At 44.1% G+C, this 57,671-nt stretch carries 57 protein-coding genes, 1 riboswitch and 1 other annotated feature (1 of these 59 only partly in view); of the genes, 51 read left to right on the top strand and 6 right to left on the bottom strand.

Annotated elements, in window-relative coordinates; translation table 11 throughout:
- The first annotated feature begins 385 nt into the window (after window positions 1–385).
- Complete coding sequence (locus tag HDC33_RS11800; RefSeq protein WP_179392785.1) at window positions 386–1,642, top strand: MFS transporter; 1,257 nt, start codon at window positions 386–388, stop codon at window positions 1,640–1,642.
- A gap of 322 nt (window positions 1,643–1,964) precedes the next feature.
- Here HDC33_RS11800 and HDC33_RS11805 read toward each other — a convergent pair whose 3' ends face one another.
- The gene (locus HDC33_RS11805; protein ID WP_179392786.1) at window positions 1,965–2,597 is read right to left on the bottom strand and encodes a CBS domain-containing protein; all 633 of its coding nucleotides are present in this window, start codon (window positions 2,595–2,597) and stop codon (window positions 1,965–1,967) included.
- Between the two features lie 282 nt (window positions 2,598–2,879).
- On the opposite strand from HDC33_RS11805, the gene HDC33_RS11810 reads away from it, so the two are divergent.
- The 4 genes from HDC33_RS11810 (at window position 2,880) to HDC33_RS11825 (ending at window position 6,592) form a co-directional block, all read left to right on the top strand.
- A complete protein-coding gene (locus HDC33_RS11810; protein ID WP_179392787.1) occupies window positions 2,880–3,524 on the top strand; it encodes a LytTR family DNA-binding domain-containing protein in 645 nt (214 codons plus the stop codon).
- 125 nt (window positions 3,525–3,649) lie between these two features.
- Complete coding sequence (locus HDC33_RS11815; RefSeq protein WP_179392788.1) at window positions 3,650–5,164, top strand: succinyl-CoA:acetate CoA-transferase ScpC; 1,515 nt, start codon at window positions 3,650–3,652, stop codon at window positions 5,162–5,164.
- A gap of 299 nt (window positions 5,165–5,463) precedes the next feature.
- Complete coding sequence (locus HDC33_RS11820) at window positions 5,464–6,081, top strand: NAD(P)-dependent oxidoreductase (RefSeq protein ID WP_179392789.1); 618 nt, start codon at window positions 5,464–5,466, stop codon at window positions 6,079–6,081.
- A gap of 184 nt (window positions 6,082–6,265) precedes the next feature.
- Entirely contained in the window at window positions 6,266–6,592 is a 327-nt protein-coding gene (locus HDC33_RS11825) for a hypothetical protein (protein ID WP_179392790.1), read from the top strand.
- Window positions 6,593–6,622: 30 nt separating this feature from the next.
- Here HDC33_RS11825 and HDC33_RS11830 read toward each other — a convergent pair whose 3' ends face one another.
- Entirely contained in the window at window positions 6,623–6,994 is a 372-nt protein-coding gene (locus HDC33_RS11830) for a VOC family protein (protein ID WP_179392791.1), read from the bottom strand.
- 80 nt (window positions 6,995–7,074) lie between these two features.
- Here HDC33_RS11830 and HDC33_RS11835 point away from each other — a divergent pair, with 80 nt between their 5' ends.
- Window positions 7,075–7,758 carry a GNAT family N-acetyltransferase gene (locus HDC33_RS11835; RefSeq protein WP_179392792.1) on the top strand — a complete coding sequence of 228 codons (684 nt, stop codon included), beginning with the start codon at window positions 7,075–7,077 and terminating at the stop codon, window positions 7,756–7,758.
- A 398-nt stretch (window positions 7,759–8,156) separates the two neighbouring features.
- Here the strand turns inward: HDC33_RS11835 and mgtE are convergent, their stop codons facing one another.
- On the bottom strand, window positions 8,157–9,515 hold the full coding sequence (gene mgtE, locus HDC33_RS11840) for a magnesium transporter (RefSeq protein WP_179392793.1): 1,359 nt from the start codon (window positions 9,513–9,515) through the stop codon (window positions 8,157–8,159).
- 179 nt (window positions 9,516–9,694) lie between these two features.
- Between mgtE and dacB the strand changes: the two genes are divergently transcribed.
- The gene (dacB, locus tag HDC33_RS11845) at window positions 9,695–11,245 is read left to right on the top strand and encodes a D-alanyl-D-alanine carboxypeptidase/D-alanyl-D-alanine endopeptidase (RefSeq protein WP_255457397.1); all 1,551 of its coding nucleotides are present in this window, start codon (window positions 9,695–9,697) and stop codon (window positions 11,243–11,245) included.
- 48 nt (window positions 11,246–11,293) lie between these two features.
- Here the strand turns inward: dacB and rluF are convergent, their stop codons facing one another.
- A complete protein-coding gene (rluF, locus tag HDC33_RS11850) occupies window positions 11,294–11,998 on the bottom strand; it encodes a 23S rRNA pseudouridine(2604) synthase RluF (RefSeq protein WP_179392794.1) in 705 nt (234 codons plus the stop codon).
- A gap of 217 nt (window positions 11,999–12,215) precedes the next feature.
- Window positions 12,216–12,442, top strand: a binding site (T-box leader).
- Between the two features lie 62 nt (window positions 12,443–12,504).
- On the opposite strand from rluF, the gene HDC33_RS11855 reads away from it, so the two are divergent.
- From HDC33_RS11855 to trpA, 6 genes are read left to right on the top strand one after another with little or no spacing between them, the layout of a single operon-like run.
- Window positions 12,505–13,878: an anthranilate synthase component I family protein gene (locus tag HDC33_RS11855; protein WP_255457398.1), complete on the top strand. Its 1,374-nt coding sequence runs from the start codon at window positions 12,505–12,507 to the stop codon at window positions 13,876–13,878.
- A 52-nt stretch (window positions 13,879–13,930) separates the two neighbouring features.
- Window positions 13,931–14,962: an anthranilate phosphoribosyltransferase gene (gene trpD, locus HDC33_RS11860; protein ID WP_179392795.1), complete on the top strand. Its 1,032-nt coding sequence runs from the start codon at window positions 13,931–13,933 to the stop codon at window positions 14,960–14,962.
- Window positions 14,959–15,747, top strand: coding sequence for an indole-3-glycerol phosphate synthase TrpC (gene trpC, locus HDC33_RS11865; protein ID WP_179392796.1), 789 nt, complete (start codon window positions 14,959–14,961; stop codon window positions 15,745–15,747). Before trpD ends, trpC begins: the two co-directional genes overlap by 4 nt.
- Window positions 15,744–16,358, top strand: coding sequence for a phosphoribosylanthranilate isomerase (locus HDC33_RS11870; protein ID WP_179392797.1), 615 nt, complete (start codon window positions 15,744–15,746; stop codon window positions 16,356–16,358). The genes trpC and HDC33_RS11870 overlap by 4 nt, the downstream gene beginning before the upstream one ends.
- A gap of 3 nt (window positions 16,359–16,361) precedes the next feature.
- Window positions 16,362–17,579: a tryptophan synthase subunit beta gene (gene trpB, locus HDC33_RS11875; RefSeq protein WP_179392798.1), complete on the top strand. Its 1,218-nt coding sequence runs from the start codon at window positions 16,362–16,364 to the stop codon at window positions 17,577–17,579.
- On the top strand, window positions 17,569–18,357 hold the full coding sequence (trpA, locus tag HDC33_RS11880; RefSeq protein WP_179392799.1) for a tryptophan synthase subunit alpha: 789 nt from the start codon (window positions 17,569–17,571) through the stop codon (window positions 18,355–18,357). The genes trpB and trpA overlap by 11 nt, the downstream gene beginning before the upstream one ends.
- 134 nt (window positions 18,358–18,491) lie before the next feature.
- On the opposite strand, the gene HDC33_RS11885 is transcribed toward trpA, so the two are convergent.
- Complete coding sequence (locus HDC33_RS11885; RefSeq protein ID WP_179392800.1) at window positions 18,492–19,322, bottom strand: AAC(3) family N-acetyltransferase; 831 nt, start codon at window positions 19,320–19,322, stop codon at window positions 18,492–18,494.
- A gap of 119 nt (window positions 19,323–19,441) precedes the next feature.
- Between HDC33_RS11885 and HDC33_RS11890 the strand changes: the two genes are divergently transcribed.
- From HDC33_RS11890 to HDC33_RS12055, 34 genes are all read left to right on the top strand, one after another.
- A complete protein-coding gene (locus HDC33_RS11890) occupies window positions 19,442–20,416 on the top strand; it encodes a DUF4003 family protein (protein WP_179392801.1) in 975 nt (324 codons plus the stop codon).
- A gap of 455 nt (window positions 20,417–20,871) precedes the next feature.
- A complete protein-coding gene (locus HDC33_RS11895) occupies window positions 20,872–21,888 on the top strand; it encodes an ABC transporter ATP-binding protein (RefSeq protein ID WP_179392802.1) in 1,017 nt (338 codons plus the stop codon).
- Window positions 21,875–22,807: an ABC transporter ATP-binding protein gene (locus HDC33_RS11900; protein ID WP_179392803.1), complete on the top strand. Its 933-nt coding sequence runs from the start codon at window positions 21,875–21,877 to the stop codon at window positions 22,805–22,807. Before HDC33_RS11895 ends, HDC33_RS11900 begins: the two co-directional genes overlap by 14 nt.
- Before the next feature lie 5 nt (window positions 22,808–22,812).
- Window positions 22,813–23,775, top strand: a complete 963-nt coding sequence (gene opp4B, locus HDC33_RS11905) for an oligopeptide ABC transporter permease (protein WP_179392804.1) — start codon at window positions 22,813–22,815, stop codon at window positions 23,773–23,775.
- 29 nt (window positions 23,776–23,804) lie between these two features.
- A complete protein-coding gene (locus HDC33_RS11910; protein ID WP_179392805.1) occupies window positions 23,805–24,713 on the top strand; it encodes an ABC transporter permease in 909 nt (302 codons plus the stop codon).
- An 18-nt stretch (window positions 24,714–24,731) separates the two neighbouring features.
- A complete protein-coding gene (gene opp4A, locus HDC33_RS11915; protein WP_179392806.1) occupies window positions 24,732–26,567 on the top strand; it encodes an oligopeptide ABC transporter substrate-binding protein in 1,836 nt (611 codons plus the stop codon).
- Window positions 26,568–26,711: 144 nt separating this feature from the next.
- Window positions 26,712–27,536 (top strand): M55 family metallopeptidase, encoded by an 825-nt coding sequence (locus HDC33_RS11920; protein ID WP_179392807.1) that lies wholly within the window; start codon window positions 26,712–26,714, stop codon window positions 27,534–27,536.
- 12 nt (window positions 27,537–27,548) lie between these two features.
- Entirely contained in the window at window positions 27,549–28,484 is a 936-nt protein-coding gene (locus HDC33_RS11925; protein WP_179392808.1) for an ABC transporter permease, read from the top strand.
- Complete coding sequence (locus HDC33_RS11930; protein WP_179393137.1) at window positions 28,484–29,422, top strand: ABC transporter permease; 939 nt, start codon at window positions 28,484–28,486, stop codon at window positions 29,420–29,422. The genes HDC33_RS11925 and HDC33_RS11930 overlap by 1 nt, the downstream gene beginning before the upstream one ends.
- Before the next feature lie 144 nt (window positions 29,423–29,566).
- Window positions 29,567–30,547 carry an ABC transporter ATP-binding protein gene (locus tag HDC33_RS11935; protein WP_370457473.1) on the top strand — a complete coding sequence of 327 codons (981 nt, stop codon included), beginning with the start codon at window positions 29,567–29,569 and terminating at the stop codon, window positions 30,545–30,547.
- A 59-nt stretch (window positions 30,548–30,606) separates the two neighbouring features.
- Entirely contained in the window at window positions 30,607–32,247 is a 1,641-nt protein-coding gene (locus HDC33_RS11940; protein ID WP_179392810.1) for a peptide ABC transporter substrate-binding protein, read from the top strand.
- 141 nt (window positions 32,248–32,388) lie between these two features.
- Window positions 32,389–33,312, top strand: coding sequence for a S66 peptidase family protein (locus HDC33_RS11945; RefSeq protein WP_179392811.1), 924 nt, complete (start codon window positions 32,389–32,391; stop codon window positions 33,310–33,312).
- 13 nt (window positions 33,313–33,325) lie between these two features.
- Window positions 33,326–34,432 carry a dipeptide epimerase gene (locus HDC33_RS11950; protein WP_179392812.1) on the top strand — a complete coding sequence of 369 codons (1,107 nt, stop codon included), beginning with the start codon at window positions 33,326–33,328 and terminating at the stop codon, window positions 34,430–34,432.
- A complete protein-coding gene (locus tag HDC33_RS11955; RefSeq protein ID WP_179392813.1) occupies window positions 34,432–35,376 on the top strand; it encodes a C40 family peptidase in 945 nt (314 codons plus the stop codon). The genes HDC33_RS11950 and HDC33_RS11955 overlap by 1 nt, the downstream gene beginning before the upstream one ends.
- The gene (locus tag HDC33_RS11960; RefSeq protein WP_179392814.1) at window positions 35,373–36,386 is read left to right on the top strand and encodes an ABC transporter ATP-binding protein; all 1,014 of its coding nucleotides are present in this window, start codon (window positions 35,373–35,375) and stop codon (window positions 36,384–36,386) included. The genes HDC33_RS11955 and HDC33_RS11960 overlap by 4 nt, the downstream gene beginning before the upstream one ends.
- A gap of 414 nt (window positions 36,387–36,800) precedes the next feature.
- Complete coding sequence (ureA, locus tag HDC33_RS11965; RefSeq protein ID WP_179392815.1) at window positions 36,801–37,103, top strand: urease subunit gamma; 303 nt, start codon at window positions 36,801–36,803, stop codon at window positions 37,101–37,103.
- Window positions 37,104–37,119: 16 nt separating this feature from the next.
- The gene (locus HDC33_RS11970) at window positions 37,120–37,488 is read left to right on the top strand and encodes an urease subunit beta (protein WP_179392816.1); all 369 of its coding nucleotides are present in this window, start codon (window positions 37,120–37,122) and stop codon (window positions 37,486–37,488) included.
- A complete protein-coding gene (gene ureC / locus HDC33_RS11975; protein ID WP_179392817.1) occupies window positions 37,485–39,200 on the top strand; it encodes an urease subunit alpha in 1,716 nt (571 codons plus the stop codon). The genes HDC33_RS11970 and ureC overlap by 4 nt, the downstream gene beginning before the upstream one ends.
- A 93-nt stretch (window positions 39,201–39,293) precedes the next feature.
- Window positions 39,294–39,740, top strand: coding sequence for an urease accessory protein UreE (locus HDC33_RS11980; RefSeq protein WP_179392818.1), 447 nt, complete (start codon window positions 39,294–39,296; stop codon window positions 39,738–39,740).
- Window positions 39,682–40,422: an urease accessory protein UreF gene (locus HDC33_RS11985; protein ID WP_255457400.1), complete on the top strand. Its 741-nt coding sequence runs from the start codon at window positions 39,682–39,684 to the stop codon at window positions 40,420–40,422. The genes HDC33_RS11980 and HDC33_RS11985 overlap by 59 nt, the downstream gene beginning before the upstream one ends.
- Window positions 40,423–40,444: 22 nt before the next feature.
- Window positions 40,445–41,074: an urease accessory protein UreG gene (gene ureG / locus HDC33_RS11990; RefSeq protein WP_179392819.1), complete on the top strand. Its 630-nt coding sequence runs from the start codon at window positions 40,445–40,447 to the stop codon at window positions 41,072–41,074.
- A gap of 67 nt (window positions 41,075–41,141) precedes the next feature.
- Window positions 41,142–41,873, top strand: coding sequence for an urease accessory protein UreD (locus HDC33_RS11995; protein WP_255457401.1), 732 nt, complete (start codon window positions 41,142–41,144; stop codon window positions 41,871–41,873).
- Window positions 41,874–42,065: 192 nt separating this feature from the next.
- Window positions 42,066–42,542 (top strand): acyl-CoA thioesterase, encoded by a 477-nt coding sequence (locus HDC33_RS12000; protein ID WP_179392821.1) that lies wholly within the window; start codon window positions 42,066–42,068, stop codon window positions 42,540–42,542.
- Window positions 42,543–43,163: 621 nt separating this feature from the next.
- Window positions 43,164–44,087 carry a 5-dehydro-4-deoxyglucarate dehydratase gene (kdgD, locus tag HDC33_RS12005; RefSeq protein WP_370457474.1) on the top strand — a complete coding sequence of 308 codons (924 nt, stop codon included), beginning with the start codon at window positions 43,164–43,166 and terminating at the stop codon, window positions 44,085–44,087.
- Window positions 44,088–44,099: 12 nt separating this feature from the next.
- Window positions 44,100–45,566, top strand: a complete 1,467-nt coding sequence (gucD, locus tag HDC33_RS12010; RefSeq protein ID WP_179392823.1) for an alpha-ketoglutaric semialdehyde dehydrogenase GucD — start codon at window positions 44,100–44,102, stop codon at window positions 45,564–45,566.
- Window positions 45,567–45,881: 315 nt separating this feature from the next.
- Window positions 45,882–46,337: a RidA family protein gene (locus HDC33_RS12015; protein WP_179392824.1), complete on the top strand. Its 456-nt coding sequence runs from the start codon at window positions 45,882–45,884 to the stop codon at window positions 46,335–46,337.
- Window positions 46,338–46,387: 50 nt separating this feature from the next.
- Window positions 46,388–47,386: an aminopeptidase gene (locus HDC33_RS12020; protein ID WP_179392825.1), complete on the top strand. Its 999-nt coding sequence runs from the start codon at window positions 46,388–46,390 to the stop codon at window positions 47,384–47,386.
- Window positions 47,387–47,599: 213 nt separating this feature from the next.
- Window positions 47,600–48,610, top strand: a complete 1,011-nt coding sequence (locus HDC33_RS12025) for a TRAP transporter substrate-binding protein (RefSeq protein ID WP_179392826.1) — start codon at window positions 47,600–47,602, stop codon at window positions 48,608–48,610.
- Window positions 48,611–48,629: 19 nt separating this feature from the next.
- A complete protein-coding gene (locus HDC33_RS12030; RefSeq protein WP_179392827.1) occupies window positions 48,630–49,124 on the top strand; it encodes a TRAP transporter small permease in 495 nt (164 codons plus the stop codon).
- A 2-nt stretch (window positions 49,125–49,126) separates the two neighbouring features.
- Window positions 49,127–50,428 (top strand): TRAP transporter large permease, encoded by a 1,302-nt coding sequence (locus HDC33_RS12035; RefSeq protein ID WP_370457475.1) that lies wholly within the window; start codon window positions 49,127–49,129, stop codon window positions 50,426–50,428.
- Window positions 50,429–50,702: 274 nt separating this feature from the next.
- Window positions 50,703–51,650: an ornithine cyclodeaminase family protein gene (locus HDC33_RS12040; RefSeq protein ID WP_179392829.1), complete on the top strand. Its 948-nt coding sequence runs from the start codon at window positions 50,703–50,705 to the stop codon at window positions 51,648–51,650.
- Between the two features lie 35 nt (window positions 51,651–51,685).
- Window positions 51,686–52,378, top strand: coding sequence for a FadR/GntR family transcriptional regulator (locus tag HDC33_RS12045; RefSeq protein ID WP_179392830.1), 693 nt, complete (start codon window positions 51,686–51,688; stop codon window positions 52,376–52,378).
- A gap of 113 nt (window positions 52,379–52,491) precedes the next feature.
- Window positions 52,492–52,605: riboswitch (SAM riboswitch) on the top strand.
- Between the two features lie 115 nt (window positions 52,606–52,720).
- Window positions 52,721–53,833 (top strand): 5-methyltetrahydropteroyltriglutamate--homocysteine S-methyltransferase, encoded by a 1,113-nt coding sequence (locus tag HDC33_RS12050; protein WP_179392831.1) that lies wholly within the window; start codon window positions 52,721–52,723, stop codon window positions 53,831–53,833.
- Window positions 53,834–54,042: 209 nt separating this feature from the next.
- Window positions 54,043–54,993: a hypothetical protein gene (locus tag HDC33_RS12055; protein WP_179392832.1), complete on the top strand. Its 951-nt coding sequence runs from the start codon at window positions 54,043–54,045 to the stop codon at window positions 54,991–54,993.
- A 117-nt stretch (window positions 54,994–55,110) separates the two neighbouring features.
- On the opposite strand, the gene HDC33_RS12060 is transcribed toward HDC33_RS12055, so the two are convergent.
- Window positions 55,111–55,479, bottom strand: a complete 369-nt coding sequence (locus tag HDC33_RS12060; RefSeq protein WP_179392833.1) for a VOC family protein — start codon at window positions 55,477–55,479, stop codon at window positions 55,111–55,113.
- 246 nt (window positions 55,480–55,725) lie between these two features.
- On the opposite strand from HDC33_RS12060, the gene HDC33_RS12065 reads away from it, so the two are divergent.
- The 4 genes in view from HDC33_RS12065 to HDC33_RS12080 are tightly spaced (at most 7 nt apart) and all read left to right on the top strand, a layout consistent with a single transcriptional unit that may run on beyond the window.
- Window positions 55,726–56,508 carry a hypothetical protein gene (locus HDC33_RS12065; RefSeq protein WP_179392834.1) on the top strand — a complete coding sequence of 261 codons (783 nt, stop codon included), beginning with the start codon at window positions 55,726–55,728 and terminating at the stop codon, window positions 56,506–56,508.
- A gap of 2 nt (window positions 56,509–56,510) precedes the next feature.
- Window positions 56,511–56,879: a GntR family transcriptional regulator gene (locus HDC33_RS12070; RefSeq protein WP_179392835.1), complete on the top strand. Its 369-nt coding sequence runs from the start codon at window positions 56,511–56,513 to the stop codon at window positions 56,877–56,879.
- The gene (locus HDC33_RS12075; RefSeq protein WP_179392836.1) at window positions 56,872–57,570 is read left to right on the top strand and encodes an ABC transporter ATP-binding protein; all 699 of its coding nucleotides are present in this window, start codon (window positions 56,872–56,874) and stop codon (window positions 57,568–57,570) included. Before HDC33_RS12070 ends, HDC33_RS12075 begins: the two co-directional genes overlap by 8 nt.
- A 7-nt stretch (window positions 57,571–57,577) precedes the next feature.
- On the top strand, window positions 57,578–57,671 hold the 5' end (the start) of the coding sequence (locus HDC33_RS12080; RefSeq protein WP_179393139.1) for an ABC transporter ATP-binding protein. 824 nt of this gene lie beyond the right edge of the window; the window shows 94 of its 918 coding nt (coding positions 1–94); it begins with the start codon at window positions 57,578–57,580; the stop codon falls past the right edge of the window.

A 57,671-nucleotide genomic window follows, 5' to 3' on the forward strand; every position in this document is an offset into this window, starting at 1 on the left:
GTGGCGAGTCTATTATGACTTACCGCGTTTTTTTTGATGAGTTATTCAAATTAATTTTAAGATTGATTGATTACTTCACGTCTGATTTCATCCTCCCGGCAATCGATAAAGTTTAAAATAGAAGAAGGGTTACTAGGATAAAAGTATAAGTAGTTATAGAGAGCTCTGGTTTATGGAGACCAGGAATTTGAAAACGAGGCAAGACGATTAAGGCGCTCCAATCCATCCATTCACCTCAGTTGCAAGACGCTTAGAAGAATCATGCGATTAAACCGATGTCCACGTATGTATTCCTTGCAGAGTAGTAGAATATTGCGATACCTCGTTATTTTTCAATGTGCCTTGTTGTACACTATACATAAGGGATAGAGGGGGGGATGAAAGCGTGAAGAAGTACAGCAAACAGGAGAACAGCTGGATTTTCTATGATTGGGCGAACTCTGCGTATTCAATCATTATTACGACTGCGGTGTTTCCGCTTTATTATAAGGCGGTTGCGACGGGTGCTGGCGTGAGCATGTCGAATTCGACTGCATATTTGGGGTATACCGTCGCTATTGCGACATTCATACTGGCGATGATCGGACCACTTTTGGGTACGATTGCAGACTATGAGGGATTAAAGAAAAAGTTTTTCCTGTTCTTTTTCCTTATGGGGACAGTTGCGACAGTTTCATTGGCGTTTGTGCCGGGTGACAATTGGTTGTGGTTATTAATTATTTATACCATAACCGCCGTCGGTTTTCACGGGGCGAATATATTCTATGATGCATTTTTAGTGGACGTTACACCGGAAGAGCGTATGAATAAAATATCTGCACGGGGTTTCGGATTGGGGTATATCGGGAGTACGATTCCGTTCATTATCAGTATTGCAATTATTATTTTAGCTCAACAAGAGCTAATCCCACTTGCCACATCAACCGCTAGCAAGATCGCTTTTGTTATTACTGCAATTTGGTGGTTCGTATTCACGATTCCGATGGCTAAAAATGTTCATCAGATTCACGGCATTGAACGCGAACCGAAACTGCTGGCGAGCAGTTTCAGACGTCTTGGCGGCACCTTTAAAGAAATACGTAAATACCGGACTGTGTTTTTATTTTTACTGGCTTACTTCTTCTATATTGACGGGGTCGGGACAATTATTTCGATGTCGACGGCTTACGGTACCGATTTAGGAATTAGCGCGACAAATCTTCTTATCATTTTGTTCGTTACACAAGTCGTAGCGGCACCGTTTGCGATTATTTACGGGAAATTGGCGCAAAAATTTACTGGGAAGAAAATGCTGTACGTTGGAATCTGTGTCTATATCATCGTTTGTATTTATGCATTTTTCATGAAAACGACAATGGATTTTTGGGTATTGGCAATGCTCGTTGCAACGTCACAAGGCGGTATTCAAGCACTTAGCCGTTCATACTTTGCAAGGCTTGTTCCGAAAGAGAAATCGAATGAGTTTTTCGGATTCTATAACATTTTCGGGAAGTTTGCGTCGGTAATGGGACCGTTGCTTGTAGGGGTGACTGCTCAGCTGACAGGCAGTTCTGCATACGGGGTGTTCAGTCTAATTATTCTGTTCATCATTGGCCTGGCTATACTATCACGGGTTCCGGAGCCGGATTTAAATGTAGTTTAAGAGTAAAGAAAAGAGGTGCTCGCATTCTACAATGTGAGCACCTCTTTTTAGGTAATCGATTAAGTCAATTTGATAATAAAGGATTTTGTATTAAAATCTGAACAAGGTTGATTGTAACGAGAGGCGGACGCTTTCCGCGGGCACGGCTTCAATCTCCTCGTCACTGCGTTCCTGTGGGGCTTTCAGCTCGCGCTGTTCCCGCTGGAGTCGCCGCCTTCCGTTACAATCAACGGAACTCATCCATACAAATGAATAATCAATTACAAAAACCCATTAATGTTTGTGCTATCAATTAAAATAAGCAATTATGAAATTGACTCTATTAATTACTTTTTTCAATTTTATCGACTTGCAGAATGCGGAATCCTTCTTTTTCAAGCTTTTCTTTCAACTTATCGATTTCAGCAGCAGTCTTATCACCTTCAAGCGTGATGACAACTCTTCTGGCAAGGACAGAGCCGTTATCCAGCGTAAACATGCCTTCAATATGTTCGCCTCGAAGCGTTTTGGTCAATTTTTCAATCATACCTTTAGCTTCAGTTGATGATATTGTAAGATTGATTCCCCCCGTTTTTAATCCGAAGGCATCTCCTAGTACACTTTCAACTTTATTATGTGTGAGGATTCCAACAAGTTTTCCGTGTTCGACAACGCTTAAAAAGGGCAATGCTTTAATTTTGATAAGGGCATTTAAAAAAGAGGAACGTTCTTTTATGAATGTATCCCGATGCATTAGCAGGTGATCAATCTTCTCACCTTTATCGCCATTTTCCTCATAAAGATACTCGATCAAATGAACTTTATAAATCATCCCTTTATAGTTGTCTGTACTGTCTATGACAGGAATACATCTATATCCACTCGCATTGATAGCGTCCAGCGCTTCCCTCACGGTTTGATTGCTATTGATTGTAGTAACCCCAGGCCGTTCCAGTAATAGGTCTCTTACATGCATATGTTTTCCTCCTTGATTACTATTTTTTATAATGTCAATATACATTGAGTACCCAATTTTTAATTATGAGTGATATAGAAGTGATGAAGCATGTATTGAACGAAATCTTTATTTTAGCTTCTATAAATAGCTGTAAAACTAATTATAAAAAAACCGAAAACTTCATTAGTACAGTGCTCGCAATAGCGAAGCTCTATGCATAAAATTTGAATCTAGTATAATAAAACGAACGAAGCAGTTTTAACCGTAAAAAAGGTGGAATGAACAAAAGGAGTCATGAAAATGGAGAAACTGAGTCTCAACGCACTATTAGATGTAATTGGAGAGTTGTTTTCAGATGAGATTTCGATTGCCGTATCCAATACGGAGGAATACCTCTATTATCTTCCCAGCAAACGGATTGATTTGAAAATCAGACCGGGCGATCCTTTAAAAGAAGGAACAATCGCATATAAGGCAGTCTTGGAGAAGCAAAAGGTTTCAGAGTTCATAAATCGTGATGTATTCGGTGTTCCTTACCATGGGATGGCCGTTCCATTTTATGACGGCGGGTTGCTTGAGGGCTGTGTAACCGCAATTTATCCGGCTTATACAGATGGAAAAACCGTTGTAACTGTGAAAACGAATGATGGATGGATTCCGGTCCCGTTCGCCGATGTGAAATATGTAGAAGTGAAAGATCGGAAAACATACGTAGTGGCAGAAGGTATTGTAGGAACGCATAAAAATACATTGCAGGAATTTGAATATTTGCTGCCCCGCGAGTCATTTGTACGATGTCATCGTTCTTTTATCGTTAATGTCCATCATATTAAAGGGATTTATCCTGATACGCATTCGACCTTTGTGTTGGAGATGGACAATGGAACTAGGATTCCAGTCAGCCAGTCATATTCCAGTTATTTTCGTAAGCTCCTAGGTTTCTAAAGATGCTGCTTCAATCACGTATATAACTGCTTTACCCGTTAATTCCTTATTCAATCCATAATTCCTCGTTCCTGTCAGGGCTTACGTTAGAATTAACTAAAAGTTATGAAAAGGGGAGTTCGTGGATGGAAAATCATATGGATCGGATTAAGAATGTTCAATTGAGAGACGTCGTTGTCTCACCGGAAGAAGCGGCGTCCTGGATTGAAGACGGCATGACACTGGGGTTAAGCGGGTTTACGCGTGCGGGTGACGCGAAAGCGGTTCCATTAGCATTGGTGAAACGCGCGGAAACTGAAAAATTCAAAGTGAACGTGTTCACGGGCGCATCGTTAGGGTCTGATATCGATCGACTGTTCGCTGAAGCAGATATTATACATAAAAGATTGCCGTTCCAGGCAGATCCGACGATGAGGAAAAAGATTAATGATGGCGAGTTGTTATTTGTAGATCATCATTTGTCGCATACCGCTGAACTCATTCGGGCGGAAGTAGTCGAGCCGATTGACTTTGCTATATTGGAAGCGGTTTCAATCACGGAAGACGGAATGATTATTCCAACGACTTCGGTTGGTAACTCATTGACGTTCGCGCAACATGCAAAATCGATTATTATTGAAATTAATATGGCACAGTCTGCACAATTGGAAGGGCTGCATGATTTATACGATCCTGGCAAACAAGGCGAAAGATCGCCAATCCAGTTAATGAACGTAGATGATCGGATCGGTACGATTGGAATTCCGGTTGATATGGAAAAAGTGAAAGGAATCGTCTTTACGGATCAACTGGATTCAGCATCTTTGATTGTGGCGCCGGATCAAGAAACGGAAATCATGGCGGAACATTTATTATCATTCCTTCGTACTGAGATTCAAGCGGGCCGGCTGACTGAATGTCTTGCACCGTTACAGTCGGGAATCGGTTCGGTGGCGAATGCAGTCCTCCACGGAATGGTCAATTCGGAGTTCGAGGATTTAGAGGTGTATTCGGAAGTATTGCAGGACGCAGTGTTCGATTTGATCGATGCAGGAAAAGTCCGATTCGCTTCTTGCGCTTCGATTACATTATCTGAAGAGAAGATGGATCAGGTCTTTACTAATTTTGAACAGTATCGGGACAAACTTATCATGCGTCCCCAGGAAATTTCGAACCATCCGGAAATCATCCGCCGTCTCGGTTTGATTTCCATCAATACGGCGCTTGAGCTGGACATCTATGGAAATGTTAATTCAACGCATGTTTCAGGGACGAAAATGATGAATGGTATCGGGGGTTCGGGTGATTTTGCACGTAATGCACGCCTCGCAATTTTCGTCACAAAATCGGTGGCAAAAGGCGGCAATATTTCAAGTATCGTTCCGTTCGTTTCGCACGTAGATCACACGGAGCACGACGTCGACATCATCGTGACGGAGCAAGGATATGCAGATTTACGCGGTCTTGCTCCGAGGGAACGTGTTGAACTCATCATTGAACGTTGCGCGCATCCGATGTACCGAGAGCAACTTCGTGCGTATTACAAAGAAGCGCTTGAAAGAGGCGGTCAGACTCCGCATGTGTTGGAAAAAGCATTTTCATGGCATACGAATTTAGCGAAAAACGGCACAATGCTTGAGCGTGTGGAAGAGTGGGCTTGATGAATTAAGTATGAAAAGAGTTGCCCATTTGAGGGTAACCCTTTTTCTGTTTTTATAGTGGGGGCGGATAGACCCAACAGAGTGTGCGACCGATCATATAGTCTGTGTGACCGACCATAAAAGTTCAACGACCGATCATATCGGTTGCGTAACCGACCATATAAGCCTGGTGACCGATTATAAAAAATTGATTAGTAAACTGGAAAAGCCTCACTCTTTTGTTGAGTGAGGCTATTGGGACTGAGGAAATGAACAATGATATAGTGGAGAGAATAACTTTCAGAATGGAGTCGGTTTCGATGAAAATTGCATTGTTCGGAGCAACAGGCCGCGTGGGTGGAGAAGTACTGAAACTAGCGCTCACGGATGGGCATGAAGTGACGGCGCTCGTCCGTTCGCCTGAGAAACTGGTACCACATGATGGCTTAACAATCATCCAAGGGGATGTCTGTGATACTGCAGCAGTGTCACATGCCATTGCAGGAGTAGACGTTGTATTCAGTGCACTTGGTACAGACAAGACGACGACATTGACCGAGGCAGTTCCTCATATGAGTAGTGCGATGAAAGAAACAGGCGTCGGGCGAATCGTCACAATCGGGACAGCAGGCATCCTGCAAAGTAGGATTGATTCTGAGAAATTGCGTTATGAAGCAGGAGATACAAATCGCCGGTTGACCTTTGCAGCGGAAGAACACCATAAAGTGTATGACATGCTTCGTCAATCGGGGCTTGACTGGACAATCGTCTGTCCTACTTTTTTGCCGGATGGTGTTGCGGTGGGTGGTTACAGAACTGAGCGTGACTTGTTGCCGAAGGAAGGTAAACAAATATCCGTTGGAGACACAGCAGCTTTTGCTTACAGTGAACTTCTGAAAGGCGAACATATCGGATTCCGTGTTGGAATTTCATATTAATACATGAAGTAGTACTGTCATTGGCAGTGCTATTTTTGTACGGAAAATACCTATAGGAGCCTTAAAATTATCCGTATGTGAGTGTGTTTAGCATTAATTGACGAAACCTTCTAGCCACTGTAAACGTAATATTGGTAGTATATTCCCATATTTACGGATATGAATATAAATGGAGGCGAGGATAGTGGATTATCAATATCCGGAATTTATTTTCTTACGACCTGTCTTTTTTACATTTTTAATCATTTTATTGGTATTGCTGATTATCGTTGTTTTTCAGAAGAGAAACTTGGTTAATCTATTCTCGGTTGTTAGTATATTGTTTATTTGTACGTTCATTCCTGCAATGCTACTTTACGCAGAGGGGTATATCGTTGATGAATACAATTTGAGTGGTGATGCAATTACCATGTATCTGTTTTTGGGGATTGTAGGGTTATCGATCATTACCATTATGGTATTCATAGCTAAACGGAATGATAGAAATGAGCACAGAAAACGCTGCATGTAACTAATCAGCGTTTTTTTGTCGCATGGAAACTCAAACCGCTAATTCACTCATCAGTGCATGCGTATTCCCCTCGGTATCGTTGAAAAATACCATCCATGTTTCGGTTGATCCTATTTTCGTGACTAGATGAGGTTCACCAGTGAAAGTGACCTCTTTTTCAGCAAGTCGTTCATAGCTTGCTGTAATGTCGTCAACTTGAAAATAAAGGACTGAACTTGCGTTTGCGAATTGTTCTGTTTCGGGCAGACTAAGCATCAAACGGACACCATCGCTGTCGAAGAAGGCCATTGTATCCGTCTTGAATAATAGTGGTAGATCAAGCAAATCTTTATAAAATGAAATGGCACGATCGATATCTCTCACAGGTATCCCGATTTGACCGACACTTATTAAATTAGTCATAAGAATAATCCCCCTATTCAGTCAATGCCCGTATATTATAGCATATCGATTTTTATCCAATGAAATGGAGGAGCGAAAAGATGGATGTTCTTTATAATGGTGTGTTGAAAAAGGGTCACCCGTTTTACATCCGAAAATTGCATGCCGAGGATATTAATGCGATTTTACATGTACAAAATGAAGTAATTCATGTTCTCGATAGTCCAAGTTCGTTATCTTCGCTGTCAAAAAAAGAGTATGAATATATTTTGTCCGGCGGCGGTAAGATGGTAGGAGTATTTGCAGATGGATGGCTGGTTGCATTCCGCGCATTGCTTGTCCCAGGAGCGGACGAGGAGCATCTCGGTTCAGATGTAGGAATTGATGCGAACGAATTGGAGTCTGTCATCTATCAGGAAATATCGAATGTATCGCCTCGATATCGCGGGTATCGCTTGCAAAAAGTTATGGCGGAAACATTAATGGAGCAGTTGATAGTGGATGATTATAAATACGTCTGCGCGACGGTTGCACCGTTCAACATCGCAAGTCTGAAGGACAAGTTTTCACAGCAGATGGAAATAGCCGCGTTAAAGAAAAAGTACGGCGACTTATTGCGCTATGTTTTTGTAAAGCATCTCCGTATAGAGGGGAAAGAGTGGAAGGAAGAACAAGATATTCCGATGCAGGACACCAAGTCCCAGCAGAAACTCCTTGAAGACGGGTGGCGCGGGACAGGCATGTCAAGAGGTCCCGATGGTTGGCTCGTGCGCTATTGCAAATGACGTCTAAATGTATAAGTCAAAGCAAAGGTTCCCGTCAAAAACGCACCGACACATTTGAGATGCCTCGCCCCAGTAATAGCGGGATAAAGCTCGCCTGTTATCTGCATACTCTATATCGAAGAATGAGATGTCGTCAATATACCTGGAGAACCAGCGGAGGCGCCTAACAGGGGTAGCCGAAGCCATAAGACTGACGACGAAGTTGTCTGGCTTATTGCGGGAGGCATCCCCAAGCGCCGAAGCGTGTATTGCGGGGAATCCCTATCTAGTCTCTATATTTGAAGACCTTTTCAGCGGCTTCAATTAAGCCTGCGCTCAGCCAATACATCGCATTCAATACTTCCCCCTATATAAAAGGAGCTGCTTCATCCAATCGAATAAAGCAGCTCCTTCTATAATCACATTAATTTTGAAATGAACATTGTCGCGATCCCGAAATAAATCAGAAGCGACAATATATCGTTGATAGTTGTAATGAGTGGGCCTGAAGCTACTGCAGGATCCACTTTGAATTTGTGCAAAACGAGGGGGATGATTGTTCCCGCCAGCGTACCGATAATTAGGGTAATAAGAAGGGAAGAGCCCACAACAAGCCCAAGAACAAAACTACCCTGCCAAATATACGCGATGATAGAAATGACAACGGCGCACACAATCCCGATAGTAAGGCCGACTACTAGTTCCCTGAAAATAAGTTTCATCGTCTTTTTCGTATCAAGATCCTCGGAAACCAGACCGCGGACAACGACAGCAAGTGACTGCGTTCCCGTGTTTCCGGTCATTCCGGCAATCATAGGCATGAAAAATGCGAGTGCGACAACAGCTTCCAACGTTGCTTCAAAACGGGAAATGATACTTCCGGAAACGAGTCCGATGAACAATAGCAGGATAAGCCAAGGCAGGCGTCTTTTAGCGGCCACTAGTGGTTTTGTTCTAAAGTCTATCGCTTTCCCGGAAGCCAGAAGCATTTCGATGTCTTCGTTCGCTTCCCGGACAACGATATCTAGGACATCATCTACCGTAATGATACCGAGAAGAATACCTTCGTCGTCGGTGACAGGCATGGAAACAAAATCGTAGCGACCGATAATCTTTGCCACTTCCTCCTGCTTCGTCAGCACGCCTACTTTGACGACGTTTCGTGACATGATTTCCTCTATCTTGGCGTCAGGTTCCGCCAGCAACAAATCCCTATAGGATACGACCCCTATAAGTTTTTTTTCATCGTCAATGACATACAGGTAATTTATATACTCCGCAAGTGCAGAGAAATTCTTCAACTTTTTTACTGCGCGTTCAACGGTATACGATTTGTGAACCCAAATATAACGGTTCGTCATTGCCCGTCCAGCGGTTTTTGGCGGGTAATCCATAATTTTACGGATGATGTCCATTTCTTCTTGTTTCATTTCAGCGATCAATGCATCCGCTTCTTTTTGAGGAAGGCCGGATAGTAAAAAAGCAAGATCATCATTTTTCATTAAATCCAATATGTCCGTCGACCGATCGGGGCCGATTGTCCGAAGAACATGTAGCTGATCATCCTGTGACAAATGACGTAATAGTCCGGTCAATTCATCCATTGTCAGAAGCTCTAAAAAGAGCGGCTGATGCTTCACGGGCAAATCTTTAAATTGTTTCGAGATGTCAAATGGCTGTAAATCATTCATAATCTCACGGAATGTTTCTTTTTTACCTTCTTTCAACACATGGATGATTGCAGTTGCAATCTTATTATCGTTTACTTTTTCCGCCATGTGCATCACCTCTCTTCACGATTGATGAGAGATGGAAACGTCAAGTACTTTTATCTCTCTTTATTCTTATACCCCCATTTTAGTCATCGGAAAACCATTCTTAGTCATTGGAGAGATGAAGAATTCATTGGTCAGCAACATGCTAACCGCTAAATAACTAACAGGGAGGCGAAAGCGGATTGAGAAAAAGACGCGTCTGGATACTTATAACCATGCTTCTAGTGATTATCTCCATCATCATACTCACGTTCGGAATGAAACAAAGAAATAACAATGAAGCCGCATCGAACCAGAACACAGTGCCTGTCGCTAAAGTCTTCGAACCGGATACACTCCTTCTTGAAGGTAATGAGATGCCTGAAATAGATGAAATTCTAAAAGATACAAGGCTACAAGGAGCAACGACGGGCGTCAGTATCCGAAAAGCGGAGTCGGGCGAGATCATTTACTCCCATTTCGCCGATACGCGGGTCCATCCGGCATCTGTCATGAAAATGCTGACCGGCGCAGCCGCACTCGAAACGCTCGGGGAAGAGTACAGGTTCAAAACGGAGCTATACATGGACGGGAAGCTTAAAGACGGTGTACTGCACGGCAATCTCTATTTAAAAGGGAAAGGCGATCCAACACTTACGAAGAATGAATTGAAAGCATTCGCATCCGAATTAAAAGCAAAGGGCATCCGCTCGATCACGGGAAATCTATACGGAGACGACACTTGGTATGACAGCGTCCGTCTGTCCCAAGACCTGAACTGGTCTGATGAGTCGTACTATACTGGTTCCCAAATATCCGCGCTGACATTGTCACCGAATGAAGACTATGACGCGGGGACGACCATAGTTGAAGTGAACCCCGCCGCAAAACCGGGACTAGCGGGCAAAGTTGGCATGGTGCCGAGGAACAGCTACATGACAATCATCAACAAGACAAAAACTGTAGCAAAAAAAGGCAAGAAAAGTATTTCAGTCGAACGGCAGCACGGTTCAAATACTCTGGTCGTCTCCGGAACGATTCCGGTTAACGCGACAAAAACACGTACTTGGGCATCCGTTTGGGAACCGACAACTTACACAGCCGATGTATTCAAACAAACAATCGAACAACAAGGTATTACATTTTTGGAATCATCGAAAGTCGAACGTAAAAAGGTATCCAAAGGAGCCACTTTACTGGCGTCGAATCGGTCGATGCCGCTGAAGGAACTATTCATCCCGTTCATGAAGTTCAGCAACAACGGGCACGCCGAAGTATTGGTCAAAGAGATGGGTCGTGCAATGGGCAGCGAAGGTAGTTGGGATAAGGGTCTCGCGGTGATGGAAGGTGCCCTCGCGGATATGGGGGTCGATACACGAAACATGCTGCTGCGCGACGGTTCCGGCATGTCGCATAAAAATCTTGTCACAGCAAACGAAGTATCCAAGCTTCTCTACACTGCGCAATCGAAGGGTTGGCATCCGGTATTCCTGGATTCACTTCCGCTTGCAGGGAATAAAGAGCGGTTTATAGGCGGGACATTGCGTCATCGTATGAAGGGGACTGCGGCGGCAGGCAACGTTCAAGCGAAGACAGGCGCGCTGAACGGAGTCACCGCGCTGTCCGGATATGTTAAAACAGCTGATGGAGAAACGCTTATTTTTTCTATCATGGTTAACAACTATTTAAGTGATACGACAACTGAAATCTTGGATAAAATCGCTGTTACGCTAGCGAATTATCAATTGAAATAAAAAGCAATCCCAGCGCATGAAAATAGGCGTCGGGATTGCTTTTTTAAATCAGCGTTTTGGTTCGTAGTCCAGCAGCTTAAACATTTCCGATAGTTCTCCTTCAGTTAAGTCACGCCACTGACCGTTTGGCAAGTCACCAAGATGGATGTTCATGATGCGTGTCCGCTGAAGTTTTCGTACATTGTAGCCGAGTGCGGAACACATGCGGCGAATTTGACGGTTTAACCCTTGCGTCAATGTAATATTGAATTTTCTCGGACCCAGTTGCTTCACCTTGCACGGCTTAGTCACTGTATCTAAAATCGCTACACCTGACTCCATCCGGCTGACGAATTCCTTTGTAATGGGACCATCCACGGTAACGATGTATTCCTTTTCATGACCATGTTCTTCGCGCAGGATTTCATTGACGATATCACCGTCGTTTGTCAGGAGAAGAAGTCCGTCGGAGTCCTTGTCGAGCCTGCCGATATGGAAAATTCGTAGCGGATGATTGACGAAGTCGACGACATTGCCTTTGATATGACGTTCCGTTGTGCTAGTAATGCCGACGGGTTTATTCAGTGCGATATAAACGAGTTGTTCTTCCGTCTTTACCAATTTTCCATCTGCGTGTACGATGTCGCCGTCTTCGACTTTACTGCCGAGCTCGGCTGCTTGTCCGTTGATTGTGATACGGCCATCTTCTATCCATTTATCTGCCCCGCGACGGGAAACAATCCCCGCTTCGCTTAAATACTTATTGATTCTCATTGACATCACCTGCTTTTATTGTTGGATTAAGTATACCGCATCAGGAATCAAAGGACTAAACGAAACATAGTATGAGTAGGCAATAAAGTCTTGCAATTTTACGGAAAAGGTTGACAATTCTATTTTCACGTACTAAGATAAGAATAATATTTTATTCAAAGACGGGCAGGAGGTACCGGGAGCGGTACCGCCCACGACAGACGAGAAGAGCATAGCTGAGAAATTATTGACTAAGAAGAGTAGCATGGGTACGCGATTGTAGAGAGTCAGTGGGTGGTGAAAACTGATTCGCGGCCGATGTGAATGGACTTATGAGAGCTGTCTTGAACAATTTTTCAAGGCGGACGTGAGATCCCACGTTACGGGATGTGCCTGATGGGCACGCTAAGAGGAAGCAGAAATGCTTCAATTAGAGGTGGCAACGCGGTGAATTCCGTCCTCTGCAATCGGACTAATCTGTCCTTTTGCAGGGGACTTTTTTATTTCCACAGAAAAGGAGAGTTGAGATGAGTATAGAAAAGATGAGTTTACGGACGACGATGAAGAAAGTAAACGGTGATTCGCTAACACCGATATTGATTTTCAGAAGAATGCAAGGTGAACGGAAATTTTTACTGGAAAGTTCTTCAAAGCACGAAGGGTCCGGGCGGTATTCCTTTATTGGAATGGATCCGCTGAAGTCTTATTACGGAAGAGACGGCAAACTGGAAGAGCATGTCTACGCAACGGGCAAGAAATATGTTCACGAGGGCAATTTGTTTGTCCTGTTGAAAAGATTGATGCCGCGGATTACGGATGATATCGGTTTTCCTTTCACAGGCGGTGCGGTTGGTTACGTCGCATACGGAGCCGGTTCTGAAAGTACCAGTCGTTCCGGAGATGACATGGGATTCCCGGATGTTAATTTCAATATTTATGAAACAATCGTCATTTTCGACCATGTGTTGAATGAAGTGACACTTCTGCATACGGAAATAAGCCCGGAGCAAAGTGTGCCTGATTTGGATGTGTTGGCAGAAAGCATGTTGTCCGGCCCGGAAAAAAAGGATATGACCTTTGAAATATCCGATTATACATGTCCAGTGACACAGCAGCAGTTTGAGGAGTTGGTACGTAAAGCGAAAGGCTATATCGAGCAAGGCGAGGCAGAGCAGATTGTACTATCGAGAAGATTAGTAGCGGACTTCAATGGTGATCCGTTTTCGTTATACCGGAAGTTGAGAAAACGGAATCCATCGCCGTACATGTATTACATGGAATTCGCCGATCACATAGTCGTTGGCACCTCACCTGAAAGTTTAGTTCGTGTATCGGAAGGTAAAGTGATGACGAATCCGATTGCAGGGACGCGCCGACGCGGTGCTGATAAAGCAGAGGACGTAGCGCTCGAGAAGGAGTTACTCGCCGATCCGAAAGAAATTGCGGAACACGATATGCTCGTTGAACTTGGACGGAAAGACATGGAAAAAGTATGTGTTCCGGATTCTGTCCACGTCACAAGTTACATGGAAGTTGTCCGCTATGAGCATGTCATGCATCTTGTATCGGAAGCGGAAGGGACATTATCGCCGGTGCTGCATGCATTGGACGCCCTTACTGCATGTCTTCCTGCAGGTACGGTAACGGGCACGCCGAAAAAGCGGGCGATGGAATTGATTGATGAATTGGAAAAGATGGATCGCGGTATTTACGGTGGGGCTATCGGTTATATCGGTTTTAACGGCAATATGGATTTTGCGTTGACGATTCGCACGATGATTGTGAAAGACGGTAAAGCTTATGTCCAGGCGGGTGCAGGTATTGTTCAAGCGTCAGACCCGACAGCAGAATTCATGGAGACGGTCAATAAAGCCCGTTCTCTGCTGGAAGTCATTAACTGAGCAATTGGTAATATGAAATAGATTAGAAGAGCAGAGCGGAGGAGAGAATGAGATGAGGAATTATGTTAGAAAAGTAGAGTCGGGCCAACATTTGATGTACGAAGAGATGCAGGAAGCTTCAGCATTAATGTTCAATGAACGTACGGAATCGCAGGATGTAATTGACTTCCTAGTAGCATTATCACGAAAAGAGGAAACGGCGCACGAAGTGGCAGCTCTAGCGTCTGTTATGAAATCATTCGCTGTGCGGATAAATGTTCCACGGGAAACATTTATGGATAACTGCGGAACAGGCGGAGATGGTTCAAACAGTTTCAACATCAGTACGGCATCGGCGTTTGTACTGGCGGGAGCCGGCGCTTCTATCGCAAAACACGGCAACCGGAAAGTTTCGAGTGCGGCTGGCAGCTCTGATGTATTGGAGGCATTAGGCATCCACACAGACTTCAGCGTGGAAGAGACCATCGAATTGCTGCAACAGGAAGGAATCACATTTTTGTATGCACCGAATGTTCATCCGCAAATGAAACGAATCGGTGCTATCCGGCAACAAATCGGCAAACCGACCATTTTCAACCTCGTAGGTCCGCTGACAAATCCTGTACCGCTAAAAACGCAGTTTACAGGTATTAACCGACCGGACTTCACGATGGAGTATGCCTCGGTATTACAAATGCTTGGCAGAGAACGGGCGATTGTCGTATCGGGTGCAGGTGGGATGGATGAGGCATCGCTTTCAGGACAAAACGCATTTGTGCTACTCGATAAAGGCGATCTCATCCCGTTTTCGCTGACGGCAGATGACGTGGGGCTTACCTATGCACCGGCTTCGGCTATTCGCGGGGGTGACGCACGGGAAAATGCGGCGACAATCCGAGCGATTTTTAATGGACAACGCGGTCCGCATTTCGACACGGTCGTTTTCAATGCAGGCATCGGTCTTTTCGCAAATGGGCAAGCCGGAACGGTTCAAGAAGGGGTTAAACGGGCGGCTGATAGTATTTTATCCGGCAGAGCGTTGCAAAAACTGGAAGCAGTCGTTGCATTCAGTGAGAAAGTAGGACAGAAGGCGGTGGCAAGATGACGATTTTAGACAAGATTTTACAAGAGAAACGGCGAGAAGTGTTGACGATGTTGGCGGAGCGGAACGTGTTGCAGGAAGCTCGTCCGCTGCGTCCTTCTCTATTCAATAAATTATATAAGGCGGAGCATTTGCACGTCATCGCGGAAATGAAGCGTGCATCTCCTTCAAAAGGACTCATCGCTGAAGGGGCGGATCCCGTTGCGCAGGCGATCTCTTATTATAACGCTGATGCGGCATGCATCTCCGTGCTGACGGATACCCCCTTTTTCAAAGGTTCATTCGAAGACTTGTCGGCGGTTGCGGATAATGTTCCGATCCCGTTGTTATGCAAGGATTTTATTGTTCATAGCGTACAGATTGATCGTGCAAAAAGTGCCGGAGCGTCCGTCGTTCTTCTGATTGTCGCGGCTCTCACTGAGGAGGAGTTCGTCAGCCTTTATGCATACGCAGAGGCTGCCGGACTGGAAGTGCTGGTGGAAGTACATGATGGGACGGAGCTGAAACGCGCCCTTGCAGTGGATGCAAAACTGATTGGTGTTAACAATCGGGATTTACGTACATTTACTGTGGATCTTAAGAAGACTTCGGAGATTGCAGCTCTTTTTCCGTTCGATGAAGAGCGTGTCCTCATTAGCGAAAGCGGTATCTGGGAATCGGAAGATGCGTTATTCGTGGCAGACGCCGGAGCTAGCGCGGTCCTTGTAGGGGAATCGCTTATGAGAAGCGGTGAAGTTGTCGAAGCAATCCGTTCATTGCAAATACCTTTACCGAGAGTGGTCCGATGACGAAAGTGAAAATTTGCGGTTTGATGGAACGGGAGCATGTGAAGACGGCGGTTGATGCGGGAGCGGATGCAATTGGCTTTGTCTTCGCACCGAGCAGGCGGCAAGTGACGAAATTGGAGGCACAAAAGTTAGCAAAGGATATTCCTGACAGGGTAATGAAAATCGGTGTATTTGTAGATGCATCACGTGAGGAAATTGAAAAGATTTATCGGGAAGTACCGCTGGATTATGTTCAATTTCATGGGGATGAAAGTTCGGATTTCATCAAAACAATCGGACTTCCTTCCATTAAAGTGTTATCAGTTCATAGTGCCGAAGACACAATGCAAGCAACACGTTATGAAGCGGACTATTTTTTGTTCGATGCACCTGGAACGGACTATAAAGGCGGCAGCGGAATGACGTTCGATTGGCAACTGATGAAAGATGCTGGTGTACAATCGGACAAAGTCATTCTGGCGGGCGGACTAAACGTGGATAATGTTGCACAAGCAATCCAGGCGGTGAAGCCATATATGGTGGACGTTTCGAGCGGAGTGGAAAGCATGGGAAGAAAAAACGGGGAATTGATTCGCGCATTCATTGAGGCGGTCAAAGAGGAGGAGAGATAAGCTATGGTAAAAGAATTGGATGGTTCTCAAACTGCTCAAGCAGGGAGGTACGGAAGGTTCGGCGGACAATTCGTTCCTGAAACGTTAATGACGGCACTTATTGAATTGGAGGCTGCATACGATGAAGCAGTTGCAGATCCGGCTTTCGTGGATGAGGTGGGCTATTATTTAAAGGATTTCGTCGGACGCGAGACGCCTCTTTACTTCGCGGAAAGGCTTACGAAAGCGGCGGGCGGTGCAAAGATATACCTGAAACGGGAAGATTTAAACCATACAGGTGCACATAAAATCAATAACACAATCGGCCAAGCCCTCCTTGCGAAGCGAATGGGCAAAAAGAAGATTGTTGCGGAAACCGGAGCGGGACAGCACGGGGTGGCAACGGCAACGGTATGTGCTTTGTTTGATCTTGAATGCGTTATTTACATGGGGAAAGAAGATATTCGCAGGCAGGAGTTGAATGTGTTCCGTATGGAATTACTCGGGGCCACAGTCGTTTCAGTCGATAAAGGCTCCGGTACACTGAAAGATGCTGTTAACGAGGCGCTGCGCTATTGGGTTGCAAATGTGGAAGACACACATTACATATTAGGATCAGCCCTTGGCCCGCATCCATTCCCGAAAATTGTCCGTGACTTCCAGCGTGTCATCGGCGTGGAAACAAGACGGCAAATTGTGGAGAAAGAAGGACGGCTACCCGATGCGGTTGTCGCATGTATCGGCGGCGGCAGCAATGCTATCGGCATGTTCCACCCGTTCGTGGACGATGAAGAAGTTGCACTGTACGGAGTTGAAGCGGCTGGAAGCGGTATTGAAACAGGACTCCATGCGGCTGCGATTGCGGACGGCAAAGAAGGGGTCCTGCATGGTGCATTTATGTATGTTTTGCAAGACGATGACGGATTCATCCAGGAGGCGCATTCCATTTCGGCGGGTCTGGATTATCCCGCCGTCGGTCCGGAGCATAGTTATTTGCATGATATCGGACGCGTGACGTATACGTCAGTAACGGATGCGGGTGCATTGGAAGGCTTGCAGTTATTGGCGAAAGTTGAGGGGATCATTCCGGCGCTTGAAAGTGCACATGCGGTCCACTATGCGGTTGAGCTGGCACGAAGTATGGAGGAGGAAGAGATTCTTGTGATTTGTCTTTCCGGACGTGGCGATAAAGATGTTCAAACAGTGCGGGATGCTTTAGGGGGTGGCTTGAATGACTACTAAAAACCTGACAAATGCTATCACTGATTGTGTAAAACGTGGAGACAGAGCATTCATCCCATATATGATGGCGGGGGATGGCGGACTCGAAACGCTGAAGAAAAACATTCTATTTCTTCAAGAAGCAGGCGTGACCGCCATCGAACTTGGCATTCCCTTTTCAGATCCGGTTGCGGACGGCCCTGTTATTCAAGAAGCAGGAGAGCGTGCACTTGCTAAAGGGGCAACGCTACGCACAGTTTTGGCAGAGCTTGCTTCCTTCAAGGATGAAGTCATCGTTCCGCTAGTCATCATGACTTATTTGAATCCAGTTTTACGCTATGGCATCGATCGATTTGCGACGGATTGCCACAACAGTGGGATTAGTGGTCTCATCGTACCTGATATGCCACATGAGGAAAGCGATTTGTTGCGACATGCACTTGCGGAGTCAGACATTGCACTTATTCCGCTCGTATCGTTAACGAGCCCACCTGAGCGGGTTGAGAAAATAACTGCGGCGGCGGAAGGTTTCGTCTACGCCGTGACGGTGAACGGTATAACAGGGGTTCGGGATGGATTTGGTGATAATCTTGCGGGTCATTTGAAACAGTTGAAAGCGGTGAGCCCGGTGCCAGTATTAGCCGGTTTCGGTATTTCAACGCCTGAACAGGTGCTGTCGATTGGCGCGCTTGCCGATGGCGTCATTGTGGGGAGTGCCATTGTTGATGCCTTACACCGCAATGATTTGACAAAGGTTCATGCACTTGTGACAGCGTCGAAAAAAGAAATTTATAGCTGAAAAAACGCCCCTCCTTCCGCGGAACATTGCGCTTGGAGGGGCGTTTCTTATGCAGTTCGGCTACTATGCCGTATAGTTGACATTATCTGTCGTATAGTTCGCGTAATTGGTCGTATAGTTGACTGTTCCCACACTTACTCAGAAACCACTTCCGACTTTCTGCGTTCCGTCATCCACCCAGTCCCGAAATCGACAAGCGGTTTCATGGGAATGACTTTACATGAAGCTTGCCCTAACTTGCCACTCAGGGCAACGCCGGGATTCATCTCCTCGAAGGCTATACCCAATTCGGGGAAAACGTCCGAATCGACATCGGCCATTTCAAAAGTTGCCCAAATTCGTTCGCCATTTTGAATGATAGCTGCGCCTTGCGGGGAAGCTGTTAGTCCAGGGGCTAAATACTCGGACAAATGCAATGCGGTACACGAATCATAACCGACACCAATCAAAATGATTTTCACATTTGCATCCAGCATCTTTCCAAGCGGAGAACCGGTTCCGAACGAATCATCGAGCGGATGTTCCTTCATCCAGTCGGCCGCATTTCCTCCCCAAGCCATAAATGAATGAGCAGGGTGAGAACTTCGGATTGTTTCAGGATGTCGGTGGAAACAGTCTGCAATTTTACCCATTCCGCGTAGATGGCTCAGATGCGGATCATATGCAGGAATGGATTGACGGATCGGTTCGTGCCAAGCTTCCGGTACAGGCGGCAACATCCAGTAGGAAGGCTCCGAATTATCGGCGGACTGCGCGGACATGACGATTGTACCGCTCGGCGCCACTGTTTCCATCAATGCTTCGACGACCGCCTGGGCACCACCCGCAATCCAGCCCATCGATTTGAGAGATGAATGAACGATGATGTGGTCACCCATTTTGATGCCAAGTGTGTTAAGTTGTTCTATTACCGATTCTTTTGATTGAAAAGATGGAGTTTGTTGGATAGTTTCAAACTCGGTCATTTTAGATCACTCGATTCTATAGTCATTTTCAAAAAGCATAGCAATTCGATGATGAATTGCCAAGTCCCATGAAACTTTTCCTTGGGACAAGCGTACATATATAAAAGGAGATGTGGTCAATGGATGCGAATGTGATTAGGCAGGAAGTCGAAACGACATATGAAAAAGTGAAGTCGTTGGCAGGTTGGACGGTGGATAAAAACGTCGTGCTAACAATTACATCGTATTATGTCACATCTGAACGGGAATTCGACGCGGTAAGTCTGAGTCGGGTGATGGATGCCATTAAGAGTAGAGCGGGCTGGCTTTCACCCTTACGGGGCAATCTTCTTCCGATGATGGCTGCATTTTTGGACCAGCCGGGAGCAGATATTGAAAAAGAAGTGAATCGTTTATTTGCGAAACAGCAAGTGCTGAAAGGTCTTGGTTTTCGGAATACAATCCATTCTTATTTAGCTGCACTTCTCGTGACGAACGATCCCGAGCTCTATGAAGTGGAGGCTCGTCAAGCGAAAAGGCTTTATGATGCGATAAAAAAACAGCATTTCTTCCTGACATCCGATGACGACTATGCGTATGCGGTTTTATTAGGGAAGAGGGGGGAGAATCCAATCGAACATGCCAAATCCATGCGCATGTATTACGATGCACTGCGAACGGAGGGATTCCGTTCGGGAAATGAACTGCAATGGCTATCGCAGGTGCTGACGTACATAGAAATAAAACATGATCCGAATTTAATTACCAGAGCTGCGGAGATACTATCCCATTTCAAGCGGACCACGAAAATACGCCCTGTCCATTACCCGATGATCGGATTCTTGACTGTATTCGGGATAGATGATGCTGAACTGAAAAAAATTGTCGAGTTGACGCATACGCTGGAGGAATCCAAACTATTCAAGTGGAACAGGGAAATGGCATTGTCCATAGCGATTGGATATATTATGCATGAACTGACAGAAAGTGCGGAAGCGGCAAGCGTGAGTCTTGCAACGTCCATTGAATTGATCATTCAGGCCCAACAAGCGGTGATGGCTGCTACGATTGCGGCGATGGTTGCATCTTCGACAGCAAATTCATCGAATAGTTGAATTAGAAATTGCACGTATCAGTGTATTTAAAATTAATGTCGAAACAGATCTTCCGCTTGAAAAAGTTGTCTGCGCGTAAGAGTTCATTTCTGTCGTTATAATTGTTCCATGCAGGTTGCTCGGTGAAACAATCGTAATGGTCAACGACGCACAATATATTATAACTACTAAAAGATTCCATTCCATGGCGGAAAGGAATCTTTTTTTGCATTTTGATCCTAAAAAAGCTCATTTATTTTCAAAATTAAATAAAAAAAGTTTCGGATATAGAAATGCTTTTGCAGCAACGTTTGTAACCTGTTTGTCACAATTGAAACAATCCATATGTTTAGTATTCTGGAAAAATAGTATTGTCATGCAGAAAATTCTGTAGTATATTGGGGCAAGTAGAGCGATGTCAGAAAATTTACTATTCATATTTTATTAAGCTCACGTTATGTAAGGAGGAAGTTTTCTTGGGAAACCCAATATTGGAAATTGAAAATCTCCGAACCTCATTTCGCATAAAAGACAACTACTATGCGGCAGTTGACGATGTATCATTGACGGTTAAAAAAAATGAACTGCTGGCCATCGTTGGGGAATCGGGATGCGGGAAAAGTGCACTTGCTTTTTCTATAATGGGTCTTCATAGTAAGGCGAATGTCGAAGGGAATATTTACTTCAAAGGTCGTGATATCGCTAATATTTCTCCAGCAAAGCTAAATGAACTGCGTGGAAAAGAAATGGGAATGATTTTTCAGGATTCACTTTCAGCATTGAATCCGTTAATGATTATCGGTGATCAAATTGATGAAATCATATATATCCATAATAATAAGCTTGCGAAAAAGGATCGGAAGGAGAAAGTGATTGATTTGTTGGATAAGGTTGGTATCCTTCATCCGGCATTTACTTACAATCAATTCCCCCATGAATTATCAGGCGGGATGAGGCAACGGGTCGTTATAGCGATGGCGATTGCCAATGAGCCGGAGTTATTAATTGCGGATGAGCCGACGACTGCTCTGGATGTGACCATACAATCGCAAATACTCGATTTGTTAAAAAAACTCAAAGAGGATATTCATGCAGGAATCATATTGATTACACATGATCTCGGCGTCGTTGCCGAAATGGCGGACCGTGTCGCCGTCATGTATGCAGGTCAAATTGTTGAAATTGCAGATGTCTATACCTTATTTGAAAATCCTCTGCATCCCTATACAAGATCATTGTTGAACTCTGTTCCGAATTCAAATGTAGTGCAATCCGAACTGCATGTAATTGAGGGGATTGTACCGTCGTTACAAAACTTGCCGCGAGAAGGTTGTCGGTTTAGCCCAAGAATTCCATGGGTGGATAGTTCGGCCCATGAGAAAAACCCGGAATTACATGAAGTGAATCCAGGTCATTTTGTACGTTGTACCTGTTATCGAAACTTTTATTTCCCTGAAAAAAGCAAGGGGGATCAGCACCATGTCGTTTCTTGAAGTGAAAAATTTAAAAGTCCATTTTCCAATAACAGGCGGTTTATTAGGCAGGACTATCGACCATGTCAAAGCGGTTGACGGCGTCTCGTTTTCGATTGAAAAAGGGAAGACATATGGGCTTGTTGGCGAATCCGGATCTGGCAAAACAACAACCGGACGGGCAATCATCGGTTTAAATAAGATCACCTCGGGAAATGTTCTTTTTGATGGACAGGACATTACTAATTTGCGCCGGTCGAAAATGAGTGCACGCAGGGATATACAAATGATTTTTCAAGATCCGTATTCCACATTGAATCCGAAAAAAAGAGTATTTGACATTGTGGCTGAACCGCTTCGGAATTATGAAAACCTTTCAAAAAGGGAAGAAAAGAAGCGTGTTCAGGAATTATTGGAACTTGTCGGTTTAAGTCCGGAAAGTATACATAAATATCCGCATGAATTCTCAGGTGGACAGCGCCAACGGATTGGAATTGCCCGGGCGATTGCATTAAAACCTAAATTGATTATTGCCGACGAACCTGTATCGGCCCTTGATGTGTCCGTTCAAGCGCAAGTATTAAATTTTATGCAGAAAATTCAGAAAGAGTTAGGTTTGACATATCTATTTATCAGTCATGACCTAGGAATCATCAAACATATGTGCGATCGTATCGGAATTATGTATAAGGGGCGCTATGTAGAAGAAGGGACTCCGGAAGATATCTTTACCAACCCACAACATATTTATTCAAGACGGCTTGTTGCTGCGATTCCTGATATTGATCCTAGAAAACGTGAACAACAGTTACAATTCCGCCGAACAGTAAAGGAAGAATACGAGCAGTCGTATAACGATTATTTCGATGACAAGGGCTTGGCCTATCAATTACAGCCTGTATCGGACACACATTTAGTGGCTTTGCCTGGGAGAGGGTGAATGATATGTGGAAATTCACTGTACGTCGAATAGGAATTATGATTCCACAAATTGCACTACTCAGTATTTTAATATTCATAATGGCAAAAATGATGCCCGGTGATGCATTAAGTGGTTTGATTGATCCAAGCATTGATCCAGCTACGATAGAAGCAATGAGAGATAGACTTGGCCTAAATAACCCTTGGCATATTCAATATGTCGACTGGATTAAGGGGGTAATCCAGGGGGATTTTGGACAATCTTTTCGCTTTAAAATGCCGGTTACTGAATTAATCTCTCAACGGCTTATTAATACTTTTTGGCTTTCCCTTGCCACGTTAATCTTGACTTATTTAATCGCGATACCTCTTGGGATTACTAGTGGACGGTATAACGATACATGGGCTGATCGTTTAATAACAGGTTACACATACGTAGGATTTGCAGCTCCGCTATTTATATTTGCTCTAATCATGGTTTGGATTTTCGGTTTTCATTTTGGTTGGTTTCCTACCAGTGGCAGTGTAAAGCCAGGGCTAAGCCCAGGTACATTCGAGTATGTATTAAGTAAAATAAATCACTTAATGCTCCCTGCATTATCGATGGCGCTCATCGCAACGGTTACGACCGTTCAGTATTTGCGGAGTGAGATCATTGATACGAAACAGAAGGATTTTGTTGTGACGGCAAGAGCAAAAGGCGCGTCTGAATCCAGGGTCTATAACCGTCATATTTTGAGGAACTCTTTGCTGCCGATTGCCGCTTTTTTTGGGTATGAAATTACCGGGTTAATCGGGGGGACGATTTTTATTGAAAACATCTTTGGTTATCCAGGAATGGGCCAGCTGTTTTTGGAATCAATTACATTACGCGATTTTAGTGTGGTGACAACCGTTGTTTTAATATTTGGGATTGCCTCGATTTTAGGTGCATTGATCTCGGATATTATATTAAGTCTTGTCGACCCGCGCATTCGTATAAAATAAGAACTCGATAGACATTGAGGTGGTTAAGGTTGGAAGCGAAAAAAATCCATTTACCCGACAATACTAAGGATACCGACAGAAGTCCATCCGGTTGGCTAATTATCTGGCGTGAAATTGTACGGGATAAACTAGCTTACGCATCATTGGTTTTTCTAACATTAATAATTTTATTTGTATACGGCGTATCACTGTTTTTAGACCAAAAAGAGATTGTGACAGTTGATTTGTTTTCTATCCATCAACCTCCATCCAAAGAATTTTGGTTAGGCACAGATTATGGGGGACGAGATGTTTTTGGACAGCTGATTATTGGGACACGAAATTCACTTTCAATCGGAATTCTCGTAACGCTAATGACAGGCATCATCGGAATTACGGTTGGATTGGTATCTGGGTATTATGGTGGGAAAATAGATAATATAGTTATGCGTATTGTTGATTTTTTCATGATTTTACCATTTTTGATGATTGTCATTGTGTTTGTATCGGTTTCTCCTAAATATACCATCTTGTCATTTTCCTTAATCATGACGGCATTTTTATGGATGGGAAAAGCGCGATTAATTCGGTCGAAAGCGTTGCAAGAAACAGAACTTGACTATGTTCAGGCTTCAAAGACGCTCGGCTCTTCCAATCTGAAAATCATGTTAACACAAGTTTTGCCGAATTTAAGTTCAATCATTATTGTCTCTATGACTTTGAACTTAGCTGCAAACATTGGTTTGGAATCCGGACTATCATTTTTAGGATTTGGTTTTCCTGAAAGTACGCCAAGCCTTGGGACACTTGTCAGTTATGCAAGAAACCCGCAAACTTTGGAGTTCAGATGGTGGATTTGGTTACCTGCATCACTACTGATTTTGGTGCTGATGTTGAGTATAAATAATGTTGGTCAAGCGTTGAAACGTGCGACTGATGCTAGACAAAGAAGAGGATAAGAAGGGGGAGAGATTTATATGGTGGGGAAGAAGAGTGCAAGCAAAGTTTTGTTCGCAGTGCTGCTTGTTTTACTGCTCGCGTTAGCGGCGTGCAATAAAACAGAGGACGCGAAGCCGGCAGACTCAGGGGACAAGAAAGAAGAAGGAAAGAAAGAGGAAGCCAAAGATGATGGACTTTATTCCATCGAGGATTTCAGTAATGTAAAAACCAATGAGGGGGAGGCGATTGAAGGGGGGGCCTTTACATTCGGACTCGTTTCGGATACCGCTTTTGAAGGGACATTGAACTGGAACTTCTATTCAGGCGATCCTGACTCACAAGTTCTTGAATGGTTTGACGAAGGCTTGTTAACGTGGGATTCAAGTTTTGTGTACACAAATGATGGAGCTGCAACATATGAATCGTCTGAAGATGGAAGAACATTCACATTCACAATCCGTGATAATGTAAACTGGCATGATGGGAAGCCGGTTACAGCAGAAGACTGGTTATTTGCACATGAAGTCATTGGCCATGCTGACTATGATGGTCCACGCGCGGGAGATGTACTTAACATTGTAGGTATGGATGAATTCCAAGCAGGTACATCGGATACAATTTCCGGTATTGAAGTAGTTAGTGATAAAGTATTGAAAATCACATATAAAGAAGCAACGCCGTCACTTATAACAGGCGGTATCTGGACATACCCGCTTGCTAAGCATATCTTTGGCGATATGCCAGTCAAAGATATCTCATCTTCACCGGAAGTACGTCAAAAACCAATTGGTTTTGGTCCGTTTAAAGTTGATACAATCGTGCCTGGAGAGTCAGTCACATTTACGAAAAATGAAGACTACTGGCGCGGGGCACCGAAGCTCGACACAGTTACTTTAAAAGTAATCAATCCAAATGTTGTTGTTCAATCATTGAAAAAAGGTGACGTGGATACAGTAAGTGATTTCCCGGTAGCTCAATTCCCGGATAATGCCGATATGTCGAACGTAGAATTTTTAGGTGCTGTAGATCGCGCGTACTCGTATGTTGGATTTAAACTGGGTTCTTGGGATAAAGAAAAGAAGGTAGTGAAACCTAATCCCGATGCGAAAATGGCAGATGTAAATTTACGTAAAGCTATGTGGCATGCTGTTGATAACGATACGGTAGGTAAGAAGTTCTACCACGGCCTGCGTTGGGCTGCAACAACTCTGATTCCGCCATCACACCCGGAATATCATGATGAAACAAATCCTGGTACACCTTATGACCCTGAAAAAGCAAAACAATTGCTTGAAGATGCTGGATTCAAAGATGTTGATGGTGATGGTATCCGTGAAGATAAAGAAGGAAAACCATTGGTCATCAATTATGCTGCTATGTCAGGTGATGACATCGCTGAACCTTTGGCACAATATTATATCCAAGCATGGGAAGCTGTTGGGTTGAAAGTGCAGCTGTTAGATGGTCGACTGCAAGAATTCAATACTTTTTATGAAGGTGTTGGGCAAAAAGGAAACGACAATCCTGATATTGATGTTTATGCAGCTGCTTGGGGCGTAGGTATCGATGTGGATCCAAGTGGTCTATACGCTAATAACGTATTATATAACTTCTCTCGTTGGGAAAATGAAGAAAATGATCGTCTGTTGGCTGAAGGTATCTCTGAAGAGGCATTCGATGTCGAGAAACGTAAAGAAATTTATAATGAGTGGCAGCAACTGATGTCAGAAGAAGTACCTGTATTCCCTACGTTGTATCGTGCGGCACTAGTACCAGTCAATAACCGGGTGTTGAACTATGCAATTGGCGATGGAACAGGCATATATCGAAGCGATATTGAGGTAACGGCAGATAAACCTTTCGCTGATAAATAAGTTAAGATTTACATTTTTCGCTTGTAGGGGAGTTCCTCTACAAGTTTTTCTTTTATGAAATAATATTGTAATATTTACAGAAATTAGATATAATTAATGTCAAATCATTCAGTCTATTGGGAGACAGCTAGAGGGGGCTTGCATATGAGAATATATGTATCTATTGACATGGAGGGTATTACAGGGCTGCCGGATTATACGTTCGTTGATTCAGCTAGGCATAACTATGAGCGGGCGCGGCGTATTATGACGGAGGAAGCCAATGCAATCATCCGCGCGGCGTTTAAAAAAGGGGCTGAGCGGGTTCTTGTCAATGATAGCCATTCAAAAATGAATAATCTTCTAGTCGAAGAAATTCATCCGGATGCCGATCTCATAACGGGCGATTTGAAACCGCTTTCCATGGTGCAGTCGATTGACGAAACGTTTGCAGGTGCAATTTTCGCTGGTTATCACGCACGTGCCGGTCAACCGGGCGTCATGAGCCATTCGATGATTTTTGGTGTAAGGAATATGTATATCAATGATATAGAAATTGGAGAACTTGGTTTCAATGCGTACGTCGCGGGACATTTCGGTGTACCGGTCATCATGGTTGCCGGCGATGACGGAGCTTGCAGGGAGGCTGAAGCATTGATTCCGGGCGTAGTGACAGCGGTCGTGAAACAATCAATCTCCCGTTCCGCAGTTCAAACACTGCATCCCAAAAAGGCACACGTGTTGTTGGAAGAGAAGACGGCCGAGGCGATTGCAAAACTTCAGTCGATTCAACCGCTCGTACCACCCGAGAATCCAGTACTCCGCATTGAATTTACAAACTATGGGCAGGCCGAATGGGCGGCTCTTATGCCAGGCTGTGAAATCATGCCGGGGACGACAATTGTGAAGTTCGAGGCGAAAGATATCATCGAGGCCTATCGAGCGATGCTGGTTATGGTTGAACTTGCGATGCAAACAAAGTTTTGCTAGGGGGAATGATTCATGGCGGTATACATAGTCAAACGATTTTTCATGATGATCGCTACGATTCTCATCATCGCGACATTGACCTTTTTCCTCATGCACTCAATACCTGGATCGCCGTTCGATGAAGAAAGGACATCGAATCCAACAATCCAGGCGAATCTGGAAAAGTTCTATAAACTCGATCAGCCGGTTACTGTTCAATACGTGCATTATTTGAAGTCGATTGCGACATTCGATTTCGGACCTTCTATAAAAAAACCGAATGAGTCGGTGAATAGCTTACTCGCCAGGGGATTCCCGATATCATTTGAACTCGGCATGATTACTATCCTTGTCGCGGTCGTATCGGGTATTATTCTTGGTACATTTGCAGCACTCCGGCATAACGGCATTATTGACTATATGGCCATGGCGTTTGCCGTCGTCGGAATATCAGTCCCGAACTTCGTGCTTGCCACGTTATTAATTCAACAAGTCGCCGTTACTTGGCAATGGCTGCCGCCCGCTACATGGAGCAGTCCGCTTCATATGATATTGCCGACGTTGGCACTTGCAACGGGACCGATGGCGATCATCGCCCGGCTTACGCGGGCAAGTATGCTTGAAGTATTGACACAGGATTATATGAAGATGGCGCGAGCGAAAGGGCTCACTCCGTTCCGCATCGTCGTCCGTCATGCACTTCGCAATGCACTTATGCCCGTCGTCACTATAATGGGAACGATGTTGGCGGGGATTTTGACTGGCACGTTCGTCATCGAGAAAATTTTTGCAATTCCGGGAATGGGGAAATATTTCGTGGAAAGCATTAATAACCGGGATTATCCTGTGATCATGGGTTCGACCGTTTTTTATAGTGCCTTTCTCGTCTTCATGCTGTTCCTCGTTGATAGCGTTTACGGCTTCCTGGACCCGCGCATTAAATTGCACCGGAAGGATGGTGATGTGTGATGGTACAGAAAGAAGAGAGGCTAATAGTACCGGATGAATGGTTCAGGCCAAAGGGGAAGGATTCGGAAGAGGCAGAATCGGTCGTCAGGCCGTCACTGTCATATTGGAAAGATGCCTGGCATCGCTTGCGGAAAAACAAATTGGCGATTAGCGGGCTTATTTTTCTTATCGTATTGACCTTATTTGCGATATTCGGTCCGATATTCTCTTCGCATACCGTGACGGGAACGGATTTTCCGAACCAGAACAAAGCACCTTCCGCTGAACATTGGTTCGGAACGGACGAGGCAGGGCGCGACGTCTTCACCCGTACATGGTACGGCGCACGTATATCTTTGTTTGTAGGTGTCATGGCGGCTTTAATCGATTTCTTTATTGGCATCATTTACGGTGGCATCAGCGGCTACAAAGGCGGTCGGACCGACACGCTAATGATGCGTATCATCGAGATTTTATACGGTTTGCCGCATCTTCTCGTTGTCATCTTGCTGATGGTCGTTATGGGCGCTAGTTTGACGACAATCATCATTGCGTTGACCATAACGGGATGGGTCGGAATGGCACGGATTGTAAGGGGACAGGTTCTCCAAATCAAAAACTATGAATTTGTCACCGCATCAAAGTCATTCGGTGCCAAGACGCCGAGGATCATTCGGAAAAACTTGCTTCCGAATACGATGGGCCCGATTATCGTCCAGATGACTCTTACTGTGCCAAGCGCAATATTTGCGGAGGCCTTCCTCAGCTTTTTGGGGCTCGGCATTCAAACACCATTTGCGAGTTGGGGAGTGATGGCGAATGACGCGCTACCTGTCATCTTGTCAGGTTATTGGTGGCGATTATTCTTCCCGGCATTTTTCATTTCAATGACGATGTTTGCATTTAACGTCCTTGGTGACGGTATGCAAGATGCGCTCGATCCGAAACTGAGGGGGTGATGGGATTTGAATGAACATCAATTGGATAATGCAAACGAACTCATTCGTAACCGGCAGGAAGACGTATTACTCGCGGAACGGCAAGGAGAGTCAGACAAAAAGCAGGGCAAGAAAAGAAAAAGAAAAGTAGTTTCAACTGAAAAGGTGCTTACAGTTGAAAATTTACATGTCTCATTCACGACATTCGGCGGCGAAGTCCAAGCGCTGCGCGGCGTGTCGTTCGAACTATATAAAGGGGAGACACTCGCAATCGTCGGAGAATCGGGATGCGGGAAAAGTGTAACGGCAAACACAATCATGGGACTAATTCCACAGCCGCCGGGGAAAATCAAGAACGGAAAAGTGCTTTTCAAAGGGAAAAATCTGACGAAATTGAGTAAAGCGGGTCTCCGGAAGATTCAAGGCGTCGATATTTCGATGATTTTCCAAGACCCGATGACCGCTTTGAATCCGACGCTGCAGATTGGCGAACAGCTGACAGAAGGGTATCGGACGCATCACAAGGCAAGTAAGGCGGATGCACGGAAGAAAGCGATTGAAATGCTGGAGTTGGTCGGCATTCCGAATCCGCAAGAACGGTTGAAACAATATCCGCATCAATTTTCAGGCGGAATGAGGCAACGTATTGTTATCGCGATCGCCCTTATTTGTGAGCCGGAGCTACTAATTGCGGACGAGCCGACAACCGCATTAGATGTAACAATTCAGGCGCAAATTCTTGAACTGTTTGATGAAATCCAGGAAAAGACGGGTGTATCGATCATCCTTATTACGCATGATCTAGGCGTCGTCGCCAAAATTGCGGACCGTATCGCCGTCATGTACGCAGGCAAAGTGATTGAAATCGGAGAGAAACGCGAAATTTTCTATACACCGCAACACCCGTATACGAAAGGCTTGCTTAATTCGGTTCCGCGGCTTGATTTGAAAGAAGAAGAACTTCAGCCGATCGAGGGAACGCCGCCCGACTTATTTTCTCCGCCGGAAGGCTGTCCATTCACGGCAAGATGTCCGTTTGCGATGGATGTCTGCGATCGCGTCTATCCCGAAACGACGCAAATCTCGGCAGACCATGCAGTCAATTGCTGGTTGCAGGATGAACGCGCGAAACTGGTTTTTGCCTAAACGTTGGTAACACGCACGAAAGTGCTTCCATATGCATCACAAACAAAGGGGGATTTTGTATGAAGAAATGGTTGACGTTTCTTATTGTAGCGATGCTTGCGCTTGTGCTCGCGGCTTGTACAGCTACAAAAGATGCAGGGAAAGAACCAGAGAAAGAGAAGGATGACAGTAAAAAAGAGGAACCGGTCGCAGCAGAAAAAATCCTCTACTTGAACAATGGGGAGGAGCCGACATCATTCGATCCATCAGTCGGGTTCAATGCAGTCTCATGGAGTGCATTGAATAACTTGATGGAAGGATTGACGCGTCTATCGGAAGATCACTTGGCTGTAGAAGCTACAGCGGAGAAGATCGATGTTTCCGAAGATGGCTTGACGTATACGTTCACGATTCGTGAAAACGCGAAATGGTCGAACGGAGACCCGGTCGTTGCAGGGGATTTCGTCTTTGCTTGGCGTCACATGCTCGACCCGGAAACAGCCTCTCCAGCGTCGTTCCTGGCGTATTTCATCGAGGGGGCGGAAGCTTATAATAATGGCGAAGGTACTGTTGAGGATGTCGCAGTAGAAGCGCCGGACGCTAAGACGTTTGTTGTGAAATTGACAACGCCGAATGAAGCGTTCTTAAATATCATCACTAACCCGAGTTTCTTTCCGATAAATGAAAAAGTGGCGACCGCCGATCCAAAATGGTTCACGGAAGCTTCGTCATTTGTTGGAAACGGTCCTTTCAAATTAGCTTCGTGGGAACATGATGTAAATTTCGTATTCGAAAAGAATGAAAACTATTGGGATGCAGACGTTGTAAAGCTTGATAAAGTGGAGTGGGCGATGGTCAACGATCCGACTACTGAGTATCAGATGTACCAATCAGGTGAGTTGGATCAATCGGGTGTGCCGCCTGAACTTGCGGAGCAGTTGAAGGACAGCGATGAACTCCGCATCGACGACCAAGCGGGCCTTTACTTCTTCCGTTTCAATACGTCGATGGAGCCTTTCACAAATAAGAAGATTCGAAAAGCATTCGGACTTGCGGTTAATCAAGAAGAAATCGTTGAGTACGTAACGAAAAATGGTGAGAAACCAGCGCACGGTTTCGTCACATATGGATTCATCGGTCCGGATGGCAAGGAATTCCGTGATTCCGTTGGTAAACTTGTTGAATTCAATAAAGACGAAGCGAAAAAGCTTCTAGAAGAAGGAATGAAAGAAGAAGGCTATACGGACTTGCCGAAAGTAGAATTGACATATTCAACGAGCCCGTCCCATCAAAATATCGCGGTAGCGCTACAAGCAACGTTCAAGGATGTTCTTGGCGTTGACGTAGGGTTGCAAAACGTTGAGAGCGCAGTATTCGCGTCAGAACAAAAAGAATTTAAATACCAGATGTCCCGCTCTTCTTTCTTGCACGACTATGCGGATCCTGTAAATGCTCTTGAAAGTTTCATCACAGACTCTTCCATGAACCGGACAACGTGGTCGAATGCTGAATATGATAAGCTGATAACGGATATTAAAAACGAGACAGATGAAAACAAGCGGTGGGAATTGCTGAAACAGGCGGATCAGCTTCTAATGGAAGAAATGCCTGTCTTCCCGGTTTATTATTACAACCAGACAACGCTCGAAAAGCCGGGGGTAACCGGAATTCTGCGTCACCCGGTTGGTTATGTCGACTTGAAATATACGGATAAGAACTAAGTGAAAGTCGCGGCGTCCGTTGTGACGCCGCATTTTGATTTTATGCGAAGTGTTTATTTGTTTGAATATTGTGAATTGTGTCTGATTTGACTTGGTGACTGTCACCCAGCAAAACCGGCAAAAAGAAAGGAAGTTTTTGTTATGAGAATACGGCCGCAGCGTCTTCGAAAAGGGGATACGATTGGTATTGTTGCACCTTCGAGTCCGCCTAATCAGGAAAGTTTGGAAAGATCATTGGCGTTTCTGGAACAGCTTGGATTGAACTGGAAGTTCGGAAAACATGTTAAAAACGTTCATGGTTATCTTGCAGGAACCGATGATGAACGACTTCAAGACTTACACGATATGTTCGCAGATTCGGAGATTAAAGGAATTATCTGTGCGGGCGGAGGATATGGATCAGCCCGTTATACCGATAAAATCGATCTGCAGCTTATGAAAGAGAATCCGAAAATATTTTGGGGATTTAGCGATATCACATTCCTGCATACAGCAATGGGTTTGTACTCAAACCTTGTCACGTTCCACGGTCCGATGCTCGCTTCATGTGTCGGGAAAGACAAGTTCCATGAATTGTCCGCAAAAATGTTCCAGCAGTTATTCGAGCCGATGGAACTTCATTACACGGAAGCGATTGCCCCCCTAGAAACAATTACGGGTGGTATTGCGCAAGGTGAGCTTGTTGGCGGAAATCTTTCACTGCTCGCAAATGGAATAGGCACAAAGTTCGAAGTGGACACGAAGGGGAAGCTTCTATTAATAGAAGATGTCGGTGAAGAACCTTACAAGGTCGATGGTCTTCTCAATCAACTGCGCATGGCTGGTAAGCTTAATGATGCAATTGGAATTGTCATCGGTGATTTTTCAGACGCGGAACCTAAAAAACGAAAGGAAACACTGACGCTCGATGAAATATTCGCGGATTACACAGCTAATCTAGGGGTTCCGGTTGTAAGAGGCTTCAAAATCGGCCATTGCGAGCCACACTTTGCTATACCGCTCGGCGTCGGTGCAAAGCTTGATGCGGATAGCAGGACGCTGACGATATTGCCTGGCGTGGAATAAAGGGGGATGAACTATGCTGATTCATTCAATTGAAACGATTCCTGTTTCAGTACCGCTAACGAAACCGTTCAAGACGGCACTTCGGACCGTCCATACTGCATACGCCGTCTATGTGAAAGTGATTTGCGGCGACGGTCGGGTCGGTTGGGGGGAGGCACCGCCAACGCATGTGATTACAGGTGATTCGGTCGGCAGCATAACGTACGCCATCGAAGAAGTGATTGCTCCGCAGTTGATCGGGCTTGATATCAGGCGCCGTGAAACAGTATTCAATGCATTGAAACGTTCGATTGTCCGCAATACAAGTGCGAAGGCGGCAATCGACATGGCCATCCATGATTTATTCGCCCAACAAACGGGTCAACCGCTTTATCAATTACTTGGGGGCTATCGAAACAATCTCGAAACGGACTTTACGGTCAGCGTCAATGGTCCTGAAGAGATGGCAGCTGATGCGGAACGCTATATTGCTGAAGGGTTTGACGTATTGAAAGTGAAAGTCGGCATTGGCGATATAAATGAAGACATTGTCCGTATCAAGACGATACGCGAACGGATTGGGGACGCGCCTCAAATCCGACTCGACGCCAATCAGGGATGGAGTGCGAAAGCGGCGGTCCGGGCAATTCGTTTGATGGAAGATGCAGGTCTTGCTATCGAGTTGATCGAGCAACCGGTGCTTGCCGGCGATATAGATGGGTTGAAATATGTAACGGACAATACATTAACACCAATCATGGCAGATGAAAGCATATTTTCGGCGAATGATGCGCTTCGAGTTCTGCAATTGCGTGCAGCAGATTTGATCAATATCAAACTGATGAAGTCAGGCGGTATCCATGAAGCATTAAAAATCAATGCGCTTGCGGAAACATACGGCGTGGAATGCATGGTAGGCAGCATGATCGAGACGAAACTTGGCATTACGGCAGCAGCGCATTTTGCCGCGAGCCAAACGAACGTCACCCGCTTCGATTTCGATGCACCTCTTATGCTGGCGGAAGATATCGTCCCAGGTGGAATCGTCTATGAAGGAAGGACGATTCGTCTACCAGAAACCCCCGGACTTGGCCTCGATTATAAACAGATGGAACGCCTAGGAAAAGGAGCGGATAGTTGATGAAAGCGACTGTGAACACCTGGTATTGTGCGGTCTCAGTGGCGACGGTATGGACATCCCCCGAGTCTGCCCGGGACATTGACGGGCCAGGAACGGCGAATCCGGTCCGGTTAACGGAGTGGCTAGAAAAATTACCTTATGAACCGCGCCTGGATTTGTGTAATGGGAATCGGATTCAAACTCAGCTGCTGTTTGGTGAACCCGTCATCATTGAGGATGTACAAGGCGAATGGGCGAAAATCATCGCTGTCTGGCAACCATCGAATAAAGACAAACGCGGTTATCCAGGTTGGGTCCCTCTCGCGCAACTCAAGGAAGCGGAGCCAATTCACGCGGAAGGGTTCACCAGAGTGACAAAGGGAAAAGCACAGCTCTGGCATACGGACGGCTCTCCCTCGATCATCATTCCATTCAATTCAATATTGCCCTCTATCGGTGAATCCGGTGATTATTTACGCGTATGTGCTCCGGATGGAGAAGCGTTGTTGTTGAAAGCGGACGCGGAACAAGCGCCGTCGGTCCATCAATTCAAAAAACAATCGGCATCTGCGGCGGCTGATATAGGGCTAGCCTTCCTCGATCTGCCTTACTTATGGGGAGGTATGTCCCCGTACGGTTATGATTGTTCAGGTTTTACATACAGTATGCTGAAAGCGTGCGGACACTCTATCCCGCGTGATGCCGGTGACCAGGCGCGCGGTGGCGAAGAGATTCCGATAGATAATCAGTCACTTTGGAAAAAAGGGGACCTTCTTTTCTTTGCTAACAATGAAGGGAAAGCGAATATCCGTCACGTCGGATTTTATTTTGGAAACGGATTGCTTCTTCATTCCCATTCCACGGGGAAGTCGATTGAAGTCATGAAACTTGCAGGCACAAAATTGGGACGTGAACTTTGCGCTGTCCGACGTTACAGCATACATGAAGGGGGGCTACAAGCATGAAAGACAAGGTTTTGTTGTCCGTGATAGAGTTGAAAAGGTATTTTGAAGTCGGCAGCGCAGAGAAGTTGAAAGCGGTTGACGGAATCAGCTTTGATATTTACAGGGGGGAAACGTTCGGTCTTGTCGGGGAGTCGGGTTGCGGAAAATCGACGGCAGGGCGTACCATTCTTGGATTGTACAATAAAACGGACGGGGAAGTGCTGTTCGACGGTCAAAGTGTCCATGACATGACGAGCAAAGAGAGGCAGCGCTTCTTGAAGAGGATGCAAATGATTTTTCAGGACCCGTATGCATCGCTGAACCCGCGATCCACTATCTTTGAAATTATTGCAGAACCGATGCAAGTGCACGGTTTGTACAAAACAAAGGAGGAAATGCGCAACCGTGTCAATGAATTGCTGGAGGATGTCGGGTTGAGCAGGGATCATGCGAACCGCTACCCGCATGAGTTTTCCGGCGGACAACGCCAGCGGATCGGCATCGCCCGTTCGCTGGCACTTGACCCGGAATTCATCATCGCGGATGAACCGATTTCAGCATTGGACGTTTCCGTGCAGGCACAAGTCGTGAAGCTCCTGCAGCGGCTACAACGTGAGAAAGGGTTGACGTATCTGTTCATTGCACATGACTTGTCAATGGTTAAATACATTTCCGACCGCATTGGCGTCATGTACCTCGGACATATGGTTGAATTGACAACAAGTGGGCAGCTGTACGATAAACCTCTCCATCCGTACACGGAAGCGCTGTTATCAGCCATACCGATTCCGGATCCGGACATCGAAGAATCACGCGAGCGCATTTTACTGCAAGGCGAACTGCCAAGCCCGATCAATCCGCCGTCCGGTTGTGTATTCCGGACACGCTGTCCGTCCGCAATGGAAGTCTGCGCCGAACTAAAACCGAAATGGCTCGAGCAGGAGCCGGGTCACTTCGTCTCATGTCATTTGCATGACAAACAAGTGATGACGCGTAGAGACGCAGTTGCTGTGCCTGAGCTGTCCCGATAAACCGGGATGGCTTTATTGTTTGATAAAAGTTCTTTTTGGGTACTCTAGAGGAGAATACGTATAAGTAATTAGGGCGGAAATACAAATATACCTCTTATGTAATATTTAAGTAAAGATTCCAGTTAAGTAGCAAAAAAAACAATCCAATTTCGCTATGTCTTATAAATGTCATTAAGTTGAAGGGCACTCCATAATCCGCTATAATAGAACAGTCATCGACTTTCCTCGACAAATCCTACACAAACCCGATTTAGACGGGTTCCAATCGCCTGGACACTCGTCCGAAACTGTATGCACATGCGGATTAATTTGAGAAAAAAACAGTAGAATAGTGAATTTTCTGAATCATTTAACGTTTGTTTTTTTTATTAATGATTTTACTTTTATTAATTGAAGAAAAAGAGGTGCTTTGTATTGAAATTATCACCGGTTGAACAGGAAAAATTGCTGTTGCACGTTGCAGGAGAACTTGCGATTAAACGTAAGGAACGAGGGGTCAAGCTAAATTATCCGGAATCGATGGCGCTGCTAAGCCATTACATCATGGAAGGCGCGCGTGATGGGAAAACGGTTGCACAATTGATGAGTGATAGTAAGCATGTACTTACGGTCGATGATGTAATGGAAGGCGTCGGAGATATGATTAGTGACGTACAGGTTGAATGTACATTCCCGGACGGCACAAAACTTGTGACAGTCCATAATCCAATTCAATAGAAGGAGGATACTGCAAATGATTCCAGGAGAAATTAGGCCGGCAGAAGGTTTGATCGAAATTAACGTCGGACGTCCCGTGAAAACGGTCCGTGTCGCTAACACAGGTGATCGGCCGATTCAAGTCGGGTCACATTTTCACTTTGTTGAAGTTAATAAATATCTTACATTCAATCGTGAGGAATCGGTTGGAATGCATTTGAACATTCCATCCGGCACGGCAGTCCGTTTTGAGCCAGGCGAAGAGAAAGAAGTCGAGTTGACGGAATTCGGCGGAAAACGTCATGTGTTCGGGTTGAACAAACTGACAGAAGGTTCAACGCATAATAAAGTTGAAATTTTGGATAAGGCAATCGAGGGCGGCTTTAAAGGAGCTGAAGACAAATGAAGGTTACACATGAACAATACGCTAAAATGTTCGGTCCGACGGTAGGCGACAAAGTGCGTCTGGCAGACACGGATCTTTGGATTGAAATTGAAAAAGATTATACGACATACGGTGACGAAGGTGTTTTCGGTGGCGGGAAATCGCTTCGCGTTTCAATGGGGCAAAACGGTAAAAACACGAGTGACGAAGGTGTTTTGGACACGGTAATTACGAATGCAATAATCATAGATCATACAGGTATCGTAAAAGCGGATATAGGAATAAAAGATGGTCGCATTATTGGTATCGGAAAGGCCGGAAATCCGAATTCGATGGATGGCGTAGACCAAGATATGATTATTGGCGTCGGGACGGAAGTGTATGCAGGCGAAGGGCTCATCGCTACAGCGGGTGCCATTGATACACACATTCACTTCATTAGCCCGCAACAAGTTGAGACAGCACTTAACGCTGGTACGACAACGTTCATTGGCGGTGGAACAGGACCGGCAGCCGGATCGAAAGCAACAAGTGTTACGCCGGGTAAGTGGCATCTTCACAGAATGCTGCAAGCGGTTGAAAATTTACCGGTCAACGTTGGACTTCTTGGAAAAGGTAGTGCATCCATTCCCGAACCGATTATTGAACAAATTCGTGCGGGCGCAATCGGCATGAAGATTCATGAAGATTGGGGCGCAACTCCAGCTTCACTCGATCAGAGTCTGACGGCCGCGGATGAATACGATATCCAAGTGGCACTCCACTCCGATACGCTAAATGAAGCGGGCTTCGTAGAAGATACGATTAAAGCAATCGACGGGCGTGTCATCCATATTTTCCATACGGAAGGAGCAGGCGGCGGCCACGCACCGGATCAGTTGAAAATGGCATCGTACCCGAATATTTTACCGGCATCAACGAATCCGACAAAACCATTTACAACCAATACGATCGACGAGCATTTGGATATGCTGATGGTTTGTCACCATTTGAAACATGATGTGCCGGAAGACGTGGCATTTGCTGATTCACGTATTCGACCGGAGACGATTGCAGCCGAGGATATCATGCAGGACCAGGGTATTCTTAGTATTATGTCATCCGACTCACAGGCGATGGGGCGAGTTGGTGAAGTGACAATCCGTACATTCCAAACAGCGGATAAAATGAAGAAGCAGCGCGGGCCACTTCCACAAGACGAAGGAAATGACAATGATAACTACCGTGTCAAGCGCTACATTTCAAAATTGAATATAAATCCGGCGATTGCCCATGGAATCAGCCATGAAATCGGTTCACTCGAAGAAGGAAAACTGGCGGATATCATTCTTTGGGATCCGGCGTTTTTCGGAGTGAAAGCGGAAGTCGTCATTAAAGGCGGGATTGCCGTTTACGCAATGACTGGTGACCCGAATGCATCGATTCCAACGCCACAACCAATGATGGGTCGCCGAATGTACGGTTTCCACGGTCAAGCGCCTCAGCACGCTGCGATGACGTTCCTACCGAAAATTGCAGTGGAGGAAGGACTACCTGAAAAGCTAGGCCTAAAGAAAATGATCGGTACGGTGAAAAACTGCCGTAATATCAGTAAAGCGGACATGAAGCATAACAGTGAAACACCTGACATTGACGTAAATCCTGAAACGTACGAAGTGAAAATCGATGGCGTCCTTGCTACATGCGAACCGGTGAGCGTTCTTCCAATGGCACAACGTTATTTCCTATTTTAATTTTACTGAAGTGACTCAAAGGGCTCTGGCGCCTAGAAGATAAAAGAATCGAAGACCCTTATAACGCGGGTCTTTAAAGGAGAATGTCATTCTATGCTTATTGAAAAAGTAATCGGTAACGTCGGTAATGAAGAAGAAATTACCGGGAAAAAGACAGAGTGGATTGAGCTTGACTGGGAAGAACTGAGCAAGCGGATCCTTCGTACGGAAACTGATCAAGGAACAGATGTCGCATTAAAACTCAATCAGGAAGAAGCACTGCAATATGGTGATCTCCTATTTGAAGACGACACACGTCGCATTGCAGTCCGGACGAAAATGGAACCGGTAATTGTGGTTAGTCCGAAAAATATGACGGAAATGGGTAAAACAGCGTTCGAACTTGGCAACCGTCACACGCCGGCGTTAATTGAGGAAAACGAAGTAATCGTTCGTGCAGATCATACATTGAATAAATTGTTGGACGAAGTGGGTGTTGCATATGAAACAACTGAAAGAAGATTCAAACAACCATTCAAATACCGTGGACACTCCCACTGATCTTGCCCTTTTACGATTATTCCAGATTCACGACTCCGCATTTCCGATTGGATCCTATACGCAGTCGTATGGAATGGAGACGTACATCCAGGAAGATGTGATTCGGACGAAAGAGGATTTGACCGCTTACTGTACGTCGTTTCTTTTTCATAACCTAGTTCGCGGGGATGCGATTTTGATTCAGGAAGCATATGCTGCGGCTAGGGAACGGGATATTGAGAGACTTCTCTATTTGGAGCAATTGTGCGGGGCGATGAAACTTGCGAAGGAATCACGTGAGGCAAGTGTGAATCTAGGCAGACAATTCATAAAAACGGTGTCTCCTCTAGGAACGGATAACTTCCTCGTTGAATGGAAGAATCGTATTGATTCGAAAGAGATTAAAGGGCATTACGCCATCCTTTACGGTATTTACAGTGCAACGACAGGGGTCAGTGCGCATCATGCGGTCATGACGTATTTGTTCGCATCGCTCAATGGACTTGTTCAAAATGCGGTCCGTGCAGTACCGTTCGGACAAACTACCGGTGTTCAAGCGATGTACGAATTGATTGAACAGGTGACCGAAGCTGCTGAACTTGTGTCCACGTTGACGGAAGATGACATTAGCAATAACGCGCTAGGTATAGAACTAGCTTCTATGAAGCATGAGTATTTGTACTCGAGATTGTTTATTTCTTGATTAATTGAAAGGAGTTTTATTAATGAAACCAGTACGTATAGGCATCGGTGGACCGGTTGGATCGGGCAAGACTTCTCTCGTCGACCAACTTACTCGCGCGATGCATGATGAATATAATGTGGCGGTCATTACGAACGATATTTACACACGTGAAGATGCCCAGTTTTTGATAAATAACGGTGTGCTTGAAGAGGACCGCATTTTAGGCGTGGAAACGGGAGGTTGCCCGCATACGGCAATCCGCGAAGATGCTTCTATGAACTTCGCTGCAATCGACGAACTGAAAAATCGCTTTGATGACCTCGATATCATTTTCGTGGAAAGCGGTGGTGACAATCTATCCGCTACATTCAGCCCGGAGCTTGTCGACGGTTATATTTATGTTATCGACGTTGCGGAAGGCCAGGATATTCCAAGAAAAGGCGGACCTGCGTTGACACGTTCCGATCTTTTATTAATAAATAAAACAGATCTTGCCCCTTACGTTGGCGTTGACCTGGATTTAATGGATAGCGACGCGAAAAAGATGCGTAACGGACGACCGTATATCTTTACGGATGTGCGAACACGGAAAAACGTCGACAAAGTAGTCGCTTGGATCAAACATAATATGCTATTGGAAGGTGCGGGATCCGCTGGTTCAAATGCTTAAGCCGTCCCGCGCCATCCACCACGGAAAACTCGACTTGGAATTCGAACCAAGAAGAGGTTACACACGGATGCCGCACGTTTACCAGCAACCTCCATTGAAGGCGAGCCGGGAACTGTACGAAGGCAAAGACCCGACAGCGACCGTCTACATAATGGAGTCTTCCGGTGGAATGGTAGCCGGGGATCGAAATGATATTACAGTGAAGCTTGCCCCGGATAGCAGTGTGAGATTAGTTCAGCAGTCAGCTTTAAAAATCTATCCATCACATACTGGGGACACATGTTTGTTTACGATCAATGTCGACCTCGGGGAACGGGCGCGGCTGGAGTGGATGCCCGAGGTGATAATTCCCTTCGCAGATGCGAAGTTCCAAGTCGATACAACGCTTCGAATAGCCCGCGATGCAACCGTGTTATGGGGCGAAATTATCGCTCCAGGACGAGAAAAACGCGGTGAAATATTCGATTATGTATCGTTCCGGTCGAACTTCAAGATATTTGTAGAAGATGAACTAATCGCTTTTGATTCACTGCATTTTTCACCGAAAGAAGCGGCGCCCGACGAAATCGGCGTCCTCGAAGGGGCGATGTATATCGGATCAATCTGGCTCGTATCCCCGAATGCAGCGGAAGTGGACGTCCGTTCCCTGCAGGAAACATTGCGGGTGGAAGAGGGATTGAAAGCCGGTATGACACGGCTTGAAGGAAACGCGATTCATTGCAGATGGCTTGCGGTCGATCAGTGGACAATGCAAGAAGAGATGAAACGGGTTTATGCGCTTTTGGCGGAAATGGTTTAAGGGGACACTCCGATAGGGGTGTCCCTTTTTTTGCAGTTGTGAGGGTTGTTTAGTTTAGTCAAAACGTTGTTTACTATCATGTAAACATTGCCAACTTAGGATTTTTCACTAAGAAACCCGAAAATACCGCTCATCGCTCATTGAAATGGGTATACTTATTATATAGCTTCACATTGAAAAGGAGATTATTATATGCAAGAAAATAAACCAATGAGTCAATCACGTACAATTCAAACGAAACTGGTGCTGCCGCCGGATACAAATCATCTGCAGACAATTTTTGGAGGACAAGTCCTCGCGTATATCGATGAAATTGCTGCCATCACGGCAATGAAACATGCCAAGATGGCAGTCGTCACCGCTTCAATCGATTCAGTCGACTTCGTGTCATCTGCGCGCGTCGGTGATGTGTTGGAACTTGAAGCAATCGTCAGTTCAACAGGCAGAACCTCGATGGAAGTGTTCGTTTCCGTCCATTCAATGAACCTGCTGACGGGTGTCACGAAACTGACGACTGAATCATTCCTGACAATGGTCGCCATGGATGAAAGCAATAAACCCGCCGCGGTTCCAGGAATATTCCCAGAAACAGAAGCGGAAAAGAGTCTGTATGAAACAGGCCCCGCGCGTCGGGAACATCGGAAAGTGCGGAGTGAGATGAGACACTGATACCCTACCATGAAGAAAGTGTATGCGTTAGATGAAATTCTACTTCAATTAACAGTGTCTAACTATAAATGCTAGCCATCCAAGTTGCTGAATGCTAACGAAGACGAGTGAAGGTCAAATTTCCCTTGATTATAGAAGATATACCAAAGTAAAGAGTATTAGATATAGTTTGATTGTATTACAACCCAAAAGGGCACTCCATTGCGGAATGCCCTTTTGGGTTTTACTGAAACAGTTTGTCTTTTTTTATTATGGTAAGAGTTGTCGATCACAATTGAAAAACACCGACTACTTTATTCAATATGTTATTTTGACCAACGAAACAGAGATATTCAATATGATTAGAAAGCGGGCTTATGATAATGGATGAATGAAAATTATTTTAAGCCCACGAAACGATAATAAGAGGAAGTCGTCGGTCGTGGAAATAACGGAAATATACGGTACTTTATGGTATTTCTGCCCTTTATGTTAACAGCAATCAGGAATTTCTTCTTTCGTGACAGGGTTATTAATTTCTGAATATGGTGAAATATCATTTGACAGACTATTATTATTGTCTTACAATTATACATATAGGAATTAATTAATGATTATTGAAGGGTGGAGTTTATATTGACGATAAACAAAAGGCAGGCACCGATCGGGATTTTAGGATTTCCTGTTGCTCCGATGGACAATGAAGGTAACTTGGATTTAGAAGCACTAGGAAAGAATATTGAGTTTTTAGTTGAAGAGGGGTTATCCTCTGTTTTTGTAGCATGTGGAGCAGGAGAACTACATGCGATTAGTAATGAAGAATACAAATCCATGGTGAAGGTTGCGGTTGAAAAGACAAAAGGAAAAGTTCCTCTTTATACAGGTGTCGGTGGGAACATCGCACATGCTCTGGAGCAGGCGAAAATTTCCGAGGAGCTTGGTGCAGAAGGGTACTTGATTTTACCACCGTATTTAATTGACCCTTCACAGGATGGCATTTACAACTATCTAAGTGAGATTATTCAAAGCACGGATTTGAATTCGATTGTTTACCAACGCGATAATTGTATTTTAGAAGCTGAAACACTTCAGAAACTTTGTGAATTACCACAGCTAGTCGGGTTTAAAGACGGCGTCGGAAATATGGAATTGAACGTTGAGTTTACACATCTGATTGGGGATCGTTTGGAGTGGATAAACGGAATGCCATTAGCGGAAGTGACGATGGCGGCATATGTAAACTTAGGTTTCACATCCTACTCATCAGCGATATCAAACTATATTCCTCATATCTCGGCAAAGTATTACGAAGCACTTCTGAAAGGGGATAAGGAAGTTGTCCATGATTTATATGAAAATGTGATTTTCCCGATTCATCGTATCCGTAAACAGAAGAAAGGCTATGCCGTATCCCTTATCAAAGCGGGCATGCAAATCGTCGGTCTTCCTGTAACAACGAATGTTCGGGCGCCGATTGCACCTGTTGAAGAAACACATTATAGGGAGCTAAAAGTGATTATTGAAAAAGCATTGGAAAAGTATCCTGCTAAAGTGGCAGCAGTTTAATAGGAGGAAATTATGACAACAACAACTGAAGCGAAAACGAAGACATACTTGAATTATATTAACGGTGAGTGGGTAGCCTCTGAAACAGGGAAGACAGGGGTTAGTAAAAACCCTGCACGGAAGGATGAGGTCGTTGGTTCTTTTCAACTTTCATCACTTAAAGATTTAGACGAAGCTGCCGTTTCTGCAAAAAAAGCGCAAAAGGCATGGCGCAAGCTAGCTGGAAGTGTACGCGGCGACTATTTACTGAAAGTCGCTTCTATCATGGAGGAACGAATCGATGATATTGCAACGGCAATGACACAAGAAATGGGTAAGACATTTCCGGAGGCAAAAGGCGAAACTGCACGTGGAGTTGCGATTTTACGCTATTTTGCTGGTGAAGGGATGCGATCGGTTGGAGATGTCATCCCATCGACAGATAATGAAGCGTTAATGTTTACAACTAGAGTACCACTAGGGGTTGTCGGCGTAATCACACCATGGAACTTCCCAGTTGCGATTCCAATTTGGAAAATGGCCCCTGCTCTTATTTATGGAAATACGGTTGTGCTGAAACCTGCGAGTGAGACAGCTATTACTAGTGCAAAAGTAGTGGAGTGCTTACATGATGCAGGAATTCCTACCGGCGTTGTGAACTTAGTTACGGGCTCCGGTTCGCTAATTGGACCTGAAATGGCAAACCATAAAGAAATCGATGCTATTACGTTTACTGGATCAAATATGGTTGGAAAACAATTGGCACAAATTGCTGTAACAAGAGGCATTAAGTATCAACTTGAAATGGGTGGGAAAAACCCTGTCATCGTTGCGAACGACGCAGATCTGGACCTGGCTGTTGAAGCGACAATCAGTGGTGGATTAAAATCATCTGGGCAAAAATGTACAGCGACGAGCCGAGTCATCGTTCAACAAGACGTCTATGAAGCGTTTAAAGGGAAACTGCTTGAAAAAGTGGCTGAAATCACTGTCGGGGACGGCATGGATGCAGGAACGTGGATGGGGCCTAGTGCAAGTCAAGGCCAGTTGGAAACGGTTCTATCCGCAATTGCAAAAGGAAAAGCAGAAGGGGCTAGACTGCTCCTTGGCGGAAATGAAGTGAAAAATGAAGGATTGAATGGCTACTTTGTAGAACCAACGGTATTTGAAAACGTGTCTTCTGATATGGCGCTTGCACAGGAGGAAATTTTCGGACCGGTACTTGCGCTTATGAAAGTGGAGTCGATTGATGACGCGCTTGAATTGGCAAATGACTCGGAATATGGGCTTAGTGCTTCCATCTTCACGACAAATATTGGCAATATGCTGTCGTTCATCAATGAAATGGATGCGGGTCTCGTGCGTATCAATGCAGAAAGTGCAGGGGTTGAACTACAAGCTCCATTTGGTGGTATGAAGCAATCCAGCTCCCATTCCCGTGAGCAAGGGCAAGCGGCAAAAGAATTTTATACTTCTATTAAAACGGTATTTATTAAATAAGATGAATTTAGCAGGCTTCTATTATTTGGAACTGATCCGACATATACCTTATGAATACACAAGTTAAAGGATGGTATGAAGTCAATTCGTAGAGATATTAAAGGGGTAGCAAACAATAGTGGCGTGAAGATGTATTATCAAGGTCATACGTACAATTTACCGAATCATCCAATTTGATTGTTAAAATAGGCATCCCAATGTTATAAATTTCAAGTAAGCGCACTTGTTTCTCTCAGGAAGCTATGTGTTTATAACTCGATATTATTAGAACATTGGTGAGTATAGTCAACTTTATTGAGGGTGGGAGAAATGATTATGAGTTACGATGAAAAGTTGGAAAGTGCGGGATATAAAATTCCTGTTACAGTAAATAAGCGGATATTTGAAGCTGGAGTTAAAACAGGTAATTTGATCTTTGTATCAGGTAACGCAGCGAAAGTTGATGGGGTATTGAAATATAAAGGAATTGTAGGCGATACAGTCTCTATGGAACAGGCGCAGGACGCAGCCAAAATCGCGTTCGTTAATTGTTTAGCTACTGTTCGAAATATGACGGGAAGTCTTGCTAATATTAAGAAGATTGTCAACATAAAAGGTTATGTGGCATGTACACCGAATTTCATAGAGCAGCCGGAAGTTATGGATGAAGTCTCAGCCTTGGCAATCGAAGTGTTTGGCGATGCGGGAAAACACAGCAGAGTTTCACTGGGGGCAAGTTGCCTTCCGGGAGGAACACCTGTAGAAGTTGAGATTGTCGTCGAAGTAGAATAGTCTGATTAAGGGAATGGATTTAATATTAAAAAGAAAAGGGGAATTATTATATGAAAGATGTACTAACAAAAGAACCAAATGAAGTTCTAACCGAAATGCCATTGGGAATTAAACAGTTATTTACAAGTATTACCCATTTAAAAAAGGGGGAAAAGGTACTCGTCATTACGGATGATAATAAAAGAGATATCGGGGAATTTGTTTACAAATATGCAAAGGAACTTTTTGACACGACTATGATTATCATGTCAACAAGAGAAGGGCATGGTGCTGAACCGACGGAAGCTGTTAGAGCAGCATTAAATAATTGCGATGTCGCATTCGGTGCTACAACCTATTCCATGTATCATTCAAAGGCGCGTTTAGATGCAAGTAAAAATAATCGTTTACGTTGGATTGGACTTCAAGATTATGCCCTCCATATGTTCGAAAGAGGGGGTTTAACGGCAGATTTTGATGATGTTACACAGGTAGTGAATCGCGTTGCACCTTTTTATAAAGGAAAAACATTCACACTCACTGCTCCTGGTGGAACTCATATGGTTTGCAGCGTAGAAGGACGTGAACCTGTTTTGGATCATGGAACGGCAATTGTGCCTGGAGCCGCTTCATTTCCACCTAATGCGGAAGTTGCTTTAGGGCCAGTGGAAGGGACCGCAAATGGTGTTTTAGTATTTGACGGGAGTATCCCTCACCCATTATTAAATCTAATTGATGAACCCATTTCATGTACAGTGAAAGATGGTTTCATTACCGAAATAAAGGGTGGTCGAGAGGCTGATATTTTGCGTAAAATGCTTGCTGACTTCAACGATCCGACGGTTTATAATATTGCAGAACTAGGTCTAGGATTAAATAAGGAGAATTTTCTTTGCGGGCATATGGCACCGGATGAAGGATCGTTCGGCAATATCCATATTGGTATAGGAAAGAATTTAAATTTTGGGGGAAATGTCAATTCACCTCTTCACCTAGATATGGTTATCAAGACAGTTACATGTGTGATCGATGACCGTACGATTATGAAAGACGGCGTATTGCTCGTATAAAACCCTATATCTAAAAAGTCCTCTTGGTATTCTAAATATTGTCCTCACTTAAGTGGTTGAAAGGACAACCTGGTATACCAAGGGGCTACGTAATATTCCCCTTAAAGTAAACGCTTACATTCGTGAGATACCCAGAAATGCATTCTGTGAAAGCATCTAAATATAATGAAAGGTGTAATGAATGATTATTAGTTCGTTATAAAAGGTGATGGAATGAAGAAAATAAAAAAACTAACAACAGTTATTATTTGTCTCACCTTAACGATTGTTTTAATTGGATGTTCTGCTTCGGCTAGTGAAGAAACGGGTAGAAAACGTATCATTAGCATAGCGACGGTACAGCCTGAGGATCATCCAATTACTTTGGGTCTAAACGCATTACAAGAGTATGTTGAAGAAGAACTTGGGGATCGGTTAGAAATAAGAATTTATAAGAATGGCGTAATAGGCGGAAATTCTGAGGCGTTGGAACTTCTGCAGATGGGTTCCCTGGATATGGTAGTGACCAGTGGAAGCAATCTGGAGGCATTTGCAGATGAATACAAGATTTTTAGTTTACCTTATTTATTTAATGATGAAGCAAGTTTCCGTAAAGTTATGGGAGAAGAAGAGTTTGTAAATAAAATTTATAACTCGACTGCAGCTAAGGGAATCCAGGGCGTAACTTGGTTTTCCAATGGCGTGAATAACTTTTATTCTTCCAAGAGAATTGAAACACCGGAAGACCTGAAGGGATTAAAGATTCGCGTACAGTCTAGTGAGGCAAATGTAAAGTTGGCGCAAGGATTCGGTGCGGCAGCAGTTGTCATGGCATATGGTGAAGTATACACTGCGTTGCAGAATGGTGTTATTGATGCTGGGGCTAACCCCGAAATGGCACTTGTCAAAATGAAGCACGGGGAAGTTGCTCCCTACTACTCCCGTACGGAACATCAGATTTTTACAGACGTGTTTGTTGCCAATACAGACTTTCTAGCTTCACTTACAGCTGAGGAAAGAGAAATATTTCAAAATGGCTTTAAACTCAGTACGGAAGTTGCAAATGGAGAATGGGATAATCAGATTGCAGAGGCTATAGATGAGGCAGAGCAGATGGGAGTAGAGTTTATTGCGGTGGACAAGCAACCGTTCGAAGAAATACAAAAACCGATAAAAGAAGCATTACTAAACTCAAATCCTGAATTGCGATCCCTGTATGAGACGGTCCAACGCATCCAGAACTAAATGAAAGGAGTTACAGATAATGGATAAATTGAAAATTATGATGGATAAGATCCTAGCTGGTGTGTGCGCTACTTTATTGGCTTTTATGACAGTACTTGCGACTTATCAGGTGATCACCCGGTATGTTTTCAAAAGTCCAAGTACGATATCTGAAGATTTGTTGAGTTATTCATTTGTCTGGGTATCACTGCTTGGTACAGCACTTGTATTTGGTCAAAAAGATCACATGAGATTATCTCTGTTTTCTGATAAATTAAAAGGGATTAAGCAGTTAGTGTTATCAATTTCTTCAGAACTACTTGTGGCGGCAATAGCGGTTATCGTCTTTTTAGTCGGAGGAAAAGAGTTCATGGGAGTTGGTGCCATGCAGATTTCTCCTACTTTGGATATTCAAATGCATTGGATTTATATCATTCTCCCTCTCAGCGGTGTTTTAATAGTAATCTACAATTTCATTAATATCTTCCAACTGATACAGGGGTATAACGGAAGCAGCAAGGGGGAGATGCAATGAGTATTGCGGTCTCTGCAGGTCTCCTAATCCTTTTTACGATTGTCGCTCTTTTACTACTGGGTATTCCAATTGGTATTACATTAATCGTCGCATCAATATTAGCAATCACTCAAGCATTAGGATTTTCGGCGGCAATACCGTCATCCGCTTTGAAAATGTTCCAGGGTATTAATATATTTACATTAATGGCGATTCCATTTTTTATACTAGCGGGAAATATTATGAATAAAGGCGGTATAGCGGTCCGTTTGATCAACTTAGCAACAGCTATGACTGGCAGAATTCCGGGATCATTGGCTCACACCAATGTAGTCGCTAACATGCTTTTTGGGTCCATTTCTGGTTCTGGGACGGCAGCGGTATCTGCAATGGGTTCTATCATGTCTCCTATTCAAAAAAAAGAAGGCTATGATGAGAACTTTACAGCTGCCATTAACATCGCAACAGCGCCTACTGGATTATTAATCCCACCGAGTACAGCTTTGATCACATATGCTTTGGCAAGTGGAGGTACTTCGGTAGCAGCATTATTCCTTGGAGGGATAATTCCAGGTGTTCTATGGGGAATCAGTTGTATGGTAGTTGCATTCTTTTATGCGAAAAAAAGAGGATATGTTGGTAAGCAGTCAATATCGATAAACGAATTTGTTAAAGTTACGCTCGACGCAATTCCAAGCTTATTATTAATCATTATTGTAATAGGGGGTATTGTTGGCGGGATATTCACTGCTACGGAAGGATCTGCAATCGCAGTCGTTTATAGCTTACTGTTATCCATTTTACTCTATAAAACGATAACACTAAAAGAATTATATACAATTTTGATTGATAGTGCGAAGTTGTCAGCGATTATTATGTTTTTGATCGGTGCTTCTAATATTATGGCGTGGGTCATGTCGTTTACGGGAATACCAAATATGATGGCCGACGTCATATTGGGGATTTCAGACAATCCAATTATTATTTTGTTGGCTATTAATATTTTGTTGCTATTCGTAGGTACATTTATGGATCTTACACCCGCAATATTGATTTTCACTCCAATATTACTTCCTGTTTGTCTAGCGTTAGGGATGACACCTTTGCATTTTGGGATTATGCTGACGTTTAATCTTTGCATTGGAACGATTACACCGCCAGTAGGTAATATACTTTTTGCGGGCGTTAAAGTATCTGGAAGAAAACTGGAACACGTTATGCCCCAGCTTTTAAGGTTTTATGTATCAATTTTTGTTGTTCTATTATTGGTGACATATGTTCCATGGTTTTCAACATTCTTGCCATCATTAGCTGGATACCGTTAATTTAATACATAAACTAATGGTATATCCTTCACGAATTAAATTTATTTCAACTTTAAATAGTGTTCGAAAAAATTCTTCGTTATGGATGCAGTGCGCAAATATTTAATCCGTACCTAGATTGGGTATGCAATATATAATTTCGTAATGGAAATTCAATAATAAAAGACCTTGGTTGGCAAGATGGTTTTAAATCGCTGGAGTTCTACTATATGAAAAAATGTAGGATAGACCAACGGAAAACGTTGGTCTCTATTCTGGTTTGAGGGGGATGAACATGCATTTTATTAACGATCAAGAAATTAGAAGTCTTATCTCGATGAAGGATATCATCGATACAATAGAAGATTATTATTTGAACGATGGAGAGAAAAAATCGCTCGTTCCAGAACGGTTATTCATCAATGATGATGATAATTCGGCTCTTTTAATGCCTTCATTTTATGAAGACTACTATGGTGCGAAGTTGATTGGTATTGCTCCAGGCAATGCTACAATTGGTGAAGCTACGTTGAGGGGTATCTTTCTGTTGAATGATAGGAAGACGATGAAACCACTTGCTATTATGGATGCCCGAACGATTACAGCTATGCGTACAGGTGCAGTAAGTGGATTGGGCATGAAATACTTGGCAGCCAATGATACGGAAACGATTGGCGTTATAGGCACTGGCGATCAAGGATGGAGTCATTTGCAGGCAGCTTGTGCTGTAAGGTCCGTAATGAGGGTTTTAGTGTATAATCGCAGTAAGGAAAGACTCGATAATTTCATGGAGAAAGCGAAGGGGGAATTTCCAACTATTCGATTTGAAATTTCAGACCCTGAAATCATTGTGAAAGAAGCACAAATTATTATTACCACGACAACATCGAAAAGTCCGGTTGTTCCTTACGACGGGCAAATTGAATTAACCGGGAAGCACTTCGCAGGTTCGGGTGCATTCAAATCATTTATGCAAGAGATTCCCGACTCAATCATCAAAGAGGCAGATCATATATTTGCTGATACACACGCAGCATTTTCCGAATGTGGTGAAATGATAAACGCAAGAAAGTTCGGTCACAGTGAGGAGACGATTCCTGAACTGAAAACCTTGGTCCAACGAGGTGAAAATGAAGAAATGAAGCAAAAAATAACTGTTTTCAAATCGGTAGGTATATCCATTTTTGATATCCTCACAGCGAAGTTGATTTATGAGAGATATCAAAGTGGGATTACAGTGTAAATCGAACTTGGAAACATAGGAAAAGGAGAGGTGAAATGAAAGAATATAAAATGGACACTGTCCGAAGAAGCACCCTCTCGCAACAGGTGTTGGAACAAATTGTTCAGCTTTTAATGAGTGGGCAACTGAACCCCGGAGATAAGTTGCCGGCGGAGATGAATTTGATGGAACAATTCGATGTGAGCCGACCCGTGTTGCGAGAAGCACTTAGCTCCTTAGAAACCTTAGAAATTATTACTCGAAGACCACGTGGGGGGACATTTGTAAACGATAAGGTTGGTAGTAATCCATTTAAAGTAATGCTCGCTCTATCCATTAATAATGTTCCTGCCATCATAGAAGCGCGAATGGCGTTAGAATTGGGACTTGTCACGATTGCCGCTGAAAAGATATCTGATGCCGAACTCGAAAAAATAAAAGAGACAATTGTTAGTATTCAAGAAAATGCACATAGTGATTATGGTCGCTTAGATAAAGAATTTCATAGATTGATTGCGCAAAGTGCTAATAATCCAGTTGTCGAAGGAATGATTGATTCCCTTCTCATTACACATGAAAAAACGGATAGCTTAATCACTTACCGGGAGCCCGATATTACAATAGAACATCACTTAGCGATCTATGAAGCCTTGAAAAGCAGGGATCCTTTCGAATCGTTCAAACAGATGTACACGCATTTAAGCTACGTAAGAAAGAAAATACTCGCTGACTATAAGGAAAAACAATGACTGGATAGAGTTGTCTAAGTTGAAAGTGGTCTAGATGGAATATTTTATATTTTCAAAGTTGACATTCTATTTAAAGGCATGTAATGTATTATCTACAAACTAAATACGTAACTTTCTTATCCAGAGAGGTGGAGGGACTGGCCCTTAGATACCTCAGCAACAGACTGTTCAAGTACTGTGCTAATTCCAGAAGCGTAAGTGTAATGCTTATTGCTTGGAGATAAGAAGAGCAAATAGCGAATACGCCAAAACCTCTTCTTGAAATTTAGGAAGGGTTTTTTTATTTGTTTCTTCCTTCCTCTGGATATCAAAGTCACTAAAAACAGAAAGAGGGAATTTACTATGACGAACCAATCGACGACTTTAACGAAAGCACCATTTAGAGCGGATCACGTTGGAAGCTTACTACGACCGGAAAATTTACATAATGCACGAACAGATTTTAAAGAAGGCAGTATTACTGCAGAACAGTTACGCAAAATTGAAACGCAAGAAATTAAACGGATTGTTGAGAAGCAACTTGATGTTGGGTTGGACCTCGTGACGGACGGCGAATTCAGACGCACGTGGTGGCACTTCGACTTTTTGGAGCATTTGAATGGCATCGAGGGCTATGTGTCGAAGGAAGGCCGCCCGTTTCAAGGTGTGCAGACGGAGCGATACAATGTCCGTAATACGGGGAAGATTTCTTTCAATCCAGATCATCCATTCATTCGTGATTTTATCGAGTTGAATGACATTGTTGGGGGACGAGCGGTGGCAAAGCAGACGATTCCGAGTCCGAATCAGCTGTTCCCGAGTGAAATCCGTAACAAAGAAATTTACCCGGATATTGAAGAATACGCAAAAGATGTAATTCAAGCGTACCGGGATGCAGTAAAAGCGTTTTACGATGCCGGCGTACGTTATTTGCAGTTTGACGATGTCTATATCGCTGGGCTTTCATCGGCTAAACTTCCGCATAGTGACGATGAATTTTCAAGACAGGAATTGATCGATCTAGCATTGCGTGTCGTCAATGGTGTATTGGAAGATAAGCCGGAAGACTTGATTGTGACAACACATTTATGCCGTGGTAACTACAGATCTGCTTGGTCATTTGAAGGCAGCTATGCACATATTGCACCGACTTTATTTGCAAAGGAAAAGGTAGACGGATTCTTCCTGGAATATGACGATAACCGTTCTGGAGATTTTAAACCGTTGGAACATATCCCGAATGGCGGTGCAAAAGTCATCCTTGGCGTTGTGACATCGAAAAATGGAGAAGTTGAAGCGAAAGAAGCAATCAAAGCGCGCATACAAGAAGCGACAAAATATGTACCGTTGGAGCAATTATGCCTGAGCCCGCAATGCGGCTTCGCTTCCACACATCACGGCAATGAGTTGACGGAAGAACAACAATGGGACAAGTTGAAATTCATTGTGGATGTAGCGAAGGAAATTTGGGGATAAACTAATAAACCGGAACAGGGCTCATACGCTTTGTTCCGGTTTATTTTTATTTCACGGGAAAAGATATTTCAATCATAGTCCATTGGAAACGTGGATAAGTTGTTATTCCGTATAATCTGTTTGGTGATTATGCACATGTGGATAATAGTTAGTGTGAAATTGAAACTTCATCCCCTTATTTTCGTATAACAAAGAAAGGGGTGGAATCTATGAAACAAGATATACACAAACGCCAAATGGAACTGACGGTGAGGCGAAACGAGCGCAATCGGGTGAAACGGCGGCTTGACGGAGCAGAGTTGCAAGTAAAAGAGGCAATTGCACTGCGTGACGAACTCCACAAAAAATTGACAAAAGAGCAACAGGATGTCGTGAAGCTCGGGAAGTTCTCGTTTATGAATAAAATCAGCGAGTGGACTGGCAAGTGGGATGAAAAAATGGAAAAGGAGATTGCGGAAGCAACGGAGGCGGAGCTCCACTTTAATGATACGGAAAAAATGGTGACAGACTTGGAAGCGGAAGCCGCCCGACTGCGTCAAGATATGAAAAACCCGAATTTCACATATATCGATGAGGACTGGACAGATTTTTTGAAAGAAAAAGAGACGTGGATTCGCCTCAATGATTCGGTTGCAAACAGTACACTACAGAAAATTACGGATGACCGGGTCAGACTGCGATCAATGTTGCGTGAAATTGATGAAGCACGTGACGCCGGTCAAAAGGCAAGTCGTGCACTTGAAGCTGCACTTGATAAACTCGGGTCTGCGGAAGGAATGTCGTTATGGGACACGTTTCTTGGCGGCGGTTTGATTGTCTCCGCACTGAAATACTCGGAAATTAACAGCTCCGATGACCTTGTTCACCGTGCGCAACGTGCCCTTCGCCATTTCGAAACGGAACTAATGGACGTTCAGAACGCTGCGACGGAATCCTTCACAGTGAACAAAAATGATATATTCACCTTCACCGATATATTTTTTGATAATATCTTTTCCGACTGGACGATCCATTCACGCATTACCGACGCGAAAAGTAAGCTGAATGACGTGCTTCAAGAAGTGCGTAAAGTACAGAACAGGCTTGCAAGAAAGCGGGATGAAATGATCCATGAATTGGAACGATTGGATATGCAGGAGAAGGAGATTATCGAAGCTTGATGGATTGCCTGGCGGTTGTAAGGGCTACCTGAAAAACTATCTTATACTTATAGTAGCAGGATGCAGAATATGCATCCCACTACACGTTGAGTGTACTTTGGACAACTCCCGTACGTTTCATTCAAATGCCAAAAACTCAATCCGATTACCAAAAGGATCGTGCGTTAAAAAGCGGGAACGGCCTTCGATTGGAGGCTCTTCACTAATCATATATTGGGCTTCTTCCAACCTCAATTTCAATTGCTCAAGCGCATTCACTGTAAAACCGGGATGCGCTTTTTTGGCTGGGATAAAATCTTGCTGAATACCGATATGCACTTCTTGCGAGCCGCACTGGAACCAGCAACCGCCGCGCGCCTTTAAGTTTTCTGGTTTCGGAATTTCCCGCATGCCAAGAAGCTCCCCGTAAAAATTCCGCGCTGCATCCTCTGAACTGGGCGGTGCTGCAATTTGGATATGATCAATGCCTGTTAAAAAATTATTCATTGTTCATCTCTCCTCTGGACGTTGTATCTTCAGTATAGGCTTCTTTCTAACACGGTACCAATACCCTTTTCCGACCCCATGGCATAAGGAAAACAAATCATCTCTACTGAACGCAATTAGTTTTCCCAATCAACTACATACTCCTATCCGATGAACGAAAATAGTATTCCAACAAATTCCTTTACACCACTCTTGCCTATAGTATACTATGTAACTAATACACCACTATGAAAAGGAGGAACGCTGATGAAGCAGTGGAATGGATTGTTGAAAAAAGAGTGGGTGACGATGAAATGGCCATTACTTATGAGTGGATTACTTGGGGTTATGGTAATGTCATTTATCCCACTACTGGTTTCCAGATTTTTTGGATTCGAAGTACATGTTTTTGAAGTCGCGCTTGTTATTTGTTTTCTATGGGCGGGCGCAAGTGTGTTAGCTCCGGTTATTGCATTGTTTACGATGCTGGAAAGGGAAATGAAGCGTCCGGATGTATGGCTTCATTCCACAGCTTCCATTTATAAACTGGTTGGAGCAAAAGTATTTTTGTCATCCCTTATTGGGGCAGTAGGATTGCTGATTCCCACAATCGTTCTTGCGGTTCAATATGCATTATTCGAATCGGCAACGTTCTCATTCAATGACTTGTTTTTCTTTGGAAGTATTTTCATCGTACTGATATTTGCGGTTTCGATCATTTTCATGAGTATTGGATTCTTCTTTTGGGTCATCGATCGACTGATCAAGCCATATTTAAAGGGATTTTCAATCGTTGCTACAATCATTTTGTTCTTCATTTCGTCTCGACTTTATGGTCAATTCGTCCTCTCTGAACTTTATGAGAAGCTGATTTTAATTGGACCCATAAATCTAATGAAAATTAAAAATCCGAAAATCAATGTGGAGTTCATTTACTTTGAGCATACCGAGACACTTTTTTACACAGGGGAAATTGTATTCAATACTTTCTTTGTAGTCGCGATGTTCATTGTTGCAGCTGTCCTGTTTGAGAAGAAAGTGAGGTTGTAACAATGGGCATCAATTTTCTTCCAGATAAACCTATTTACCAGCAGCTTATCGACCTGATTACGGGAGATATCATCCGAGGAACGTTGGAGCCAGGGGAGAAATTGCCGTCTGTCCGTGACTATGCCGTTGAAGTCGGTGTGAATGCCAATACGATGCAGCGCGTTTATAAGGAGCTGGAGCAAATGGAAATCACTGAAACGAAGAGGGGGCAAGGATCTTTCGTCACGGAAGATGAAGTGAGGATTGCCATGCTTCGTAATGAAATGAAGGAACAGCTTGTGACGTCATTCATTCAAAATGTTGAAGCACTTGGTTTTACGACATCTGAAATGTTGCAACACCTACAGGAACGAGGTGGAAAAGATGATTGAACTCAGAAATATAACGAAAAAATATGGCAGACGGAAAGCGCTTGAAGGTCTTACACTTTCCTTGCCGCAAGGGAAAATAATCGGACTCGTCGGGGAGAATGGAAGCGGGAAAACAACGCTGTTGAAATTGATTTCCGGATTAGTGGCGCCTGATTCTGGAAGCGCTATGTTAAACGGAAGCCACATTACGCGAAGGGTGGCAACAACTATTGCTTATATGCCGGACGCGGACCTGTTTTATCCGTATTTCACTGTGAATCAGCTCATCGAATTTTATGAGTCGCAGTTTACTGATTTTAATCCGATGAAGGCGAAGGAAATTACACAGTTTCTGAACCTGTCGCTTGATTCGAAAATAAAACATTTGTCCAAAGGAAACCGGGGACGTGTCAAAATTGCGGTGACGCTTGGGCGCGAGGCGGATTACTACTTGTTGGATGAACCGTTCTCCGGCCTCGATCCGATGGTGCGTGATGACATCGCGAAAGGTATGATCCGTTTCACTGATTCAGCGCGTCAAACGATCCTTATGTCGACACATGAAATAAAAGAAGTGGAACCATTGCTCGATGAAATCGTAGTACTAAGAGGGGGGCGTATAATCGCGCATGAAGCGGTTGACGAAATCCGGGATACGTATGGGAAAGATGCCACCTCATGGATGGTGTCGCTGTTTAGGGAGGGAAGTTGATGTGGAAATGAAACCGATAGTAGAATTGAAGAATTTATCGAAAACGATCGGCAGGAAAAAGATTATCGACAACTTGAGTTTGTCGTTATATCCAGGGCAAA

The sequence above is a fragment of the Sporosarcina sp. JAI121 genome, assembly GCF_013408665.1.
Taxonomy (GTDB): Bacteria; Bacillota; Bacilli; order Bacillales_A; family Planococcaceae; genus Sporosarcina.

Coding starts and splice junctions, on each gene's coding strand:
- HDC33_RS12050 (WP_179392831.1), top strand. CDS start 52,721: ATGACGAACCAATCGACGACTTTAACGAAAGCACCATTTAGAGCGGAT.
- HDC33_RS12020 (WP_179392825.1), top strand. CDS start 46,388: ATGAAAGATGTACTAACAAAAGAACCAAATGAAGTTCTAACCGAAATG.
- HDC33_RS12060 (WP_179392833.1), bottom strand. CDS start 55,479: ATGAATAATTTTTTAACAGGCATTGATCATATCCAAATTGCAGCACCG.
- HDC33_RS11815 (WP_179392788.1), top strand. CDS start 3,650: ATGGAAAATCATATGGATCGGATTAAGAATGTTCAATTGAGAGACGTC.
- trpB (WP_179392798.1), top strand. CDS start 16,362: ATGGTAAAAGAATTGGATGGTTCTCAAACTGCTCAAGCAGGGAGGTAC.
- HDC33_RS11940 (WP_179392810.1), top strand. CDS start 30,607: ATGAAGAAATGGTTGACGTTTCTTATTGTAGCGATGCTTGCGCTTGTG.
- HDC33_RS12045 (WP_179392830.1), top strand. CDS start 51,686: ATGAAAGAATATAAAATGGACACTGTCCGAAGAAGCACCCTCTCGCAA.
- opp4B (WP_179392804.1), top strand. CDS start 22,813: ATGTGGAAATTCACTGTACGTCGAATAGGAATTATGATTCCACAAATT.
- HDC33_RS11830 (WP_179392791.1), bottom strand. CDS start 6,994: ATGACTAATTTAATAAGTGTCGGTCAAATCGGGATACCTGTGAGAGAT.
- HDC33_RS12000 (WP_179392821.1), top strand. CDS start 42,066: ATGCAAGAAAATAAACCAATGAGTCAATCACGTACAATTCAAACGAAA.
- ureG (WP_179392819.1), top strand. CDS start 40,445: ATGAAACCAGTACGTATAGGCATCGGTGGACCGGTTGGATCGGGCAAG.
- HDC33_RS11870 (WP_179392797.1), top strand. CDS start 15,744: ATGACGAAAGTGAAAATTTGCGGTTTGATGGAACGGGAGCATGTGAAG.
- HDC33_RS12015 (WP_179392824.1), top strand. CDS start 45,882: ATGAGTTACGATGAAAAGTTGGAAAGTGCGGGATATAAAATTCCTGTT.
- HDC33_RS11970 (WP_179392816.1), top strand. CDS start 37,120: ATGATTCCAGGAGAAATTAGGCCGGCAGAAGGTTTGATCGAAATTAAC.
- HDC33_RS11980 (WP_179392818.1), top strand. CDS start 39,294: ATGCTTATTGAAAAAGTAATCGGTAACGTCGGTAATGAAGAAGAAATT.
- HDC33_RS11930 (WP_179393137.1), top strand. CDS start 28,484: ATGGTACAGAAAGAAGAGAGGCTAATAGTACCGGATGAATGGTTCAGG.
- HDC33_RS12055 (WP_179392832.1), top strand. CDS start 54,043: ATGAAACAAGATATACACAAACGCCAAATGGAACTGACGGTGAGGCGA.
- HDC33_RS11995 (WP_255457401.1), top strand. CDS start 41,142: ATGCCGCACGTTTACCAGCAACCTCCATTGAAGGCGAGCCGGGAACTG.
- opp4A (WP_179392806.1), top strand. CDS start 24,732: ATGGTGGGGAAGAAGAGTGCAAGCAAAGTTTTGTTCGCAGTGCTGCTT.
- trpD (WP_179392795.1), top strand. CDS start 13,931: ATGAGGAATTATGTTAGAAAAGTAGAGTCGGGCCAACATTTGATGTAC.
- gucD (WP_179392823.1), top strand. CDS start 44,100: ATGACAACAACAACTGAAGCGAAAACGAAGACATACTTGAATTATATT.
- trpC (WP_179392796.1), top strand. CDS start 14,959: ATGACGATTTTAGACAAGATTTTACAAGAGAAACGGCGAGAAGTGTTG.
- ureC (WP_179392817.1), top strand. CDS start 37,485: ATGAAGGTTACACATGAACAATACGCTAAAATGTTCGGTCCGACGGTA.
- HDC33_RS11950 (WP_179392812.1), top strand. CDS start 33,326: ATGCTGATTCATTCAATTGAAACGATTCCTGTTTCAGTACCGCTAACG.
- HDC33_RS11805 (WP_179392786.1), bottom strand. CDS start 2,597: ATGCATGTAAGAGACCTATTACTGGAACGGCCTGGGGTTACTACAATC.
- HDC33_RS12065 (WP_179392834.1), top strand. CDS start 55,726: ATGAAGCAGTGGAATGGATTGTTGAAAAAAGAGTGGGTGACGATGAAA.
- HDC33_RS11920 (WP_179392807.1), top strand. CDS start 26,712: ATGAGAATATATGTATCTATTGACATGGAGGGTATTACAGGGCTGCCG.
- HDC33_RS11985 (WP_255457400.1), top strand. CDS start 39,682: ATGAAACAACTGAAAGAAGATTCAAACAACCATTCAAATACCGTGGAC.
- HDC33_RS12070 (WP_179392835.1), top strand. CDS start 56,511: ATGGGCATCAATTTTCTTCCAGATAAACCTATTTACCAGCAGCTTATC.
- trpA (WP_179392799.1), top strand. CDS start 17,569: ATGACTACTAAAAACCTGACAAATGCTATCACTGATTGTGTAAAACGT.
- HDC33_RS11855 (WP_255457398.1), top strand. CDS start 12,505: ATGAGTATAGAAAAGATGAGTTTACGGACGACGATGAAGAAAGTAAAC.
- HDC33_RS12025 (WP_179392826.1), top strand. CDS start 47,600: ATGAAGAAAATAAAAAAACTAACAACAGTTATTATTTGTCTCACCTTA.
- HDC33_RS12040 (WP_179392829.1), top strand. CDS start 50,703: ATGCATTTTATTAACGATCAAGAAATTAGAAGTCTTATCTCGATGAAG.
- rluF (WP_179392794.1), bottom strand. CDS start 11,998: ATGAGAATCAATAAGTATTTAAGCGAAGCGGGGATTGTTTCCCGTCGC.
- HDC33_RS11820 (WP_179392789.1), top strand. CDS start 5,464: ATGAAAATTGCATTGTTCGGAGCAACAGGCCGCGTGGGTGGAGAAGTA.
- mgtE (WP_179392793.1), bottom strand. CDS start 9,515: ATGGCGGAAAAAGTAAACGATAATAAGATTGCAACTGCAATCATCCAT.
- HDC33_RS11900 (WP_179392803.1), top strand. CDS start 21,875: ATGTCGTTTCTTGAAGTGAAAAATTTAAAAGTCCATTTTCCAATAACA.
- HDC33_RS11925 (WP_179392808.1), top strand. CDS start 27,549: ATGGCGGTATACATAGTCAAACGATTTTTCATGATGATCGCTACGATT.
- HDC33_RS11955 (WP_179392813.1), top strand. CDS start 34,432: ATGAAAGCGACTGTGAACACCTGGTATTGTGCGGTCTCAGTGGCGACG.
- HDC33_RS12075 (WP_179392836.1), top strand. CDS start 56,872: ATGATTGAACTCAGAAATATAACGAAAAAATATGGCAGACGGAAAGCG.
- HDC33_RS11885 (WP_179392800.1), bottom strand. CDS start 19,322: ATGACCGAGTTTGAAACTATCCAACAAACTCCATCTTTTCAATCAAAA.
- HDC33_RS12030 (WP_179392827.1), top strand. CDS start 48,630: ATGGATAAATTGAAAATTATGATGGATAAGATCCTAGCTGGTGTGTGC.
- HDC33_RS11810 (WP_179392787.1), top strand. CDS start 2,880: ATGGAGAAACTGAGTCTCAACGCACTATTAGATGTAATTGGAGAGTTG.
- HDC33_RS11945 (WP_179392811.1), top strand. CDS start 32,389: ATGAGAATACGGCCGCAGCGTCTTCGAAAAGGGGATACGATTGGTATT.
- HDC33_RS11890 (WP_179392801.1), top strand. CDS start 19,442: ATGGATGCGAATGTGATTAGGCAGGAAGTCGAAACGACATATGAAAAA.
- HDC33_RS11835 (WP_179392792.1), top strand. CDS start 7,075: ATGGATGTTCTTTATAATGGTGTGTTGAAAAAGGGTCACCCGTTTTAC.
- HDC33_RS11960 (WP_179392814.1), top strand. CDS start 35,373: ATGAAAGACAAGGTTTTGTTGTCCGTGATAGAGTTGAAAAGGTATTTT.